The sequence below is a fragment of the Specibacter sp. NPDC078709 genome (assembly GCF_040686795.1).
Lineage (GTDB): Bacteria > Actinomycetota > Actinomycetes > Actinomycetales > Micrococcaceae > Specibacter.
The window spans coordinates 251,978-300,797 of record NZ_JBFBLU010000005.1; the positions used below are offsets into that span (position 1 = coordinate 251,978).

Below are 48,820 nucleotides of genomic sequence, written 5' to 3' on the forward strand. Positions count from 1 at the left end.
GGTGTAATCGGAAGAACCGTAGTACTTGCCAGCGCTGGCCTGACCGGCATCCTGCAAGAACTTCTTGTATTCCGTGTAGCTCCAGACACCTGTCGGTTCGGCCACGCCAATTTCTTTAAGCTTGGCCGGATCGTAGTAAATGGCGAAAGCATTGGTTCCGGTGGGGACCGCGAACTGCTTGTCGCTGACCTTGCCGGAGGGGAGCAAGGTCTGCTCGAAACCGGAGAGGTCTACACCGGCCGCACCCAAGTCCAACAGCTGGTTGCGCTGTGCGTAGTCACGCAAGTAGGAAAGGTCCCACTGCATGACGTCCGGTAAGCCGCCGCCAGCTGCTTCGGTGGAGCGCTTCTGCCAGTAGCCGGCCCAGTCAGTGAAGGTGCCTACAACCTTGATGGTGGGGTTCTGCTCGTTGAACAGGGCAATGGCCTTATTCGTACGCTCAGCGCGGTCCTCGTTGCCCCACCAGGTGTAGTTGATGACGGTGGGCTCCTCGACTGTGCCAGCGCCGGAATCACCGGAGTTGCCACAGGCACTCAGCAATGCCGTTGCTGCCACGCCGGTGGTAATGGCGGTAATAAAATTCCTTCTGCTGATCATGAGAGCTCCTTCGCCCGTAGATTTGCGCGGAGCCGCCGTGGCCGCCGCAACTTTCATTTCCGCCGTGGTATTCACAACCGGATACGTGATTCAAATAACACTTCTGAAACGATACAATATCGTCCAGAAGCTTTCTTGGCAAGCGCATTCCCACTACCTCGAAAGTTATTTTTAATTCTTGGCTTTGCGCGCCCCGCGCAGCTTTGCCGCGCGGTCAGCCGTCTGCTCCGTGAGTGAGCTCGTCGGCGCCCAGTGGCAGACACAGCGGCTCTGCGGATGGTACCACTTGTTCCAGCAGCCCATCGGCGCCGTGATGCAAGCGATCAAAGCACAACTCGCGGTGATATCCATTGCCCCTTGGAATGGCGAAGCGGTGGTAAGCCACCACCCAATGGTCCGTGCCGGGCACCACGGCGATGGAGTGATGGCCGGTGCCCACGATGCCGCGCTCAGCGACCTTGCTCAGGAGCACGCCCCGATGCTCCCACGGGCCCAACGGAGCCGAGCTCGTGGCATAGTGCACCCGGTAGTTCTCGCTCCTCGTATCATCCACCGACCATGAAGCGTAGTAGATGTCCCCGCGCCGGTGCACCCACACGGCTTCACGGAATTCTTCCGGCACCCAGGACACCACCTCCGCTGGGTCAAAGGACACCATGTCCGGAGCCAGCCGCACTCCGTGGGCCACACCATTGCCCCAGAACAGATAACTGGTGCCGTCCTTGTCGGCGAAGATGGCAGGGTCTATCGTCACGCCGTCGAACTCGCCATCAACCACAAGAGGCTGACCACAGTCCACATAGGGGCCGGTGGCGGCACCCGCCACAGCCACCCCGATGGTGCCCCTGTCCGCCGTGAAGTACAGGTAGTGCTTGCCGTTGGCCTGTGCATAGGCTGGCGCCCAGGCATACCCTGAGGCCCACTGCGCGTCACGCACGTCGAAGGCAACCCCATGGTCCTCCCACGAGAGCAGGTCGGTGGACGTGAACGCCCTAAAACCAGTGGAGCTCCATTCCGGAGATCCGTCCGTGGTGGCAAAGAGCAGATAGCGCCCATCAACCACGGCGATCGTGGGATCGGCAAAGTAGCCCGGGATGGGTGAGGGCAACTCCGTTTTCACAGCCGCTAGTGCATCGCTCACTTCTTCGCCACGGAAAGTTCGACGACGGCCCACGACAGAGCTGGAAGCGTCAGCGTGAGTTGGTCCCCGGCTGCCGCCACGCCGTCGAGGGGGCGCATGCCCACCTGGCGGGGCAGCTCTAGCGTGTTTTTGGCGAAGCGGTCCAGCCCCGAGGGGACGTGAAGCACCTCCGCTTTGGTGACTTCTCCGGCGTCGAACCCGCCTAGGCGCACCTGCACCTGAGCCGCCTCCTCCAGCCCACGGTTAGCCAAGAACAGCGCCATTTTCCCAGATTCTTCGTCCCAAGTGATGCTGGCATCGACCAGATCGGCGGCACCAAAGCGGGACGTTTCTACGGTGTCGGAAAGAATTTCGGTGCGCATGACCTGACCCTTGGCGAGCGAGGCCATGAGGGCAAACGGGTGGAAGATGGTTTGCCGCCAGGCCGGGCCATTCGGCTCCGCCAGGATGGGCGCAATGACATTGACCAGCTGGGCTTGGTTGGCGATTTTCACCCGATCGCTATGGCGCAGCAAGGAGTTCAGAAGCGTGCCGACAACCACCGCATCGGTCACGTTGTATTTGTCCTCAATGACCCGTGGATGCTGCTGCCAGGGCTGCGTGGCGAGGTACTCAGGGCTGTCGGGATCACCCGGGCGGCTGTACCAAACGTTCCACTCATCAAAGGATAAGTTGATGTGTTTTTTGTGCCGCCCCTTGGCCCGTACGGCATCGGCAGTGGCAACCACCGCTTCGATAAAGTGATCCATATCGACGGCGCTGGCGAGAAAACTCTCGGCATCCCCTTCCTGCTCCTGATAGTAAGCATGAAGGGAAAGGTAGTCCACTTCCTCATATGTATGGGTCAGGACCGTCCGTTCCCACTCCCCAAAGGTCGGCATGCCGGAGTTGGAGCTGCCACAGGCGACCAATTCAAGGGTGGGGTCCACCAGGCGCATGGCCTTGGCGGCTTCTTGTGCGAGGCGGCCGTATTCGTGGGCGGTCTTGTGCCCAATCTGCCAGGGCCCGTCCATCTCGTTACCCAAGCACCACAGCTTGATGTCGAAGGGCTCCTTGTGACCGTTCTTCGCCCGGAGATCTGACCAGTAGGTGCCACCCGGATGATTGGCGTATTCCACGATCTCGCGGGCAGCCTCGACACCGCGGGTACCCAAATTGATGGCTTCCATAATCTCGGTGCCGGCTTTTTTGGACCAGTCGACGAACTCGTGCAGACCAAATGCGTTGTTTTCCACCGTGTGCCACGCCCCGTCGAGACGACGGGGCCGGTCCGCAACCGGACCAATGCCGTCCTCCCAGTTATATCCGGAGACAAAGTTCCCGCCCGGGTACCGGATGACCGTTGCACCAAGTTCCTGGGTCAGCGCAAGCACGTCCTTGCGGAAACCCTGTTCGTCGGCTTCCGGATGACCGGGTTCATAAATACCCGTATAAACGCACCGGCCCATGTGTTCCACAAAAGAACCAAAGAGACGGCGCGGAACTTCGGAGATGGTGAAATCGCGATCAATACTGATCCGTGCACGGGACATGGCAGTTCGCTCCTTGGCATTCAGCTTGAAGGCGCAGGTGCATACCGCACGTGCTGCGCATCACCTATTGTGAGCGCTAACAAACATCATGTCAAGGAAAAAGACATATTTTTGAATCCTTTCACCTTTATTGCCCCTTGAGTCCCGAAAAGGCAAATGACCCGCAAGAGAACTGCCAGGAAAGATAATTCCTTGGCAGTTCTCTACGGGTCATCGCTGAAGCAAATGGGTCCTAGATCAGGCCCTGCGCGAGCATGGCGTCGGCCACCTTCACGAAGCCGGCAATATTGGCGCCAACCACGTAGTTGCCCGGGGACCCATAAGTATCTGCGGTCTCAGCACAACGGTCATGAATGCCAATCATGATCTTGTGCAGGCGCTCTTCGGTGTGCTCGAAGGTCCAAGCGTCACGGCTAGCATTCTGCTGCATTTCCAGGGCAGAAGTAGCCACGCCACCGGCGTTGGCTGCCTTGCCCGGAGCGAACAGGATGCCCGCTTCCTGGAAGACAGCAATGGCACCGCTCGTGGATGGCATGTTGGCGCCTTCGGCGAGGGCGAGGAGGCCGTTCTTCACCATGCGGGTTGCCGCTTCGGTGTTGATTTCATTCTGCGTTGCGCACGGCAGGGCCACAGCGGCGTTGACGTCCCAGACGGAGCCGCCCTCAACGTAGCTGACGGAAGAGCCGCGGCGAACAGCGTATTCCTTCAGGCGGCCGCGCTCCTTTTCCTTGATCTGACGCAGCAGCGAAACGTCAATGCCGTTCTCGTCCACGATGTAGCCGGAGGAATCAGAACAAGCAACGACCTTGGCGCCATACTGCTGGGCCTTGGCGATGGCGAACGTGGCAACGTTTCCGGAACCGGAAACGATCACGCGCTGGCCGTCGAGGCTGGTGCCGCGGGTCTTGAGCATTTCCTGGGTGAACATGACGGTGCCGAAGCCAGTAGCCTCGGGACGCACCAGCGATCCACCCCAACCGATGCCCTTACCGGTCAGAACGCCTGACTCGTAGCGGTTGGTGATGCGCTTGTACTGGCCGAAGAGGTAGCCGATTTCGCGGCCGCCAACACCAATGTCACCCGCAGGGACGTCGGTGTATTCGCCGATGTGGCGGTACAGCTCGGTCATGAAGCTCTGGCAGAAACGCATTACTTCGGCGTCGGACTTGCCGCGGGGATCAAAGTCGGATCCACCCTTGCCGCCACCGATGGGCATGCCGGTCAGTGCATTCTTGAAGATCTGCTCGAAGCCAAGGAACTTCACGATGCCCAAGTACACGGACGGGTGGAAACGCAGGCCACCCTTGTACGGGCCTAGCGCCGAGTTGAATTCAACACGGAAACCACGGTTGATCTGTACGCGGCCGGCATCGTCCATCCACGGCACACGGAAGATGATCTGACGCTCGGGTTCGCACAAGCGCTGAAGCACGGCGGCATCAACAAATTCTGGATGCTTATCCAAAACGGGGCCAAGGCTTTCAAAAACTTCCAAAACAGCCTGGTGAAATTCTTTTTCCCCGGGGTTACGGGCTAAAACTTGCTCCCGGATGGCTTCGAGCCTGGTATCCATGAGTCTCCTGAAAAGGGTGAGGCACCGTCACGCGGCGCATAAATATGCTCAGTGGCAATTTTCCAGTCACGACGCCAGATAGGCTAATTCTTCTCACGATTCAAGCACTTATGCATGATCTTGCGCATTTAGTGGAAGCAAAATGGAGACGTCGTGCTCTGCTGGCCCGTCGCTGGCTCATCCGGTTCCGCCGGCAGTGCTAGCTCCCGTACTTCTGTCTCCCGTGACGCTTAGTTCTTGCGACGCTTGAAGGTGGGCAGTGCCGGCAGGTTGGAAAGCAAGTCAGCGGCCCTATTGGCCAAACGGCCGGCGTTGCCCACGCTGCGGCTGAACTGTCCGGGAGTGCCGCCGTCGTTCTCATTCGCTTGCACAACGCCGGACTGCACACTGCCAAACGGCACAACGGCTGCCGTTCCGTTTGAAGCTGCCCGAGGAGTCGCTGCCGCCGCGGAGACGGCTGGGGCCCGGTCAGTTTTAGACTGTGCCACCGCGGACGGCGCCTCCGGAGACTGCTCGGGCTGATGAGAAGCAGCCACCGTGGCAGCAACCTTTTCGGGAACTGGCTGGGCGGGTGCTGGCTGGGCGGGCGTAGCTTGCGACGGAGTTTCCTGCTCCGGTGCCGGGGGCGCAACCACAGGGGGTGCAACCACAGGGGGTGCAACCGCAGGACGCGGCTTCGCCGACACTGCTGTCACTGCTGTCACCACTGTCACTACTTCGGAGCTGTCGGCAGTCGCAGCACCGTCGGCGCCATTTCCCTCGGCCGCGGCGGTGGCGACCACACCGGCACCCAAGGTTTCCAACCACGTGGACACCAAAGCAAGCGGCTCAGTGTTGATCCCGTAGTAGCGCTTCTGACCCTGAGCACGCATGGTCACCACACCAGCTTCACGCAGGACCCGCAAATGCTTGGAAACAGTGGGCTGAGAGACACCCAGTTCATCGACCAGTTGCCCCACCGACTTGCTTTCTTGCGCCAGCGCTTCCAAAAGATCTCGGCGGGTGCTTTCGGCGATCACCGCAAAGACTTTTTCAACAACCATTCCACTACCCTAACGACATATGCCCAATCCGGCATCCTGAGCACCCCAACATGGCACGGTAGAACCCAAAACTAGCCCTCAGTCGAACCAGGGATCCAAGCCATACAGCGGGAACACGGACTTCCGGGTGGCCATGACGGTCCGATCCAGCGCATCCGAGGGGTTGTAACCCACTTCCCACGAACGCCACCACGTGTCCGCATCCTCGCTCATGAGCAGCGGCGCCACCATCCCGTACTTTTCCGCGACATAGCTACGCCACGATTCCGGAACTGCGGTACGCAGCGGCACCGGCCGTCCTGCAACGATCGCCATGAGGTGGCTCCACACCCGCGGCACCACGCTGACAATGTTGTATCCGCCGCCGCCGGTGGCAATCCACCGCCCCCCACACACCTTGTCCGCGAGTGCCGCAATGCTCAGCGCCGCCTCCCGCTGCCCATCCACACTGGTATTCAGATGCGTCAGCTCATCGTCCCGGTGTGAGTCACAGCCGTGCTGGCTGACGATCACCTCGGGGGCAAAGGCTTCTACGAGTTGAGGCACGACGGCGTGGAAGGCTCGCAGCCAACCGGCATCTGAGGTGCCAGCTGGCAAGGCGACGTTGACAACGGAGCCTATCGCTTCGGGCCCGCCTAGATCGTTGGCGAATCCCGTGCCCGGAAACAGCGTCATCCCCGATTCGTGCAGGGAAATGGTCAGGACGCGTGGATCGTCCCAAAATATTTTCTCGGTGCCATCGCCGTGGTGGGCATCAATGTCAATGTAGGCCACCTTGGAAACACCTGAATCCAGCAGTTTCTGGATGGACACAGCAGCATCGTTGTAGATGCAGAAGCCGCTCGCCTTCCCGGCAAAGGCGTGGTGCATGCCGCCACCAAAGTTCACTGCCCGCGGAACGGCTCCGCTGATGATGGCGTTCGCGGCTACCAAGGACCCACCGGCCAGCCGCGCGCTGGCCTCGTGAATGCCAGCAAAGACAGGATCGTCTTCGGTGCCAAGTCCGCGTTCGGGGTCGGTGAGTGTGGGGTCATCGCCTACCCGGCGCACCGCTGCAATGTAGTCACGCGTGTGTACCGTGGCCAAATCGTCGTCCGACGCTATGTAGGACTCCACCACATCCACCTGCGGGAGATCGAAGATTCCCAACTCCCGTGCGAGCGTTGCGGTGAGGTCCAGGCGCTTGGGCGACATGGGATGATTGGGGCCAAAATTGTACGCGGACATGGCCGCATCGCAGACTATGCTTGTCGGGACGGCCGTTGGCCCTGAGCTGGCGAATGATGACATCCATCACAGGCTACCGAAGTCCGGGCACAAATGCCGTATCCGCGACTTTTGCGCATTACTGGTTTCTTGGCAGGATTTCACGGCAGGAGGGGAAGCACCGCGTTGACTGCTAGAACTGCGCTCCCCCAGAAACAGCCCCGCTGGCCGCTAAAAGTAGTGGTCAGCGTTCGCGACTTCGTGGACGGGGTGGCCAATAGCTCCCCGGCCAGGTTGGCATTGATTGTCTTTGCCCTCGTCATCTTCGCCTTCACTTTGACGCTCTGCCTGCCGGTGGCTGCCCGCGATGGCCAAGCCACAGCGTTCCACGATGCCCTCTTCACCGCCGTCTCCGCGGTCTGCGTGACGGGTTTGACCACGGTCTCCACAGCCTTGCACTGGTCCTTCTTTGGCCAGCTGGTCATCTTGATCGGCATCTTTGTTGGCGGTTTGGGTATTTTGACGCTGGCGTCCTTGATGTCGCTCATGGTCAGCAAGCGACTGGGCGTCCGTGGAAAGTTGATCGCTCAGGAAGCCATGAACGCCGGCCGTTTGGGTGAGGTGGGTACGCTGCTGCGCATTGTCATCAGCACCTCGGTGGCCATTGAAGTCATCTTGTTCCTGGCACTTGCGCCACGGTTTCTGATTCTGGGCGAATCCCTCCCCCAATCCATTTGGCATGCAGCGTTCTACTCCATCTCCTCCTTCAACAACGCCGGCTTCACACCCCACTCCGACGGCGTAGTCCCCTACGAAGCAGATCTGTGGATACTGACACCGCTCATGATCGGCGGCTTTATCGGCAGCCTGGGCTTCCCCGTCCTGATGGTCCTGTTGGCCACCGGCTTCCGCTTCAAGAAATGGACGCTGCACGCCAAGCTCACCATTCAGGTCTCCCTGATGCTGCTCGTGGCAGGAACCATCTTGTGGGGCGCCATGGAATGGGCCAACCCGAACACCATTGGTGAGATGAATGTTGGCGACAAAATCACGCACGCCCTATTTGCCTCCGTCATGACCCGCTCCTTGGGTTTCAACTTGGTGGACATGAACTCCATGAATTCCTCCACCATGCTGCTCACGGACGCTTTGATGTTCGTGGGTGGCGGCTCCGCATCCACCGCCGGCGGCATCAAAGTCACCACCCTGGCCGTGATGTTCCTAGCCATTGTGGCCGAGGCCCGCGGCGACAACGACGTAAAAATCTACGGCCGCACCATCCCGCAAGGCACCATGCGCGTAGCCATTTCCGTGATCATGATGGGCGCCACGCTGGTGATGATCGCTTGTGGGCTGCTGCTGGCCATCTCGGGCCAAAGCCTGGACCGGGTGCTCTTTGAAACCATCTCGGCCTTTGCCACGGTGGGTCTGAGCACGGGGCTCAGCGCCGAGCTCCCGCCGTCGGGCGTGTATATTTTGTGCGCCATGATGTTCTTTGGTCGCATCGGTTCCATCACGCTGGCCGCCGCCTTGGCCCTGCGCCAACGCCGCCAGCTGTTCCACTACCCGGAAGAAAGGCCCATCATTGGCTGAGAAAATTGACTCCAGCAACCGCCCGCCGCACAATGCGCCCGTGCTGGTCATTGGGCTGGGCCGCTTCGGTGCCGCCACGGCGCATCAGCTGGTTAAGCAGGGCCGGGAGGTGCTCGCCATTGAGCGCGACCCCGCCTTGGTGCAGAAGTGGGCCGGGGTGCTCACCCACGTCGTCGAGGCCGACGCCACTAACATTGACGCGCTGCGCCAGCTCGGGGCACAGGACTTTAGCTCCGCCGTCGTGGGTGTGGGAACGTCCATTGAATCCAGTGTGCTGATCACGGTGAATCTGGTGGATTTGGGCATTGCGCACCTGTGGGTCAAGGCGATCACGCAGTCGCACGGCAAGATCCTCACCCGCATTGGCGCCAATCACGTCATCTATCCTGAGGCCGACGCCGGTGTCCGGGCCGCGCACCTGGTGGGTGGACGCATGCTGGACTTTATCGAGTTTGATGATGATTTTGCGATCGTGAAAATGTACCCGCCGAAGGAGACCCAGGGGTTCACGCTGGAGGAATCCAAGGTCCGCTCCAAGTACGGGGTGACGGTGGTGGGCGTGAAGTCCCCGGGCGAGGATTTCACGTATGCACAGCCGCACACGCGCGTTTCCAGCCGCGACATGCTCATTGTTTCCGGCGATGTTGAGTTGCTGGAGCGCTTCGCCTCGCGGCCCTGAGACTCACATTTTTGGCCTACGGAACGTCTACTGGGCAGGAGGTACTTTTAGATGATCAGGCACATGGTTTTTGATTCCCCGCTGGGGCTCTTGACGGCAGTAGAGCACGACGCCGGACTCGCGGCTGTGTACATGGCGGAGCATAAGCGCCGCCCGGCGTTGGAGACGTTTGGGGAAGCAGTTGCTCCGGCAGCCTCCCGGGTTCTTGATGCCACGGCGGAACAACTCGGTGAATATTTTTCTGGCGTGCGCCACAGTTTTTCCCTGCCGCTGGCACCGGTTGGCAGCGACTTCCAGCACCGGGTCTGGGCTGCTCTGCGGGAGATTCCTTATGGCGAGCTGCGTAGCTACGGAGAGTTGGCGGCGATGCTGGGTGATCCGTCGATGGCGCAGGCCGTGGGTTCTGCCAACGGCCGTAATCCGATCAGTATCGTGGTGCCGTGTCACCGGGTGGTGGGATCGGACGGTTCACTGACCGGTTATGCCGGTGGCCTGGAACGCAAGCAGTTCCTGCTGGAGCTGGAGAATCCATCCCGGACGCACACGGAGGCGCTGTTCTGATGTGCCGCCTCGAGGTGGACTTGCTGTGACGGCCAGATCGACCGGGACCGGCCCTAAGGCTGGCGGCTCGGGAGCTGGCAGCTCGGGGACCGGCGGCTCCGGATCCCGCGGCACGGGATCTCTCGCCACAGGATCTATCGGCGCGGGATCCTTGCCGCCTTTTGAGGAGCTCGTGGGGCGGCACGGGGCGGTGGTCCTGCGTGTTTGCCGTGCCCTGGTGGGCCCAGTGGACGCTGATGATGTGTGGCAAGAGACGTTCTTGGCCGCCCTGCGTGTTTACCCATCCACGGGAGATGTCAGTAACAGGCAAGCGTGGCTGGTGACGATCGCCCGGAACAAGGCCATCGACCATCACCGTAAAGCACAGCGGCTGCCAGTGCCGGACGGAGGCGCGGCCGCATCGGCACTCTCCGGAGTCCCTGACGGCGGCGCACGCGCTGACGCGCGAGACGCTAGGGGGATGGGGCTGGGCGGAGGGGACGACGTCGTACGAGCCGTTGAGGCTGGCGAAACAGCTGCTCTTGTGTGGGCGGCGCTGGCTGCATTGCCGCCCAGACAGCGTGAAGCCGTGGCATACCACCATTTGGGCGGGCTGCGCCATGCCGAGGTGGCTGCTATTTTAGGCAATTCCGAGGCGGCTGCGCGCCGGGCCGCCTCCGACGGGATGAAGGCTTTACGGGCGCTTTTGAGTCAGGGAAGGGCTGATTTTTGATGAATGAAAGCAAAGTTGATGCAGTGTTTGCCTCTGTGGCAGGGATCGAGGGCGCGCAATTGTTGAATCTGGCCACCCGGTTCAGGATGGCTGCCGCCGTTGAAGGACTGGTAGATGTGGCGTACCGGGTGGTTGATTCACCTGTGGGGCCGTTGCTCCTGGCCGGGACCAAGGCCGGACTGGTACGCGTGGCCTTCGCCGTTGAGGGGCACGATGCCGTACTAGCACAGCTTGCCACGGCCATTAGTCCGCGGGTGCTACTGTCCCCAGCGCTGTTGGAGTCCGCCGCCAGGGAACTGGGCGAGTATTTTGAGGGACGCCGGAGACAGTTCGAGCTGCCTCTGGATTTCCGTCTGTCGCACGGATTCAGGCGTGAGGTGTTGGGCCATCTGCCAGAGATCGGCTATGGTCACACGGCTAGCTATGCGGCGGTGGCAGCCCTGACCTCCAGCCCACGGGCGGTGCGGGCTGTGGGCACGGCGTGCGCCCGCAACCCGCTGCCGCTGGTGGTCCCATGCCACCGCGTGGTCCGCTCCGACGGCAGTCAGGGCGCGTATCTGGGTGGCCCGGAGGCAAAGTCGCTGCTCCTAGCGCTAGAAGCAGCGGCCGCCTGAGGCCCCTCCCCACCGCTACGCCGCACGCGACGAACGCCATCGCAGCAATTACCGTTTTTTCACGGACGCTATCGCAGCAAAAGCCATGTTTTTACGGACGCTAGCGCAGCAATGACCGTTTCTATGCGAACGCTGGCGCAACCTACGTGAGTTAGTTGCTGCCTAGCTCTTGGGTGATTTGGGCGGCCCGGGCGGCGGCGGCCCGGGCGCCGGCCTCAATGATCCCGGGCAAACCTAGACGGTCGAACGTGGCAATGGCCTGCTCCGTAGTGCCGTTAGGACTGGTGACTGCTCGGCGCATCTGAGTGGCGGTGGCACCGGGTTCTGCCAACATGATGCCAGCCCCGGCCACCGTTTCACGGGCCAAGATCTGGGCGATCTCTGAATCCATGCCAAAGCTTTCAGCGGCTGCTGCCATCGCTTCAGCCAAGTAAAAAGCGTAGGCCGGGCCGGAACCGCTAATGGCCGACACAGCGTTTTGCTGCTCCTCGGGAATATCAAGGACCACCCCGGAGCCAGCAAAGACCTCATGGGCTGCCGAGAGATGGTGTTCGTCAACGCTACTGCCACCAGAAAGTGCCACTACGCCACGACCCACCTGCAACGGCGTGTTGGGCATGGAGCGAACCACGGGCTGTCCCGGCTTCAAGGCGCCCTCCAGCTGAGAAAGGGACACGGCTGCTGCCACACTGATGACCACGGTTTCAGATTCCAACGCCCCGGCAATCTCCCGGCAGAGATCGAGCGTGCCAACGGGTTTGACTCCCAGAATGACCACGGAGGCACCCACGACGGCCTGAGAATTGGCGTCAGCTTCTTCTTGGGAGGCCAGAGCGGTGACGCCGTGGCGGGTAGCCAACTCATTAGCCCGCTCGGGGCGACGGACCGTAACCACCACGGAAAGTGGTGGGACACCGGTGGCCAACAATCCTGCAAGAATCGCTTCACCCATGGAACCGCAACCCAGAAATACAATCTTTTTCATCATGTCCCCATCTTTCTTGGCCGTGGCAGCGCATGCAACTGCAACCGGTTTACAGCACTTAATGGCAAACGCACAGCTGGCGCCCCGGCTATTCTCAACCGCGGCCCGTAGTCTCTTAATTACCTCATAAGGGTGCGAGTGATGATCGGACTGGTCCTGTCCTGAAGGCCAGTCAAATCGCCGGAGATCTCGCCAGTGATTCCCCCCATCCACTGGTGCAGAACCTCCGGCGATTTCGCATTTAACGCCCGAATCTTGGGACTAAATTAGGCGACAGTACGCGACAGCTCCCGGCACCCTAGCAACCCCAGCGGCACCGGCACTGACAGCTAGCTATGGCGCTGTCTGTCCCAGATGCACCCTGGCAAATTCGAGAGTTTCGGCCAACCATTCCTCACGCTGCCCAGCCCCCTTGGCCTTGCGGGTGGAGATCTCGGCGACCACTGCGCCGTCGAACCCGTTGTTGGCAATGTGCTGGAGCACCTCAACGCATTCCTGTGTGCCGTGGCCGGGGATCAGGTGCTGGTCCTTGGTGGAGGGCGAAATACCGTCGGTCAGGTGGATGTGGCGCAAGCGCGATCCGAGTGCCTTGGCGGCGTCCAAGCTGGAAGCCCCGGCGGACGCTGCGTGCGAGAAGTCCCACGTGACATCTTTGTAGTCCTGAGTTACTGGATCCCAGTGCGGCAAATAGGCCAACGCCTCACGCCCGCGGACTCTCCACGGGTACATATTTTCAACCGCAATACGAATCCCAAAGGCGTCGGCAACGTCTCGCACACCATGAGCAAAAGTTTCGGCATAGTCGTTCTGCCAGCGGAACGGCGGGTGCACCACCACCACGTCAGCACCTACATCCACCGCCATCTGCGCCGAGCGCTGGATCTTGTTCCACGCGCTGCCCCACACTTGTTGCGTCAGCAGCAATGTGGGCGCGTGAATGGCCACGATGGGCTGGTCATAGCGCTCGGCAAGGCGGTTCAGGGCCGTGGAATCCTGACTGTCGCCGTTGTGCGTAACCAGAACCTCGACGCCGTCGTAGCCCAGGTCCGCCGCCACCGCAAAACCGTCATGGACAGAGAGCGGAAAGACCGATGCCGTGGAAAGTGCCACGGGAATATGGCGCGCGGGACCAGGCGTAGATTCGGAATCCTGGCCGTGGTTGTGCCTGCTGTGATCGCTCATGTCCACCTACTTTGTGTCCGAATTTCTCAGCTTAGCAACATGAGCGGGCGGATCCAGCGGTCCGTCAAAAATCAGCTGGTCAAGACGCCGCAGAATCAGCCCTTCACGCAGCGCCCAAGGACTGATCTGCATACTCGTCACCTTGAACATTTCCAGCGCGGACTGCGCCACGAGAGCCCCGGCCAGCACCTGCTGAGCCCTCGCTGCCGAAACACCGGGCAGGTGCAGTCTGTCCGCGGAGGACATGGCCGATAACCGCTGGGACCAGAGCCCGAGATCACTCAGGTGCAACTCGCGGCGCACATAGGGCCCCAAGGACGACGGCGCAGCTCCAGTAATACGTGCCAGCGCCCGGAATGTTTTGGAAGAGCCTGTGACGAGGTGTGGCGCCCCGAGTTCCTTAGTCGCCGCGATAGGGTCCTTTAGGGTCGACTTGATGTGTTTGCGGAGTTCCTTGATGCTCTTGGCTGTGGGCGGGTCCTCCGCCAGCCATTCACGGGTGAGCCGGCCGGCACCCAGCGGCACGGAATGTGCCAAGTCCGGAAGCTCGTTGGAGCCCTGTGAGATTTCAAAGGACCCCCCGCCGATGTCCAGGTTCAGGATGGACCCGGCACCCCAGCCGTGCCAACGACGCACAGCAAAGAACGTCATCGCAGACTCTTCCTCACCGGTAAGTTCGGTCAGCCTGATAGTAGTTTCATGCTGCACCCGGTCTAGTACTTGCGCACCGTTGGTGGATTCTCTGATGGCGGAAGTACAAAACGCTAGGAGGTCCTTGGCCTTATGTTTAGCGGCAAATTCCCAAGCCTCAAGGATGAACTCAATGAGCTCATGTTGACCCTCATCGGTGATGTTTCCCTCTGCATCCAAATATTTCACAAGGCTCAGAGCCCGTTTATGGGAGGCAAAAGGAACAGGATTGGCGCCCGGGCGCGCATCAACAAGCAGCAAGTGGACAGTATTGGACCCGATGTCGAGCACGCCTAATCTCATAGCCCCATTATTGTCCTCCCACCTCCAAAACATGCGAAAGGCCACCCGGTAGCGGAGCAACATTTGCGTTGTTTCGCTATCGGGTGACCTTCGCGGCTGTCACTTTGCTACTTCTTCGGCGGGCTACTTTTTGGCAGCTGCCTTCTTGGCGGCCGGCTTTTTGGCTGCCGGCTTCTTCGCGGCAGTCTTGGTGGTCCGTTTGACCGGACCGCGGGCACGCTTGTCAGCCAAGAGCTCGATGGCGCTCTCGCGGGTGAGATCCTCAATATCGGTCCCTCGCGGCACCGTAATGTTGGTGATTCCATCCGTGATGTACGGACCGAAGCGGCCTTCCTTGACCACAATCTTCTTCTCAGAAACGGGGTCGTCACCGAACTCCGCCAAAGGCGCCACTGCGGCACGGGCACCGCGCTGCTTCGGCTGAGAGTAGATCTCCAGCGCCTGCTCCAACGTGATCGTGAAGATTTCTTCTTCCGTTCCAATGGAACGTGAATCAGAGCCCTTCTTCAAGTACGGACCAAAGCGGCCATTCTGCACCGTGATCTCGTTGCCTTCGGCGTCAGCGCCCAGCACGCGGGGCAAGCTCATGATCCCCAGAGCTTCTTCCAGCGTGACAGAATCCACGCTCATAGACTTGAAGATTGAACCTGTCCGAGGCTTGACCTTGACGGGCTTCTTCGGCGGCTTCGGCTTGCCGTTTTTGTAATACTCAATGGGCTGGTTGGCGATTTCTTCAGCCGTCATCTCCGGAATAACTTCGGTGACATACGGGCCGTATCGGCCATTCTTGGCCACCACCGTGCGTCCCGATTCAGGGTCGACGCCGAGCACGCGTTCCTCCGGTGCTGCCGTCTCCATGAGCTCTTGAGCCTTGGCAGGGGTCAGCTCATCCGGAGCCAGATCCTCGGGAACATTGGCGCGGGCCGCTTCAATGATCTCCCCGGTCTTGGCATCCAGAGTTGGAACGGTGCTTTCCAAGTACGGACCAAACTTGCCCACGCGCAGCACCAAGGTGTCGGTGATGGGCATCGAGTTGATGTCCCTAGCGTCAATGTCGCCAAGGTTGTTCACGATGTCCTGCAGGCCGCGGTTACCGTCGCCACCGAAGTAGAAGTGCTTGAGCCAGTCGGAGCCTTCCTCCTGGCCGTTGGCGATCCTATCCAGGCCCTTCTCCATGCCGGCTGTGAACTCGTAGTCCACGTAGTCGGTGAAGTGCAGTTCCAGCAGGCGCACTACGGAGAACGCAATCCAGCTCGGCACCAGAGCTGAGCCCTGTTTGCTGACGTAACCGCGGTCCATAATGGTGGACAAGGTGGAGGCGTAGGTGGACGGGCGGCCAATGCCGCGCTCTTCCATTTCCTTCGTCAACGAGGCTTCCGTAAAGCGCGGCGGCGGCGAAGTGTCGTGGCCGTTGGCCTGAACTTCGGCAGCGGTCAAAGCATCATTTTCCTTGACGTTGGGCAGGCGGCGATCCGAATCATCGGAATCGTTGCGTGACTCGTCGCGGCCTTCTTCGTAGGCGGCCAAGAAACCCCGGAAGGTGATGACAGTACCGGAGGCTGAGAACTCAGCGTCCTGTCCGTCAGCGACGCCGCCAATAGCCTTGGCACCCAACTTGATGGTCGCCGTCGAGCCCTTGGCATCTGCCATCTGGGAGGCGACTGTACGCTTCCAGATCAGCTCGTACAGTTTGAATTCGTCCTTACCCAAGGCACTGGCGACCTGGGCAGGGGTGCGGAAGGAGTCACCGGCGGGGCGGATGGCCTCGTGGGCTTCCTGCGCGTTGGCGCTCTTGCTTGCGTAAACGCGCTTTGCCGCAGGCACGAACTCGGCGCCGTACAGCTCCGAGGCCTGGCGGCGGGCGGCGTTGACGGCTTCATCACTCAAGGAGGATGAATCGGTACGCATATAGGTGATGTAACCGTTTTCGTACAGGCGCTGGGCGGTCTGCATGGTGGATTTGGAGGAGAAGCGCAGCTTGCGGCCGGCCTCCTGCTGCAGGGTCGACGTCGTAAACGGCGCGGCCGGGCGGCGGGTGTAGGGCTTGTGCTCCACTGAGCGGACGGCAAAGCTGACGTCTTGCAGGGCGGTAGCGAGGGCCTTGGCGGCAACCTTATCCAGGTGGGCCACGTTCTTACCTGTCAGCTGGCCCTGATCGTTGAAGTCGCGACCAGAGGCCACGCGCTTGCCATCAACGGCGGCAAGTTTGGCGCTGAAGGATTCACCTGTGTCGGTGGTGCTGAACGTGCCAGCCAGATCCCAGTAGTTGGCCGAACGGAACGCCATCCGCTCACGCTCACGCTCCACCACCATGCGGGTCACCACGGACTGAACACGGCCGGCAGACAGCTTGGGCGCGACCTTGCGCCACAGCACCGGAGAGAGCTCGTAGCCGAACAGTCGGTCCACCACGCGGCGGGTTTCCTGCGCATCGACCAGATCAGTATCCAGTTCGCGCAAGTTACCCAAAGCGCGCTGCAGGGACTCCTTGGTAATTTCTGCAAAAGTCATACGGTGCACGGGCACCTTGGGCTTGAGCACCTCGAGCAGGTGCCACGCGATGGCTTCGCCTTCGCGATCCCCATCAGTTGCGAGGTAAAGTTCGTCGGCGTCCTTGAGCTGCGCCTTGAGCTCCGCCACCTTCTTCTTCTTGTCGGAAGAGACCACGTAGTACGGCTTGAAGTTGTTCTCAAGATCGACGGCGAACTTGCCAATCGAGGACTTCTTCAGCTCCGCAGGCAGCTCGGAAGGCTGCGGCAGGTCACGGATGTGCCCAATGGAGGCTTCGACCACGAAACCTTCGCCGAGGTACTTGGCAATGGTCTTGCTTTTGGCAGGGGACTCGACAATGACGAGCTTTTTGCCGGTCTTGGGCTTGCTAGCTGCTGCCTTGGTGGGCACGGTACTCCTACAGGGAATGAAAGGTGGACGAACGGCGTCCCCAAGAGCCTAGTTCACCATATTTTTACCGCGAAAGCGTATTGCTTGGGAAACCGAGTGCGGAAAACCGCCCCTTTTTTGGGCTGTTCGTGGCCAAGCTCATTCGTTTTCGCACGGTATGTGAAGTTCGACGGCGGTCAGCTGGCACTACCGCTGGGGCCCCGTCACTGAGCGGGAATCAGGAAGCCGTCACGCACCAAATTACGGACTTCGCCGGCGAGAGATTCGGCGAAGTCTGAATCGTCTCTTTCTAACAACACAGCCAAGGCGCCGATGATCTGCCCGGCGGTCAGCTCGCCGTCGCACGCGGAAACAAAGCCAGCCAACTCGGTGCTCAAAAGGTTGGTGCGGCGCAGCCCAGCACCCTGGCGCAACAAGATCACTCCGGGATGTTCAGCCCCAGGCGTCTGGTGGCGTTCCTCGGTGACGTCGGAGGCCACCAGCAAGTACTCAAAAGTAAGATCAGGGTGTTTTTTGAGCCAGAGCACCCGGTCAACGGTGCTGGCCAGATGCGGGCCCACGGGCTGTTCAATGGGGTAGAGGATCTCCTCGAAGCGCGGCGCTTCAACCGTTTCGCCGTCTGCGGGGCGGCGCAGGAAGATGTAGCCAAAGCCAATTCCGGCCACGTTCCGTGAAGCAAAGTCCAGCAAATACTCCTCATAAGCACTGGCATAGGCGGCGGAATCCCGGCCCTGCGAGGCGTCCTGCAGCCAGGTTTCGGCATAACCGCCAGGAGATACCTGCTCGCGCTGGATGAACCACGCCTCGATGTCCGGGGCCAGCCACTGAGCCGGACGAGCATGCCACGGCTCTGCTGTGTCGGCCTGATTTGAGTCGGTGTGGTCTGCGCCTGCACCTGTTACTACGCGGGTGACCTCCCAGTTCCCGAGCATCTGCGCCGTGCCACCCGAGTTCAACACGTCCGGCAAGCCGCGGACCAGCGATTCCACAATGGCGTCGCCAGCCATGCCGCCGTCACGGTAAGTGAACTGCTCGCTGCTCTCCTCGCCTCGATGCCGGGGCGTGATGACGAAGGGCGGGTTGGAGACCACAAGATCGAAGCGCTCCCCCGCAACAGGCTCGAGCAAGCTGCCAAGACGGAGCGAAACTCGGGCATCCGGGTTAGCCGGGTCAAAATCAGCGGCTCCAAGGTTCAGCGCCGGAGCGTTCAGCACCAAGTTGAATCGAGTGAAGGCCAGCGCGCGTTCGGAAATGTCCGTGGCCACCACACGTTCGGCGTGGTGCAAGAGATGGAAAAGCTGGATGCCGCAGCCGGTGCCAAGGTCCAGCGCTTTGCGGACCGGCCGGCGGATGGTGCCCTGGGCCAGCGTCAGCGAAGCTTGGCCGATGCCCAACACGTGATCCTTGCGCAGCACGCCGGGGCGCTGGTGAGCGCCGAGATCACTGGCCACCCACAAATTGGTGTCCTGACCACCCTCTTGGGCTGCGGGCCAGCCGTAGGGTCGGAGGTCGACGGCGGCGCGCACCACGCCGGGCTGTTCCGCCGCTTCGATGATGCCCAGCTCTACGAGTGCCTCGATGTTAACGGTGGGCAGCGCCGCGGCCAGCATCTCCTCGGGGATCGGCTGCGAGAGTAACCATAGCTTCACCACGGTGGCCAGCGGATCAGTGTTGGCCCGCAGCAGCAGTGCGGCAGGAACCATCTGGTCCCGGTCCAGCGCACGGTTGGCGTCATCGCCCAGGAGCTCCGCAACGCCGTCGACCGTGTAGTTCATGGCGCTAAGATCGGCGGCCAAAGTGGCTAGAAGCCCGGGGTTGTCGCTACGTGGGGCGTCCGGGACGGTGGCGAAATCAGTCATGCCTCAAGCCTAACGAGTCCTGACACGCCAAGCGTGCGTTCGTCCCACGCTGGTCAGGCCACCGATGGGGCCCACACGCCCGAGGGCCCCAAGTCAGGTGCGAGCTTTGGGAGGCCGTGCGGATTAGTCCGTGCAGCCCTGCGGGCACTGTAGGGTAGCCGGGTCGCTGGCGCAGTCGGCGCAGTACAGGTTCAGATTCCGGCAGCTGGGGTTGGAGCAGTTTTCAAATTTGTTGCTGGGATTATCGCAGCGGATGCAGTGGCCAATTTCCTTGGCTTCGTCGCTAAATTCCATGTGCATGCGCTTGTCGAAAACGTACAGGGAGCCTTCCCACAGGCCCTTGTCCTTGAAGGTTTCGCCGTAGCGGACAATCCCACCGTCCATTTGGTAGACCTCCTTGAATCCCCTGTTGACCATGAGGGAGCTCAGGACCTCGCAGCGAATGCCGCCGGTGCAGTAAGTGACGACGGGTTTGTCTTTGAGGTCGTCGTATTTGCCGGAGTCCAGTTCCTTGATGAAATCGTGAGTGGTGTCGACGTCGGGGACAATGGCGTTCTTGAATTTACCGATCTGCGCTTCGAACGCGTTGCGGCCGTCAAAGAAGACGACTTCTTCGCCGTTGGATTCCTTCTGGGCAACAAGTTCGTGGAGTTCTTCGGGCTTGAGGTGTGTGCCGCCACCCACTACACCGTTTTCATCGACTTGGAGTTCACCGGGGGCGCCAAAGCTGACGATTTCATCCCGGGCTTTGACGCTCAAGCGGGGGAAATCATTTCCTGTCCCATCGGACCATTTGATGTCCATGTTTTTGAATCCGGGGTATTCACGGGTGGTCTTTAGGTACTGCTTCAGATCCTTGATATCACCGCCAACAGTGGCATTGATGCCATCTTTGGAGATGAGGATGCGACCCTTCAGGCTGAGCTTTTCGCACAGGGCACGCTGCCAGAGCTTGATCGCTTCGGGGTCACTGAGGGGGGTAAATCCGTAAAAGAGCACAATTTTGTTCATCGACACGGATTAAAGCCTACTTTGTGCCACCAAACGGCGGCATATGAGCTTCCTTACTAGTCCTCGGGCATAGGCTGGGGGCATGATGGTTGCTTCCACAGGGCTAGCTGGCCAGACAGCTGCATGGTTCGCCGGTTGGACTGCGCTACGAAGCTATCCAAGTCGCTCCGGACAGGGGTATCTGGCAGCGTTGCGCCTCGATCGCAGCGGTGGGTGGGAGTACTTCACGACCAACCCAAGCCCCGCCGCTTTTGCTGATCTGGCACAGGAGGTGAACTCCTCACCACGGCGTGCCTTGTGCGTTCTAGGAGCAGATGTTCACCGGTATGTGAAGATGGCCCACCAATCAGGGATGGGAATGCTTTCCACCTCAGAAAAACTCATGCTCTGTCACATGGAAACTCAGGACAATCAGGACCCTTTCCTTGGTGACCCCGAGCTGTCTTTGCTCGTCCAACCGATGGGCGGCCGGCACAGCGCATCGGTCTGCGACGCCCGATTCTCTGTCTCGATTGTCCGAGACCAAACTGTGCTGGCCACAGGAAAAGTGGGCATTTACGGCGAATATGCCATCTTTGACCAAATCGAAACTCACGCCGAACACCGTCGTCGCGGCTATGGACTGCTACTGATGAAAGCTCTCACGGCTAGAGCCCAGGCTTTTCCGGTCACCACCGGATTGTTGCTGGCCAGCACCGATGGGCAGCGGTTGTACTTCAAACTAGGTTGGCGCAGTATCAGTCCCGTCACCGTCTTGGTGCCCAGGGCACGTATTGAAGAGTTGGCCCGGGGACTCTGATTACCGCATCCCGAAGATTGCTCCCCGAGAGATCGCGCCGAGGAGAGGCTGCGCCAGGATATTTCAGTGCAAGCAGGAATAGGCCAGCAACAGGAAAAGGCTGGCCTGCTGCAGTGGCACAATGATGAGGTGCCCACCAATAATTCCCTGATCCAGCTGCTCGGCGGGGGAAACGCCCCTGCCCAGCTGCAGCATGTCCGGAGGATTCCGGCGCGCCAGGCCATTCACCGGCCGTGGCCGGAGTGGGTACACCCAGATATTGTCACGGCCTATTCTTTTTTGGGTGTTGACCAACCCTGGCGACACCAAGTGGAGGGTGCCACGGCCGCGCACGACGGCCAGCACACCATCATTGCCACAGGGACCGCCTCGGGAAAATCACTTGCGTACCAGTTGCCCGCCCTCGACGCGATTCATCGGGCAGGCCTACGTCTGGCGGAGAATCCCGGTCTGTTGGAGGTCGACGGTGCCGTAACCCTCTACCTCTCCCCTACCAAGGCACTGGCTGCTGACCAGCTGGCCGCCTTGAACTCGCTGAATCTGCCCACTTTGCGGGCCGCAACGTACGACGGCGACACGGCCCCCGCGGATCGGCGTTGGATCCGTGATCACAGTAATTTCATCTTGTGCAATCCGGACATGCTGCATTTTGGGGTGCTACCTAACCACACCTGGTGGGCCCGCTTTTTCAAACGGCTCAAGTACGTCATCATTGACGAAGCGCACAGCTACCGCGGCGTCTTCGGTTCTCACGTGGCCGTTTTGCTGCGTCGATTGAGGCGGATCTGCGCCCACTATGGGTCCAATCCGGTTTTTGTCGGAGCATCAGCCACCTCAGCAGATCCGGGTAGCTCTTTCTCCCGGCTGATCGGGGCACCTGTCACCACGGTCACTGAAGACAGTTCACCTCACGGCGCCACCACTGTGGCTTTGTGGGAACCGGAACTGACGGAGTTCGCCGGTGAAAATGGTGCCAAGACACGTCGCACGGCCATTGCCGAAACGTCAGACTTGCTGGCCAATCTTGTATCCGCACGTGTGCGCACCATCGCCTTCATCAAGTCCCGCCGCGGCGCCGAGACCATTTCCGCTGTGACAAAGCGCCTCCTACAAGACGTCGATGCCAGCCTTCCGCCGCGTGTGGCAGCCTACCGCTCCGGTTACCTTCCGGAAGAACGCCGGGAATTGGAAAAGGCTCTCCGCGCAGGTGATCTGCTGGGTGTCTCTAGCACTTCAGCCTTGGAACTCGGGATCGATATTTCCGGTCTCGATGCAGTCCTGGTCGCTGGCTGGCCCGGAACTAAAGCCTCTTTCTTCCAACAAATTGGCCGTGCCGGACGTGCCGGGCAGGACGCCCTGGCCGCTTTTGTGGCAAGCGATGATCCGCTGGATACTTTTCTGGTCCACCATCCAGAAGCCATTTTTGATAGCGCCCTTGAAGCCACGGTGTTCGACCCGTCCAACCCCTACGTCTTGGGGCCACACCTATGCGCGGCGGCTGCCGAGCTGCCCATCACCCTTGCCGATCTAAGCATTTTTGATGCCAGCACCCCAGTGTTACTTGATCAGCTGGTGGCCCAAGGCTATCTACGACGGCGTCCTGCCGGCTGGTTTTGGACGCACCCGCAAAGTGCAGCCGCGATGGTCAACCTCCGAGATGACGGCGGTGGACCCATCAACATCATCGAAGCTGACACGGGGGCCTTGCTGGGAACGATGGGCTCACCCCAATCCCATTATCAAGCCCATACCGGAGCAGTTTACGTCCATCAGGGCACCAGCTACGTGGTGTTGGAACTCAATGAAGCCGATCACTGCGCCTTGGTTCGTCGCGGTACTCCGGACTTTTACACAACAGCCCGCGACGTCACCCAAATTGAGGTCGTCGAATCACTCAAGCACGAAGTGTGGGGCCCGGTGGAAATGCACTTCGGTGCAGTTCAGGTTCGCACTCAGGTTGTTTCATTCCAGCGCAAGGCGCTCATGTCCAATGAGGTCTTGGGTGAGGAACCCTTGGAGCTGGAAGCACGTGACCTATTTACTAAGGCCGTGTGGTTCACACTAGACAATGAGACGCTGTTGGCAGGAGGTCTGGTGGAACCGCAATTTCCAGGAGCCCTCCATGCCGCCGAACACGCAGCCATCGGTTTACTGCCCCTGGTCGCCTCCAGTGACCGGTGGGATGTTGGCGGTGTTTCCACAGCCATCCACGCCGACACAGGCCAGCCCACCATCTTTGTTTATGACGGCCATCCCGGCGGAGCAGGTTTTGCTGAGCGAGGTTTCGACATGGCCCGGGTCTGGTTGCGTGCCACCAAGGAAGCTATCGAGGCGTGCAAATGCCCCTCAGGCTGTCCATCCTGTATTCAATCGCCCAAGTGCGGCAATAAGAATAATCCTTTGGACAAGCGCGGTGCCGTGCTGCTGCTACAGACCCTGCTGACGCACGCCCCCAGCTGATCCCCCTGTTCAAGTTTCAAGGAGCATGTGCACGGCAGCGCAGCTTGCTTCTCTTTCACGGCACTGGCTGACTCCCCGCGGGGAGCACCGTATCTGGCGGCGGTCCGGCCCTAGCTTGACCGTAGGCCGGCCACGGCAGCGTAGTTCTGACAGCCACTTTTAGCTGCACCGAATTGCTGCCCGCCAGCTCAATACAGGCCACGAGCGTGGCAGAGTTGGCAGCGGCCACCTCTGCCGCAACGTGGCAGGCGGAGCCCTCGCTTAGCCCTCTCAATGCATCTGCCGCAGCCACCGCAGCTAGATCGGCTGCGGTCGCTGCCTTGCCTGCCGCCACTGCAGCCGTTGCCAAACCCAGCACCAACGTCAGCAGCATGAGCATGGCCAAGGCGAGCCCTGCAGCCAACACGGTCCCGGCCCCGCGCTCATCGCCACCCATGTTCCTGCTCTTCCCAGCCCGTTGCCACGGCTTCGCACCGCCCTTTTGCCACAGGGCATTGGGGTGTCCGAGCCCACCGCCACAGGGAGGCCTTGCGGATGGGTTGGCTGTCCTCGGCTGTGGCTGTGTGGCCCACAGCGGGGTTCTTCATCACCTTCGGATTTGATGGGGGCAGCGTTGACGATTCGAGTTTTGCCGTTGCCTGCGCCTGTTGGGTCCACGGCACCAGCCCAGACAAGGCTCCTCCGGTCCGGCCTCGAACGGTGACCGTGCCGTACCCTCCCGAGCTGCCGACAGTGGTTGAAACATTGTCCCCTGCCACTCGGGAAACAACTGCCGTAACTTGCCCGGGGGAATCTCCGCGAGCCAAAGCTCGGGCGCCTGCTCTAGCGCCCTCTTCGAGCCGCAGCTGCAACATACCGGTAGAAACTCCGAGAAGCAGCAGCGCCAACAGCACCGTGACAGCAGGCAGGACCACCGCGAGTTCAGCGGTAACGGACCCTCGGATTCGCGGTGGCGAGTGTCCGCCAGTCCACGGCGGCACCTTGCCTTCCTCTTTCAGGCCCATAGCGTGGCCCCTCTCGTACTGTTTCTGGTGTGCCTGTCAGGGCTTTTCCATTGCGCACTTCCGGTGGTCGGCTGCTTCGGCCGGTACGGCTCTTGCTCTACATGCTCAAGGCAGCCCGGATGATGTTCATGAGGAATCCACGGACTTCATCGCTCTTGAGGATCACCACCAACAGGCCAGCAAATCCGACGGCCGCAAGTGTAGCTATGGCGTATTCTGCAGTAGCCATGCCAGCTTCCATTCCTGCCCGCGGACGCCACCGCCAGGTCCGTCCGGGGCGGAACTGCCGGTTCACCACAGGAGCGGTCTTGGTTGCGCCGGGAAAGATCTCAGTAACGTTGCCCAATGCGAGGTTGCCCTCCGCACCGGTTGTCATAGTAGGTACAGCACCATTGCTTCTCATCGTGACTCCTCATTGGTAGGGATTATCGTGGCAGTAGCCGGTTGGCTCTGCCCCAGCCCGTTACTTCCGCTGCCGAAACTGCCGGGGCCAAAGGGATGAGCTGTTGCATCAACTTTTCACCCGCATCGATTCCTGCGAAACCCCGAAAAGGCGTTTCGTGGGCGGATGAAGCACTAGCCATAGCTGTGGATTAATGAAAGAGGTTCAGGCCAGCAGATTCGTCGGCACGCCCGGACGCGGAGGCGGGAGCTGACACGGTTTCAGGATCAGGTGCAGGCAGACTCGCGCCTCACTAGAAAGCCGGGACCATGGCGATCACGACAGGAACAATCCCTAACGCGACAAACGCTGGCAAGGAGCAAAGTCCCAGTGGTAGGACCAGCTTGACGCCGAGCGCCGCAGCCCGCTTTTCGGCCTGCCGGCCACCAGCTTTACGAAGATGAGCTGCCTCGGCATAGAGCAGCGGTGCCGCACCGGCTCCCGTCAAGGCGCCAAAGCTCAAGGCCGCATGAAGCTGGGCCAACTCACTGCTGCCCGTATTTCCCTCCCACGCATCGTGCCAGGAAGCCCCGATTTCTAACCCAGCCGCCACCCTCAGCAGAGCCTCGCGGATGCCACTGCCGGAGACTTCGGCCACCACCTGCAACCCGTTTTGGATGGTCAGCCCCGATTCCAGTGCAGTTCCGAGCAGGTCCAGCAGCAGTGGCACCTTCCCCACTCCGGAGTTGCTGTTTCCAGTTGGGCCCCCCGGCACTGGCCGGGAGTCGGCCCCGCCAACGTTGTTTCCACCGCCACTCCGTGCCGCCACAGCAGATTTGAGAGGCTTCGCGGCTAGGCCCACACCCCATGTCAGCGAAAGAACCAGCATGGCTGCCCCTGCAAGGATGAAGACCGTGGCTGCGCCCATAGTTATCTCCTAGATTTCTGCCCGGTCACGTTTACCCGACCCCTGATACTGTTCCCTCGCTGAGCAAGACCGCCCGCGGGCCGGGCAGCCTGAGCAATCAAGGCCGCCGACCACATCCTGCCGGCCACGGTAAAGGCAATCCCGGCTGCCAGCACGGTCCAACCCACAGGCGATCCAAACAGAACAGCTAGCGGATCCACTCCCATGGCCATGCCCAGACCCAGCCCAATAAACGGCAGCCAGCCCAGCAGACGCACTGTGGCCCGAGGACCCGCCAAGGCCGTTTCGCGCAAGGCCGCCGCATCAAAGTCCGCTTCCATAGTGGCGGCCAACCTGTTCAGCACTGCCCCCACGGGTGCACCGCTGGCTTCGCAGACTTCAAGGCACGCGGCAATTTCCAACCACATCTGGCGTTGCCCGGCACTCAGCCCGGGGAATCGCCGTCGTTCTTTGGAAATGTCAGGAGCGCAGGCGTTACGGATAGCCGCCGCGCTCGATAGTCCCAGAACGCTGGCGCGCTGCACCCCCAGCAACAAGGTCACCGTCGCGGTATTCCCCGCGTCCTCGGCCTCCGCTTTCCCGGCCACGAACCATCGGCGGGCCGTCCTGGTGGTGTGCAGTTCACCCGCTATTACATGGGCCAACACACCCCACAGCTCCGGTCCTGTCCGGCCGGCAGCCAGCAGCGCCGCCAATTGACGGACCACACGCGGAAGGGACTCTGCTTCCGTTTCCCTGCGACTGTGCGAGGTTGCACCACGAGGCGGCAAGGGCCCGCGCCTAGGCGCGTGCTGCACAGCCGTCATGCCAGTTAAAAGCAGCCAGGCAGCCACCGCGGAGACCGCGAAGAGGAGCACCGCGCCGCTCATCTTTCCCCCACTTCGGGAGCTAGACGTAGCCTTGGATTAGCAAGAGAGTCAGCCAATGCTTCAGACGAGATCCGTCCTCCAGATCCCTCTGGCTGGCCACCGGTTTCCAGTCCCAAGCTGTCAGCAAGAGCAGGCCAGGCTGGTCCGTGGAGCAGCCTAACCGCGGCTGATTCACGAACAACTCCAGGGATGGCCGCCACCAGCGAAACAGCAGGGACCACCTCCAGCCTGCCATGGCGCAATTCCACCATGGCAATCTCAGACACCACGCGGCGGGCGTGTTGGCGTTCAATATGGATCACAGCATCGAGAGCGCTGGCCCCCTGCAGGAACACAGCTTCCTGGCTCATGCCTGCGAGCGCACCCAAAGCTGCGAGCCGTGCCGGGACATCCTGGGCACCATTGGCGTGGATGGTTCCGCCACCGCCGCTGTGGCCCGTGTTCAATGCCATGAGTAGTTCCCGAACTTCCCGCCCACGGCACTCCCCCACAATGAGCCGCCCAGGGTTCATTCGCAGTGCTTGACGCACCAGTTCTGCCAAGTCCACAGCACCGGCACCTTCAGAGTTTTCATGGCGGGCTTCCAGCGTGACCACATGCGGGTGCGGCGGCTCCAACTCTGCTGCATCTTCGATGAGAACGAGTCGCTCAGATGGATCGCACATCCCCAAAAGAGCCGACAACAACGTGGTTTTACCAGCCCCCGTGGCGCCGCTGATGAGAAAATTTAGGCGCCGCTCCATCACCTTCACCAACAGCTCAGCCATCGCTTGAGACAGCGCACCCGAAGCCACCATATGAGTCAGGGTCAACGGGTCCTTCTGCTGAGTTCGAATAGACAACAACGTTCCCGCAGACGAGATGGGTGGCAGCACAGCATGCACGCGGTAACCTCCGGAAATTTTGACATCGACGCAGGGGCTACTGTCATCAAGCCGGCGACCACCGCTTGCTATGAGCCGCACGGCCAGTGCGCGCAGCTGCCCTTCGTTACTGAACGTCACAGCCACCCGTTCCGGACCAGCACCACGGTCCACCCACACGGAATCGGGGGCATTGACAAAGATGTCTGTCACGGCGAGATCAGCGGCGAGACCTTGCAGCGGACCCAGACCATTGAGCTCCGCCGTGATCCGGTCCATGGCTACCAACGACCCAGCCGCACCCAGCAACCGCCCGCTGTCACGCACCGCGCTAGCCACCTGAAGATCGGTGACCGGCCCAGTCTGCGCCAGCACCGCCCGGCGGACTGTGTCCAACAGCTCGGTGTCCAAATGCTCGGCGTCCACCAAGCTTTCATTGTGCAGTGCATTCTCTACCGGCTCCGATCCGGTGTACCTCGGTCCACCGGCGTCCGCCCCCTTGATCCCGTCAGCGGAACCAAGCCCAGCCCACGTGGGTGGGGCATGTTTTCCCCGGGCGCCCCGCGGCGTCATGGTCTGACTCCGGATCGGATTCGCTGCGGCACCACGGTGTCCCCTGCCATCCATTCAAGGACCCCGGCCAGTAGCGAACGCACGCGTCTTCTCCGCAGTAGCTCCGGAAGGCGCTGAGCCGCAAAAGCCTGTTCCAAACCGCGCAGCTTGGGCAATTCCCCCACCAGGGGCAGCCCCGCAGCCGTTGCCACCATTTCCGCATCGCTACCCTCCGCCACAGGGCCACGAACGACGGCGGCTACCGGCAAGGTTGGCAGCGCCGCTCCCAGCTGCAGGGCTGCCGCCACGGCACGAAACCGGCTCGGGACAACCATCACCACACCATGGCAATGAGAGCCGAAAGTTTCTAGGGCTTCCGGCGTCCTGCCCAGATCCACCACCACCAGACCGTAAGCGCCTTGGGCCGCACGCATGACTTCCTTGACGGCGTCGTGCGTGTGGGATTGCTCGTACACCGGCTGCTCAAACTGCCCCGCCTGTTTGGGACGAAACCCGCCAGGAGACTCTCCTGGACTAGCAGCCGTCACACCCCGTCCGCCGACGCCGTCTTCTCCCTCCGCTGCCCGTCCCGGTTCCCACGACAGCAGTGCTAAAGGGCCCACTTGGGGCAAGGCCGCCGCCAGTTGACCTGGGTTGATGGATCCTGACACCTGAAGCAATTCCGGCCAGTGCAAGCCGGGCACACCCTGCGCTGTCAGCATGGTCCCTAGTCCGCCGCCCCACCGGTCCCCATCCACCAGCAAGGTCCGCGTCCCCCTCGCAGCAGCCTCCGCCGCCACCAACAAGGACAACGTTGAGGCGCCGGATCCACCACACCCGCCCACAACACCCAAAACCCCCGCACGTGAGGCCGGGTTTTGCAGGCAGGCCAGATAGTCGGCTAGCCAATGGGCCGAGTCCGGTAAAACAGCCACCCGGTCGGCCTCCAAACGTGCCGCCTGCAACCACATTCGGGCAGCATCGGCAGCAAATCCCACCACAATCACGGGCCCGCTCCACCCCGCCGTTGCGGCACCTGGCGCCGCATCAACCAGCACCGCCGCAATGTCCCCCTGTGCGCCGGCGTCATGTTCTAGGTCCTCTCCAATGACCAGTTCGACGGCGGCCGCGGCAGCAACGCGTCCCACCTCGCCTTGCAAGTGCGAGGAACTAGATAGCAGCAACACGGTGGTGTCCCGGCGCGGTAGCCACGGCTTCTGCACCGGGTCAAAAACATGGCTGGCTGCCGGCCCTTGACGTCGTCTCATAGGCACACTCTCCGCTCACTGGGTTACCGGATAAAGACCCGCCCCGGTAAAAGTGGACGACGCTCCGAGCAAGGCAGCCTGTGGAGGAATTAACACCCCAGCCAGTGGAGAATAGAAGCTATGTACGCATTGCTGGCTGTGAGTCCCCACGATTCTGCCGTTGTGCTCCAGCTCAGGCACGACGACGGCACAGCCGCCGGACCCGTCCAAACGCTCACACGCACCGACTTGGCCGCCGCTGTGCACGCAATGGAGCAGGCCCACCATCCGCGCTGGGTGTGGGACCGGGCTACCCATTGGTACCCAGAGCTCCTTGCTGCCAATGTGCGTCTGGAACGGTGCCACGATCTGGCCCTGTGCCAAAACATCCTGCTGCACTCGGAATTTACTGCGACCACCAGCTATTCCCAGCAGGCCACTGCCGTCCCTCCTGAAAATGAAGCTCCGAGGCAAAGCGCTTTCGTGGCAGGTAATGCCGCTGGCCAGGACAGCTTGTTTGATGCCCCTGCAGCCGGGACGGGGAGCAGGAACTGGGACTTGGCAGCCGTTGCGAAGGAACTTGGCGCCCAAAAATCTGCCATTCATTCCTCCACACACCCCGCCAGACTCACACTCTTGCTCAGTGCAGAATCAGCAGGTGCGCTGGTGGCGGCGGAGATGCATCATGAAGGTATCCCTTGGCGAGAAGATCTACACAGGAGGCTGCTTCATGAGGTACTCGGCCCGGAACCCGTTGGCTACGCTCGCCCCGACAAGCTGGAAGCTTTGGCCGGAGTCCTGCGGACCACCCTGAACGCCCCGTCTTTGAATCCCGACTCACCGCAAGATCTGATGCGTGCCCTGCATCGGGCCGGGATCGAAGCCAAATCGACCCGAAGCTGGGAACTGCAAGAATTTAAGCACCCCGCTATTGAACCCCTGCTCGCCTACCGGAAGCTCAGCCGGCTTTTCACCACCAACGGCTGGAACTGGCTGCAACAGTGGGTTCACGACGGCCGCTTCCATTCCGAATATGTGGTGGGCGGTGTGGTCTCCGGACGTTGGGCCTCACGAGGGGGTGGCGCCATGCAGATCCCAGCACAGATCAGGGGCGCCGCCGTGGCCGATCCTGGCTACACCTTCCTCGTTGCGGACGCGGCCCAATTAGAACCCCGCGTGTTGGCGGCCCTGTCCCAAGACAGTGCCATGGCTGCTGCCGGGCAGGACTCGGCAGGACACAATAAGGACCTCTACGCGGGCATCGCTGCCCAAGGTTTTGGCGGCGATCGCAGCATGGCCAAGATTGCTTTGCTGGGCGCCATCTACGGTGCCACTACGGGCGAATCCGGGCGACTGGTCCCCCAGCTGGCGCGGATGTATCCGCGTGCACTTGATTATGTGGAGCAGGCTGCCCGGGCCGGTGAGCGCGGCGAGACGGTCACCACTCATCTGGGTCGCAGCACCCCGCCCACCTCCGTCGATTGGCAGGCAGGCCAACAAAGCACCTCGGCCCAGGAACAGCGCCGTGCCGAGTCCGCAGCCCGTTCTCGCGGTCGGTTCACGCGCAACTTTGTGGTGCAAGGGACCGCCGCAGAGTGGGCTTGTTGCTGGTTGGCTGATTTACGACGCCGGCTCCACACTCTCGCAGCTAGCTCAGCTGCCGCTGGGGGCACCCTAGTTTCAGGCGGCCCGCAGTTGGTGGCGTTCCTGCACGACGAAGTGGTTGTGCACTGCCCCGTGGATTTGGTGGAGGACGTCAGAACAATTCTCCATGACTCCTCACAGGCCGCGACAGACCTGCTCTTTGGCCCGATACCACTGTCATTTCCGGTGAATGTCAGTGTGGTCCAGTGCTACGCTGACGCGAAATAGCGAGCTTTTTTGGGTCAACTGTGGCGGTCAGATCGGCGCCGGTAGCTCTCGTTTTTCGTCCCATGGAACGGACCAGCCAAGCTCGTGGAATACATAGTTCAGGATGCCGGCTGTGAAGCCCCACACCACCACACCGTTGACCATGAAGGCCGGTCCACGGTACGTGAATCCCTGACGTTCCAGTACTGCGGTGAAGCGATTGACCGGATCCAGCAGGTCGCGAACCGGTACCCGGAATACCTGAGCTGATTCGCCGTAGTCAACAACATCAACTGGCGTTTGCCGCGCCCACCAGCCCACCACGGGCGTCACCATGAAGTTACTGACAGATAAGTGGACCTCGGGAAGCACTCCCAAAACTTCAACACCCGAGGGATCAAGACCGGTTTCTTCCTCGGCCTCGCGCAAGGCGGCCGCCGTGACAGATGCATCCTCCGGGTCCACTCCCCCGCCGGGGAACGCCACCTGGCCCGGGTGATCATTCAAGGTAGCTGCGCGTTCCACCAGCAGTACGTCAAGATCTGCCGAGACCAAGGGATTTTCTGAGGCGGCCAGAACATCGTCCAAGGCACCAAAGAGTAGCAGCACTGCGGCAGGACGGGTTCCGGCGGCGTCTATGGGCGTGTTCCACAGGGAGGCTCTACCCAGCTTCTCGACTTCCGGCAGGGCTGCCGTGGCAGCAGCTTTTCCTGCCAGCGTAGCCAAGTCTGCGTGGGCACTCACTGCTGGTTCTGCTCGTTCTGGGCCGCGCCCACGGCGACACTTTTGCTCCGCGCCGCCAGTTGCGACTCTTGCCGGTACTGAGCGGCCTTTTCCACATTAGCCATCATGCGGGCCAGCAATTCTTCTTGTCCCGGAGCCAGTTCGTATTTGAGCAGTTTTGCAGCCTTCACAGGGTCCACTTCCCCGTCCCCGTAGGCCGGGCACAGGTGGGCGATGGGGCAGGCCCCACATGCGGGTTTACGCGCGTGACAGATGCGCCGTCCGTGAAAAACCACCCGATGGGACAGCATCGTCCAGTCCTTGCGCTCAAACAATGCAGCCACATCGGATTCAATCCGGACGGGGTCAGTGGACTCGGTCCAGCCGAATCTGCGCGCCAAACGAATGAAGTGCGTGTCCACCGTGATTCCGGGAACACCAAACGCATTGCCCAGCACAACATTCGCAGTTTTTCGCCCGACTCCCGGGAGCGTAACGAGTGCTTCAAGGGAGCCGGGGATCACGCCGTCGTACTCATCGACGATGCGCGTGGCCAAGGCCAAAAGATTTGCTGCCTTGGCCCGGAAGAAACCGGTGGGCCTGATCAGCTCCTCAAGCTCCACGCTGAGCGCCTGAGCCATCGCCAAAGGGGTCGGGAAGCGGGCGAAGAGCTCAGGGGTTACGGCATTGACACGAATGTCAGTGGTCTGCGCCGAAAGCACAGTGGCCACCAGTAACTCAAACGGATTGCGAAAATCAAGCTCCGCATGAGCGTACGGGTACAGCTCCGCCAGCTCCCGGTTGATTTTGCGGGCCCGCCGTTTGAGTCCGAGCGCCGTTTCCTGAGCCGCCATGGTTGCGAGCTACTGGCTGTCGGAAGCCCGCTCGATACCGACAAGGTCGAGCAACAAGCCGGTCTTGCCGTGGCTGTCCTGCACCAAAAAGCTGTTACCACGGTCTTCCAAGGCCAGAATCCATGCGCCGGGAGCCAGCTTGAACGCGAATTGGCGCGTCTTTTCATCAATCACGTTCTGCGGGCGGTCGACGGCAAACCAGAAAGGTTCGGCAACAACCGGCTTCGTAACCGGGTTGACGGTAGCTGTGATGCTTTCGCGCGCAGCTGCCGGTGCAACGGGGCTCTCAACAGCTGTTTCGGGCTTAGCCGCTTCAGGCTTGGCAGCTTCGGGCACCTGCGGGTTCAAGGTGGTTGCGGCGGCGTCCTTAGACGGCCCGTTCTCACCGTGGGCAAGTGCTGGCGCGTCCACCGAGGTCTGCGCGGCGGTGTTAGCTGCCGGAGCGCTACGATCTGTTGCGGGGTTCTGTGTGGAGCTGTGTCCGGAGGTTGCTGCAGCCGAGGTCGCGGCACCCGATGTTGCGGCAGCGGAAGCGGCCGGGTTTGCTGCGGCTACGGCGCCTGCAACGGCAGCACCAGCACCAGCTGAGTTTTCCTTGGCCGGTGTGAAGATCTGGCCGGCTGAGGTGTGAGTAGCCGCCGGAGCCGCGTTCCAGCCACCCTGCTGAGCACTCTGCTGAGCACCAGCGCCCTGCTGACCGGGAACGTACTGGGTGGGCCCACCGTGAGAAGGAGCACCCTGGCCAAACTGCTGCTGACCAAACTGCTGACCGGCACCTGGCTGGCCCGGGCCTTGCTGGCCGGCACCTGACTGGGTGACCACAGGCTTAGGTGCAGCCGGACGCTTGACGGCAGGAACGGCGTCGCGCGCGGCAACGTGGGCGGGAACGTCAGTGCGGCCGCTGAAGTCTGCAGCAAAAACGGGGATCCACTGAGCACAGACTGTGGACACCAACAGGAGCAGGGATCCGATCAGGCCAATCAGGTAAGCGATGCTGAAGTTGCTCACCGTTGCCGAGAAGAAGAAAAATGTTGCGAAGGAGGCCACGACTGAGGAGAACTGGTCAACGGAGAGTGAGCCGATCCGGACCTTAGCGGCCGGGTTCATGCGGCGGGCCAAGAACAGGCCACCCACAATGAGGGGCAAGATCACACCGATGCCAATGAAAAACAGCCCGGCGGTCGTCCACAGGTTCGCATTCCCCACAATGGTTTTGACGATCGGCACCACGGATGCCACAAAGATGATCGCTACCGAACCCAGAACTATCAGATCCCGAAGAGTCAAAGGTCCCACAGCAGCTTTAGCGGCCGTTGCACCCTTGCTAGCAGTTTTGGTGGATCCTGCCGCCGCGGTTCCTGCCGCCGGAGCTGCTCCAGTTCCCGCTGCTGTTCCCGCTGAAGGACTACTTTGTTCATTCATGGTCTTGCTCCTCAAATGTCACGTTTGCTCCCAGCCTAGTTAACGGGCCGGGGCAACACTAGCGAGCCACAGCTCAAATACGGTGCAAATACGCCAAATTCGGGTTAAATGGGGCAGAAATGGGGAGAACTACCCATCGTCTCAGAGCGACAATATGCTGTTGAGCGCAGAAACCACCCCGTTGACCCCATTCGACTGTGACGGCGAACACCCCCAGCTGTGAGACGCGATACAGTTAAAGAAGGAACGAAACGTTGTCCTTAGCAACCAGCCACCGGAAATTTACTTCCTCAACGGGGAGGCGGCCTCATGCCGCCTGAACATCGCCGCTGAATGGATTTTTGCAGGTTATTAGCTAAGCAGGAATGAAGGGATATTTGATGTCTGAGGTCACAACCGCAGCAAGCGACCAGTCCGGAGACGCACTGGAAAACCTGCTCACGGAAAGCCGCCACTTCGCGCCGAGTGTGGAATTTGCCGCTAACGCGATTGTTCACGGCGACGAGTATGCCAAAGCCGAAAGTGACCGCCCGGCCTTCTGGGGCGAGCAGGCCCGCGAGCTCCTGACCTGGTCCAAGCCCTTCACCAAGACCCTGGACTGGACCAACCCTCCCTTCGCTACCTGGTTCGAAGACGGCGAAATCAATGCCGCCTACAACGCGCTGGATCGCCACCTCGAAGCTGGCAACGGCGACCGGGTTGCCATTTACTTTGAGGGCGAGCCCGGCGACACCCGCACCTACACGTACGCGCAGCTGACCGAAGAGGTCAAAAAGGCCGCCAACGCCTTTGAAAACCTGGGTCTGGTCAAGGGCGATCGCGTCGCGGTCTACCTGCCCATGATCCCCGAGGCCGTCATCACGCTGCTGGCCTGTGCCCGCATCGGTGCCATCCACTCCGTGGTTTTCGGCGGGTTCTCCGCAGACGCCCTGCGCAGCCGCATTGACGACGCCGAGGCCAAGCTGGTCATCACCGCTGACGGCACCTACCGCCGCGGCAAGCCCAGCTCCCTCAAGCCGGCCGTTGACGAAGCTCTCACAGCGCCCGGGCACACAGTCCAGCACGTGGTGGTCATCAAGCGTAATAGCCAGGATGTCAACTGGGTCGAAGGCCGCGATGTCTGGTGGGACGACACCGTGGGCACCGCCTCCACCGAGCACACCGCCGTGGGCCACGCCGCCGAGCACCCGCTGTTTATCCTCTACACCTCCGGCACCACCGGCAAGCCCAAGGGCATCCTGCACACCACCGGCGGCTACCTCACCCAAACCGCCTACACGCACCGTGCCGTGTTTGACCTGCACCCGGAAACGGATGTTTTCTGGTGCACGGCCGACGTCGGATGGGTCACCGGCCACTCCTACGTCACCTATGCGCCGCTCATCAATGGTGCAACGCAGGTCATGTATGAGGGCACCCCGGATTCCCCGCACCAGGGCCGCTTCTGGGAGATCGTTGAGAAGTACAAGGTCTCGATCCTGTACACGGCACCCACGGCGATCCGCACGTTTATGAAGTGGGGCGAGGACATCCCCAACAAGTACGATCTCTCCTCGATTCGTTTGCTCGGCTCGGTGGGCGAACCCATCAACCCCGAGGCCTGGATGTGGTACCGCCGCGTCATTGGCGGAAACAACGCCCCCATCGTCGACACCTGGTGGCAGACCGAAACCGGTGCGATCATGGTGGCCCCGCTGCCCGGTGTCACCAACACCAAACCCGGCTCGGCGCAGGTCCCCATCCCCGGCATCGCCGTTGATGTGGTGGACGAACTCGGCGCCTCGGTGCCGCACGGCCATGGCGGCTACCTGGTCATCCGGGAGCCGTGGCCTGCCATGCTCCGTGGCATCTGGGGCGATAACGAACGCTACAAGGATACCTACTGGTCCCGCTTTGATGACATGTACTTCGCCGGCGACGGCGCCAAGTGGGATGACGACGGCGATGTCTGGTTGCTGGGACGCGTTGATGACGTCATGAACGTTTCCGGCCACCGCCTCTCCACCACGGAAATTGAATCCGCGCTGGTCAGCCACCCCTCGGTTGCCGAGGCCGCCGTGGTTGGTGCTGCGGACGAGACCACCGGTCAGGCCGTGGTGGCGTTCGTGATCCTACGCGGTTCCGCCGTGGAAGATGCCGATATCGTCACCACGCTGCGCAACCACGTTGGCAAGGAAATTGGTCCCATCGCCAAGCCCAAGACCATCTTGGTGGTGCCGGAGCTGCCCAAGACCCGTTCCGGCAAGATCATGCGCCGCCTGCTCAAGGATGTGGCCGAGGGCCGCGCCGTGGGCGATGCCTCGACACTGGCTGACAACACTGTCATGAACCAGATTGCCGAGTCCCTCAAGGCGTAACCCTCAGAAGCTACGCCCGGGTCTCGATGGGCTCGACCAACGGTGGTCGAGCCCATCGAGACCCGGACAGCATCATTTAAGGGCATTATTAACCTATGACTTCCTCCCACGCTGCGGACCGCGGCACCTTGCTGATCCTCAACGGCCCCAATCTGAACCTGTTGGGGACCCGCGAGCCAGAGATTTACGGCGCAAGTACCCTGGCCGACGTCGAACAGCTCACCACTGCGGCTGCCAAGGCCGCGGGGTTCAGCACTACCTGCCTGCAGTCCAACCACGAGGGCGCTTTGTTGGATGCGATCCATGCGGCGCGCGGCACGGCGGTGGGCATCATCATCAACGCAGGCGCGTACACGCACACCTCGGTGGCGCTGCGGGACGCGATTGCCGGCGTCGAACTTCCCACGGTGGAGGTGCACATTTCCAATGTTCACAAGCGTGAGGAATTCCGGCACCATTCCTACTTGTCGGCAGTGAGCAACGCAGTCATTGTGGGCGCCGGCGTCCACGGCTACGAGTTGGCCGTCAGCTACTTCGCGAAGACACTCGCCTAGAAACCAGCACCCCTAGGACCTAGAACTCAGTGACAGGCCGTTAGCCAACCTTGCAGGAACCTGCCCCCACGGCGCGGCTGAGGGTGGGGGCTGCGGCGATCACGGGCCCGGCCTCTTCCATGGTCAACGCGAAGCCAATGTTGTCGGTGGAGGTGGCCTTGGCGAAAACCACTCCCACTATCCGGCCGTCCTGGTCCAGGAGCGGACCACCGGAGTTGCCTGACTGAACATTTCCAGCCAGCTGGTACACATCAAGAGCGGATTTCTCACCACCGGTAATGTCCGGAACCAGCATGGGCCCCGAGGACAGGACAGTTGCCGGACGGACCTGCAAGGGACCACCCAGCGGATAACCGGCAAATGCCGCATCCGTGTTTCCAGGCAGTGCGCCAGCCGAGGGCAGGGGCGCTGCGTCGAGGGAGTCGACGGCGAGCACGGCCAGGTCTGCGATGGGGTCGAAGTACACCACTCGGGCAGGCAAGGCGCCCTGGGTCTGGGTCTGCACCATGGGCATCGTCACGCCGGCCACGACGTGGGCATTGGTGACCACGCGTCCGGGCGAGACCACAAAGCCTGTGCCGGTCTGGTTTTGGCCGCATTGGAAGGCGGTACCGGAAATCTTCATGACTGATTGAGCCGCTGCGTTCCACGCTGAGGTGTTCGTGTCGGCGTTCGGTGCGGCCACCTCCACATTGGGCCCTGTGGGGTTGAGCAGTGCGGGGATGCCCTCTTCCAGCACTAGGGAGCGCACCTGGGCCACGGCTGACTTGACCGGATTCGGTGTCCACAGCTCAATGCGGGAAATGACCTGGGACTTACCTAACTGCGCAGAAACCAGCGGGATACCCAAGTTCCCCACGCCAAAAGCGAGGATGGAAATGACCAGCGCACCGACCACCACGTTCAACGCTCCGCCCAGAAGACGGTTCACGGCACGGATGGATTCAGATCTCACGCCGCGACCAATGGCCTTGCCGATCTTCATGCCCAGGGCGTGGCCCAACGCAATCAACACAATGGTGGCCCCGATAACCATGGCCGTGCGCCAGCCGGGACTCGGTGCATATTGGCTAATAAAAGGGGCCGCAAAGAATGCGCCAAACGCTCCGGCAATAAAACCGGCAAGGCCGCCCAGACTCGCGACTAGTCCAGCTTTGAGCCCATAGATCAGCTGCCACAGCAGCCATAAGATCAATAACGCATCAAGCCAGGAAAAACCAAACACTGTGTTGTGCGCTCCTCATCATTGCCGGTCCGTCCAGCACCAGCACTGCAAGAGGGCGGCGCGGATGCGGAAGGTCGGTTCCGGACATCTGACATGCCCAAAGGCACATATTACCGTCGAAAACAGTGATTCTGCTGGGCTTTTTGCCTCTAGAGCCTGCCAATATGCTGACAATGAACGCCACCAATGCCAAATTGGTCACAAAATGGGAAAACATCTGAAAGAATCAATAACAGGTCATAACTTTTTTGCGCTACTTAACATTAGGAGATTTCATGGACATCGAGGTATTGCGCCGGGCACCACTTTTTGCCACGCTCGACGACGAGGCGTTCCGCCTTTTAACCGACGAACTGGCAGAGGTTGATCTTTCTCGCGGAGCTTCGGTATTCCGCGAAGGCGATCAGGGCGACCAGCTCTACTTCATCGTTTCCGGCAAGGTGAAGTTGGGACGCACCTCTGCCGACGGCCGCGAGTCACTCGTTGCCATCCTCGGTCCGGGCGAACTCTTCGGAGAAATGGCCCTCTTTGATCCGGCTCCCCGTAGCACCACGGCCACCGCAGTCTCTGAGACTCGCCTGGCCGGCCTGAAGAACGAATCGCTCAACGCCTTGCTGCGCAACCGTCCCGAGGTGTCCATGCAGCTGCTGCAGGCCTTGGCTCGTCGCCTGCGCCGCACCAACGACAACCTCTCCGATCTGGTCTTCTCGGATGTCCCCGGCCGCGTGGCCAAGGCCATCCTTGACCTGGCGGACCGCTTTGGCCGCCCCGCCACCGACGGTATTCTCGTAGCTCACGAGCTCACGCAGGAAGAACTGGCCCAGCTGGTGGGCGCTTCACGCGAAACCGTCAACAAGGCTTTGGCCGAGTTCGTCCAGCGTGGCTGGCTCCGCCTAGAAGCCCGTGCAGTGGTCATCTTGGACGTCAACCGCCTGCGCCAGCGTTCACGCTAACCTTCACCCTCGCGGGGTAAGAGAGCTGCCGAGGGACCCGCTGCGAGCTTGCGAGCAGTGGGAGGCAGCGAACGGGGAGGTCACCTTTTTGATAAAGGTGACCTCCCGCCGTCGTACTTTAAGCGAAACCCGCTGGAATTAGGCGAAGCTGCCAGAGGCTCTAGAGCCGCAGGACCAAGGCGTTGGCTGTCAGCCCGGCAGCTGTGCCGAACAGCAGCACCGTATCGCCTTGACGCAGCCGCTCCTGTTCCAACATCTTGACCAGCACATAACCCACTGACGCTGAAACCATATTCCCAACGTCCGCAACCCAGTCGATGTACTGTTCCCGCGGAATGCCAATGCGGCGCAGAGCTACCGTGATGGCGGGGCTGGCTTGGTGCGGGATGACCAGCGACATATCTTCCAAGCTCAGTTGCGTGTCTGTGAGGAAGTCACCGAGGAATTCCGGCAGGACGGTCATCATATTGCGCAGCGCAGATCTGCCGTTCATATCAAACAAGTAGTCGGCAGGGTCTGCCGCGGCGTACTTTTGTGCGGGGGAACGGCTCAGCCCGCCACGAATCTCGGTGTCGTGAGCGTAGGCTGCCCAGGTACGCTGCTTGCTGGCCACCACGCCCTGCACTGGATCGGAGGTGGTTGTCAGGACAAATGCCACGGCAGCATCGGAAAAGAGGGAGAAACTTTCCTGCTGCTCCGGGTTGAGGAAACGTGACCCAACATCCCCGGCAGTGATGAGCACGGATTCGTAGGTGCCGTCGGCAATGTAGCGAGAAGCAATGTCCAGTGCCGTGATCATGGAGGTGCAGGTGGAATTCACATCGAACGCCGCAGCCACACCAAACGGGGCAATCTGTTCCAGCACCAATGCCGCAGTACACGGGATCGGCTGGACGCCGGCGGCACTGGCACCGATGATGCACTGCAACTCTTCAGCTTTGATCCCGGCCCGGTCCAGCGCCTGTTTGGCGGCGGTCGTGAGCATGTCCAGTTGACTCTCGTCGTCTGAGACTCGGTATCTGGTTTGCGTGCCAAACTTCACCACATTGTCGGGCAGGTAGCTGCCGTAACCGGCTATTCGACAATTGCGGATTGGAGGCATCAGGCATCCCTTTCGATAAGTTTTTCAAGTATCCACTGAGCCTCTCGCTTTGACCAAGGCACCCCGCCGAGGGTCTCGGAATGGGGAGCGGGTGTGGCCTAGCTCAGCAATTCTTTGCGGTCTTGGTGGTCGTGGCTGAAATAGAGCTTGACGCCTTGTCTCTGCCATTGCTGCAGTTGCGTAATGGTTTGTGAGTAGTCGCTCCAGAGGTGATTGATGGAGCGGGGCAATGCTTTGATTTTCTCAACCTCACCCATCAGGTCCTCGCCCCACGAGGCGTCGCCGGCCAGCAACGCCTGCTCTTCCACCAACGCACCCATGTGTCCTTTGGCGTGACCTGGCAGGTCCACCAGCCGGTAGCTACCGTCACCAAGCAGGTCCACTTCTCCTTGGCCCGGATCCACCACCAGTTTCTTGGCCGTCGGAAACCAGCCAGGCAGCAACCGCGGCAGGAAACCTTCCTTCAAGTGCGCTTTGGCCAGCGTTTCCAGCATGGCAATGCTGAGCACAAAGGTGGATTCGGGAAAGTAGCGCACACCGCCAAGATGGTCGGGGTGCAGATGGGATAGCACCACAAAGTCGATGGATTCCGCAGGGATCCCATCGGCTAGGAGCTGCGCGGCAATGCCCTGTTCCGGTCGGATCTTAGGCGGTAGTAACAAGCTATACAGGAACCCGGCACCGCCGGCACGCCATGTGGCTGGTCCGTAGCCGGTGTCAAAAAGAACCTTTTGCCCGTCTGGGTGGCAGTACAGAAAAACTCCGGCGGGAAAGACCCGACGTTGACGCGACTGACCATGCATCAGCGCTTTCATTTGATGCGTGGTGTATCCGCAGGCGTAGTAACGCAGTTCCCCTTTAGGCATGGTCAATTTAGGCATGGTCAACAGAATACGTGGCCGCAAAGGCTGCGAGCGCTTGTTCAATGTCTACTGTGGGTTCATAACCCAGCTCGGTCCGAGCTCGTGAAATGTCCAGGGTCTGTGAATAGGCGATGGTGGTAATCATGTACCTGCTCAGTGGCGGCTCTGGATTTCCCGGCAGCACATGGCAGAGACGTTCCAGCAATGCTCCCAGCCCGTAAAGGACCGTGGCGTTGGCCTTGAGGTACCGCGGCGGCAGGCCGAGGTCCTTGAAGAGGATTTCCAATAGCTCCGCAAAGGGGCGCGGCTGCCCGTTGGTGATGTTGTAGACCTGACCGTTGGCGTGGGGTGCTGCGGCTGCCAGCCTCAGGGCCAGCGCCACGTTTTCCACGGCCGTCAGGTCCACCAAATTTTCGCCACCACGAAAGAGCGGAACCCCGATCTTGCGATAGGCCTGCAGCAGCCGCGGTGCCACGCTGGTGTCACCGGCACCGATGAGCCCCCGCGGTCTGATGGTCAGCAGTTCCGGAACTCGCCCTGCCTTGTGGGCCTCGAGCAAGAGAGCTTCGGCAGCGATCTTAGAGCGGATGTAGGAGCTCAAAGGTTTGTGCCGTGGCGGGTGGATCTCTTTGATGTTCAGTCTGTCCCCTTTGTCGGCATAGATGCTCGGTGAGGAAACAAACACGATCCGGGGCACACCATTTCGTTCGACGAAGTCGATCACGTGGCCGGTTCCGGCAACATTGCTTTCTTCGAAGTCTTCCCATTTTCCCCACGGGTTGGACAAAGCGGCTGCGTGCACTACCAAGTCCACGGGGTGCTCTAAGCGCCCAAGTTGAGCCAAGTCTCCAGAGACGGGGGTGGCACCCAATTCCTGCAGCCGCTGCAAGGCCTCTGGGTTACGCCCATGCGCCACCACGGTGTATCCGTGAGCCAAAAATTCACTGACCGCGTACCCGCCGAGGAACCCGGTAGCCCCTGTAATCAGAACCGATGGTGGGGGCGCTGGGAAGTCAGTCGTCATGAACCCATGGTAGGACTTCGGCCACCAAGCGGCCCCGACGCACCGCCGCCACCGCGCAATTCCCTATAGTGGAAATATGCACATCGCCATGGTCACCGACTACTACCTCCCCACGCTTGGCGGAGTGCAAACTGCCATCAAGGCGGCCAAGGAATCGCTGGAAAAGTTGGGGCATCAAGTCACCATCTTTTGCCCACTCCTCAAGGACAACAACAACGCCGGAATAGTTCCGCTTCCGATTTCAAAGGTTTTCCGGCCCGACGGATTCCCGTTCACTTGGCCACCCAAGGATGCGATTGCGCTGCTCAAGGCGGAGTTTGCTGCACGAAACGTGGATGTGGTGCATGTGCACTCAGAGATTTTCGCGGCCCTCGCCGGGATCAGGGCTGCGCAGGATCTTGGCTTGCCTCTGGTCCAAAGTATGCACGGCCGGATTGATGTGTACACGGCCAAAGTGCTTCCACTGCCTCAGCTGACCACAGCTCTGCTCGCCGGACTGCACAGACGTCACCTGCCGCACACCAGCACCCCCGCCGATCCGAGGTCCCCTTACATGAGCACGGCCATGGCCCGGCGAATGTGGCGCCTGATGGTCAATCAAGCCAATGCTGCCGACGCCGTGACTGTGCCCTCACAGCATTTCGCCAACAAGCTCATCCACCAAGGGGTCCTGCCGCCGGTGACTGTTGTCTCCAACGGGCTAGAAGACTCTGTTCTGGACCTTGTAGGCGCCCCACAGTTCCGCGGCAAGACTGAGCAGGAGCCGCTCCGGGTCATGTGGTGCGGACGGGTGTCGCCAGAGAAGCGCCCCGACGTTTTTATCCGCGCAGTCGCTGCGGCCGGTGAGTCTGTGGTTGCCAACATTTACGGCGACGGCGTTGCCGGCAAGCGGGCACGTCGCTTGATCCACAGACTCGGAGTGGGCCACCGGATCACTATGCACGGCGGCGTCCCACAACAGGACGTCCTTGAGGCCATGAAACAGCACCACGTTTTTGTTTCCACGTCCCATGACTTTGACAACCAACCCATGGTGATCCTTGAAGCGGTCTCTTCGGGGCTGCCGGTGGTGGTTTGTGATCCTGATCTGGCTGAAGGTTTGCCAGCCGGAGGGTTCCTCGTGACCGATTCCCCACAGCCGCATCAGCTCACTGCTACGTTGGTTTCTCTCGCCGCGGATTCCAGGCAAATAGCAGCCATGAGTAAGGCAGTTGGGTCCAGCAGCAGCCGGGTGGCCTTCGGCACGCACAGCGCCGGGCTACTCGATGTCTATCAACAGGCAACAGCGGCAAAATCCGCTCTTTGAGCGCTACGAGCGCTACGCCCAAAAACCCCAGAAAGGTGCAGTTCCTACCGCTCCCGGCAGGCTGCACCTTCAGATGCAGGCGCCGTGGCCACCTCTAAGTTGAATTCACCGTCAGCTCCCACCACAAGGGCTGGCTGGTATTCGTTGATGGGCCTCTTGTGGTTCAGGTAGGCGATACAACCGCGGGCGGCAGCAATCTTTTCCAGAATGATCTCCACGCCAGGAACCATCAGCTCATCAAGGCTCTGCCCCGTGGTGACCGAAAGCCCAATTTCATCACCCAACGCGGTGCTGTGCCGGTCCGCCAAGATTTCACTGGCACTGGCCCAACGGCCCCAAACACCCTTGCTTGTGAGCAGTGCCGGGTCCTGGCCGATCGGCAGCGCCGCGGCAAAGTACCGCGTGTCAAAGCGCCTATGGGCGAAGTCAGGACTCATCCAATGACTCAACGGCTTGAGTAGATCCGTCCGCAGGGCTAAACCATAGCGACCCAACATCTCCGAAAAGGTGGTCTCCTGCGCGGCGATGGCTTCGCGTGTCCGCATCCAGTCCGGCCCATTGAGGCCCTCCGCAAGGGAGGATGCGTCAGCTCCGGCCAGCAGGACCCCGGTTTCTTCAAAGGTTTCCCGGATGGCAGCCACCACGTGGCGCTTGGCCAGCCCAATATCTTCGGTGCCGAGGCTCTTGGCCCACGCAGCAGGTGAGGGACCCACCCAGTCGGTGACGTCGTCGTCCGCGGGTTCAATGGCACCCCCGGGGAACGCAACGGTTCCCAGCGGCGAACCGCCCGGACGGTACGTCAAAAAAGTCTTGAGGCCGGCGGGGCTGTCTTTCAACAGCACCACCGACGACGCCGGACGGGGTTTGCTAGGCGTGCGCCCACCAAAATCCAGCCAAGCCTGTGCGGCCTCCCGTTGACCGGTGTTCAGCGGGAAGAGCCGCTTGCCGGCGGGCCGAAAGCCCGCCGAATTATTACTGGAATTCGGCAATCAGCTCAACCTCAACGGGTGAATCCAAAGGCAAAACTGCAACTCCGACGGCGGAGCGCGCGTGGGCGCCTGCCTCACCAAATACTTCGCTCAGGAGCTCGGAGGCGCCGTTGATGACGCCGGGCTGGCCGGTGAAGGAAGGATCCGAGGACACGAAGCCTACGACCTTCACAATGCGGGTGACGCGATCAAGGTCACCAATAACGCTTTTCAGGGCGGCAATGGCGTTGATTGCGCACGTTGCGGCCATGGATTTTGCGTCCTCAGCGGAAACTTCGGCACCAACTTTTCCGGTGGCTGGGAGTTTGCCGTCAATAAAAGGCAGCTGCCCGGAGGTGTAAACATGGTTGCCGGAGATGACGGCCGGTACGTAGGCAGCCACGGGTGCAGTCACCGGCGGCAGGCTGATTCCCAGCTCGGCCAGACGTGCCTCAATGCGTCCGGATCCTTGAGTTGTCGCGGTATTCACCGTTACGCCTTCTCTCTCTTGAGGTAAGCAACCAAGCCGCGTCCGTCGGGTCCTGGAACAACCTGAACCAGCTCCCAGCCTTCGTCGCCCCAGCTATCCAGGATGGCTTTGGTGTTGTGGATAATCAGCGGAATCGTAGAGTACTCCCATTTGGTCATACGTCAAAGCGTAGCCCCTGCCGGTAAACTGGAAAAATGGCAGCAAAAAAACACCCCATTTTCGATACCGCCACAACGCTGGGCAAATTGGTTCTCTTCCTAGGAGTCAGCGCTATTTGTGGCGTCTTGGTGGCCGGGCTCATGGTCCCGGCCGCGGCTCTGGCGAGCACCACCACCACCTCCTCCATCACGCTCTTTGATGAGCTCCCGGACGAGATGAATGTTGGCACGCCGGCTCAGTCGTCCAAGATTCTGGCATCGGATGGTTCCCTGTTGGCAACCTTCTATGACCAGAACCGCACCGAGGTGCCGCTGGATCAGATCTCGCCATTCATGAAGGACGCCATCATTGCGGTGGAAGATGCACGCTACTACGAACATGGCGGCATTGACACCCGCGGTCTGATGCGTGCTGTCACGGCGATGGCCCAGGGCGGTGGCCGCCAGGGTGCTTCCACTATCACGCAGCAGTTCGTGAACAACGTCATCATCCAGACGTACGCTGCCGACGGGGAGTACGACAAGATTAAGCTCGGCGCCGACAAGGGCGTTGGCGAGAAGGTTCGCGAAATCAAGCTGGCCATCGCCATCGAAAAGAAGTACACCAAGGATGAGATCCTGCAGGGTTACTTGAACTGGGTGCTCTACGCCAACGGCAACTTCGGCATTGAATCCGCTGCCTACAACTACTTCGGTATCCACGCCAAGGATCTGAACCTCCAGCAGTCTGCCCTGCTGGCAGGTGTGGTCAACAGCCCGCAGATCTACGATCCCATTGCCAATCCCGAGAATTCCCTCAAGCGTCGCAATCTGGTCCTAGACCACATGCTGGATCAGGGCATGATCGATGCGAAGCAGCACGCGGACGCTGTAGCCAGCCCAATTGATTTGAAGCTGCAGCCCAGCCGCAACGGTTGCACCACTGCTGTACGTGCCGAATACTTCTGCGAGTACGTAGCCAATTTGTTTGTCAATGATCCGGCCTACGGAAAAACTGCCGAAGACCGCCTCAAGGTCTTGCTGCAGGGCGGCCTGACCATCACCACCACACTGGATCCGGTGCTGCAGGATGCCGCCCAGGCCCAGTTTGCGAACTTCGCTCCCATTGACAACAACCCGGACAAGGTCGGCCAGGCCATTGTGTCCGTCCAGCCCGGCACGGGCAAGATCCTCGCCATGGCGCAGAACACCAAGCTGGCAGCACCGGAAGGCCAGTGGAAGACGGACTACAACTTCGCCGTCGACCGCTTGGATGCCAAGGGTGCCACACTGGGCGGCTCCGGCGGCTTCGACGTGGGTTCAACCATCAAGCCGTTCACCTTTGCCGAATGGTTGAACTCCGGCCACAGGATCAATGACACCGTGGATGCCTCGGTGCGCCGCTATCCACAGTCGCGTCCGTGGAACAACAGCTGTGGCTCCACTACCGGCTTCTACGACAGCTCCGACCCCCAAGTTGCCCCGGACCTGCAAAATGCCGACGGTCCCAACGGCATTTACTACCGCACGTTCACGGCCAGGCAGGGGCTCTCCTTGTCCCTGAACACCGCGACCATGGCAACTGCAGCCCAGTTGGATATCTGCAACATCCAGAAGATGATGACGGCCACCGGCATCCACATGGGCAGTGACGTCACCAAGCCCTACAACGTCTCCAGCATCAGCGCCCTGCTCGGCAGTGGCGAGGTTGCCCCGCTGACCATGGCCAATGCCTTCGCCACCTTTGCCTCCGGCGGCGTCCGCTGCGACCCCATTGCGCTGGTGTCCATCACCAACGCCAAGGGCGACAAGTTCCCGGTTCCGGGCGCGAATTGCCAACAGACAGTGAAGCCTGAGGTTGCTGCCGGCGTGAACATGGTTCTCCAGCAGGTACTGCAGCCCGGTGGCTCCGGCTATGCGATTCCCTTGCAGTACCCGGCTGGCGCCAAAACAGGTACCACCAACACTTCCGAGCACACCTGGACCGTTGGTTACACCAAGGGTTTGGCTACTGCTTCCTGGGTGGGCATGCCGGAGAACAAAGCAGACTCCACGAACGGCAGGCTCATCGCCGGCCAGCGTATCCCCTACGTTGACGGGTCAACCTATGCCGGCAAGGCCTGGCAGGGCTACATGAACCAGGTTGCCGGCAACTTCGATGTTGGCGGCTTCGACCTTCCGCCTGCCAGCATGATCAATCCGCCGGTTGTGATCAAGCCCAAGCCAGCTGAAACCAAGTCTGCAGAGAGTGACAAGAAGGCGGAGCCTGACTCTAAACCGGCTGACTCCAAGCCCGATACCGGCAACGGCAACTCAGACAAGAAAGACTAGAGTAGCGCTCATATGTCCAGTACGCGAGTAGCCCCGTCCCGTTTCTCTCCTGTGAAAGCGGCGGCGGGGCTTGCCGTTGCCGCCGGTGTAGGTGCGGTGGCGTACGGCTCTTTGATTGAACGGAATTGGTTTGAGCTCCGGGAGGAGCAGCTGGCCATCCTGCCCCCCGGCTCCGCACCGTTCACGGTCCTACACATCTCGGACATCCATTTGTCCCCCGGGCAGCACAAGAAGACCCGTTGGCTGCGCGAGCTGGCTTCGCTGGCGCCGGACCTGGTGGTCAACACCGGCGACAACCTCAGCCACCCCAAGGCGATTGCGCCGCTGTTGGATGCCCTGGGCCCACTCATGGAGTTCCCTGGGGTGTTTGTTCCGGGCTCCAACGACTACTTCGCGCCCAGCTTCAAAAACCCTTTCTCCTACTTTGCCGGACCGTCCAAGCTGTCCACGGGCAGAAAGCACCATCCCATTCCCCTGGACACGGACGCATTGCATACCGGATTCGGTCTAGGTGGCTGGGTCAACCTAACCAACCGGGCGCAGTCCATCCCACTCAAGGGCATCCGCTTCGACTTCAGCGGTGTGGATGATCCGCACCTGAACCGGGAACGCTATGCGGGCTGGCCCCGTGGCGCAGCGGGCCAGGACAGCGCCCCGCATGTGAAGGTCGCCGTGGTGCACGCCCCCTACCAACGGGTACTGGACCACTTCACCGCCGACGCCGCCGATCTGATCCTGGCCGGCCACACACACGGCGGCCAGGTCTGCATACCCGGCTACGGAGCACTGGTCAGCAATTGCGATCTGCCCACCTGGCGTGCCAGAGGACTCAACGATTGGGAGTCCGGCGGACGTACTGCTCCGGTTAATGTCTCCGCGGGCATCGGCACCTCCCGCACGGCCCCCTTCCGTTTCGCCTGCCGCCCCGAGGCAGTTGTGTTGACCCTGACTGCGAAGGCGTAGCTGGCCCTGCAGCAGGCAGTGCGTTCTGCAGTTTCCATTAGCTTGTCCCTAAGGTTTTGCCTAGCTTTTCCCTAGCCAAGACGCCGCCCTGCCGCTCGATTTCGTATTCGTGGCCTCTGTCCGCTATTCTTGAGAGGTTGCTTTTCCAGACCTTCACTGGTTAGGGAAGAGCGCGGATCGGGGTGTGGCGCAGCTTGGTAGCGCGCGTCGTTCGGGACGACGAGGCCGCAGGTTCAAATCCTGTCACCCCGACCAAAACAGAAAAACAGTGGCATCCATTGGATGTCACTGTTTTTGTTTAACTAGTGGGGTTAGCGGGTTAGCGGCCAGAATGTGTGTATGGCCCGGGCGTGTCATCGGCTTCTTCCGCCCCATCCTTGTTGGATTCCGTTTCCGTCTTCGGGGCTGAAG

The 48,820-nt window shown here is 61.0% G+C and carries 43 protein-coding genes and 1 tRNA gene (1 of these 44 only partly in view); 15 read left to right on the forward strand and 29 right to left on the reverse strand.

Annotation, left to right across the window (positions count from 1 at the left end):
* From AB0P14_RS11630 to AB0P14_RS11655, 6 genes are all read right to left on the reverse strand, one after another.
* Positions 1–597, reverse strand: partial view of an ABC transporter substrate-binding protein gene (locus AB0P14_RS11630; RefSeq protein WP_363842051.1) — the beginning only. Its footprint begins 687 nt before the window's first position; the window shows 597 of its 1,284 coding nt (coding positions 1–597); its start codon is at positions 595–597; the stop codon falls past the left edge of the window.
* 214 nt (positions 598–811) lie between these two features.
* Positions 812–1,738, reverse strand: a complete 927-nt coding sequence (locus AB0P14_RS11635) for a family 43 glycosylhydrolase (RefSeq protein WP_363842054.1) — start codon at positions 1,736–1,738, stop codon at positions 812–814.
* Complete coding sequence (locus AB0P14_RS11640) at positions 1,735–3,270, reverse strand: alpha-N-arabinofuranosidase (protein ID WP_363842057.1); 1,536 nt, start codon at positions 3,268–3,270, stop codon at positions 1,735–1,737. The genes AB0P14_RS11635 and AB0P14_RS11640 overlap by 4 nt, the downstream gene beginning before the upstream one ends.
* A gap of 232 nt (positions 3,271–3,502) precedes the next feature.
* Entirely contained in the window at positions 3,503–4,843 is a 1,341-nt protein-coding gene (gene gdhA, locus AB0P14_RS11645; RefSeq protein WP_363842059.1) for an NADP-specific glutamate dehydrogenase, read from the reverse strand.
* Between the two features lie 230 nt (positions 4,844–5,073).
* Positions 5,074–5,886, reverse strand: coding sequence for a metalloregulator ArsR/SmtB family transcription factor (locus AB0P14_RS11650; RefSeq protein ID WP_363842062.1), 813 nt, complete (start codon positions 5,884–5,886; stop codon positions 5,074–5,076).
* A 78-nt stretch (positions 5,887–5,964) separates the two neighbouring features.
* Complete coding sequence (locus tag AB0P14_RS11655) at positions 5,965–7,176, reverse strand: acetoin utilization protein AcuC (protein ID WP_363842065.1); 1,212 nt, start codon at positions 7,174–7,176, stop codon at positions 5,965–5,967.
* Between the two features lie 156 nt (positions 7,177–7,332).
* Here AB0P14_RS11655 and AB0P14_RS11660 point away from each other — a divergent pair, with 156 nt between their 5' ends.
* The 5 genes from AB0P14_RS11660 to AB0P14_RS11680 all read left to right on the forward strand — a co-directional run bounded on the left by AB0P14_RS11660 (position 7,333) and on the right by AB0P14_RS11680 (position 11,251).
* Positions 7,333–8,685 (forward strand): potassium transporter TrkG, encoded by a 1,353-nt coding sequence (locus tag AB0P14_RS11660; protein WP_363842186.1) that lies wholly within the window; start codon positions 7,333–7,335, stop codon positions 8,683–8,685.
* Positions 8,686–8,725: 40 nt separating this feature from the next.
* Positions 8,726–9,364, forward strand: coding sequence for a TrkA family potassium uptake protein (locus AB0P14_RS11665; protein WP_363842189.1), 639 nt, complete (start codon positions 8,726–8,728; stop codon positions 9,362–9,364).
* Between the two features lie 63 nt (positions 9,365–9,427).
* On the forward strand, positions 9,428–9,925 hold the full coding sequence (locus AB0P14_RS11670; protein WP_363842068.1) for a methylated-DNA--[protein]-cysteine S-methyltransferase: 498 nt from the start codon (positions 9,428–9,430) through the stop codon (positions 9,923–9,925).
* Positions 9,926–9,950: 25 nt separating this feature from the next.
* Positions 9,951–10,637, forward strand: coding sequence for an RNA polymerase sigma factor (locus tag AB0P14_RS11675; protein ID WP_363842071.1), 687 nt, complete (start codon positions 9,951–9,953; stop codon positions 10,635–10,637).
* An 86-nt stretch (positions 10,638–10,723) separates the two neighbouring features.
* Complete coding sequence (locus AB0P14_RS11680; RefSeq protein WP_363842192.1) at positions 10,724–11,251, forward strand: methylated-DNA--[protein]-cysteine S-methyltransferase; 528 nt, start codon at positions 10,724–10,726, stop codon at positions 11,249–11,251.
* A 151-nt stretch (positions 11,252–11,402) separates the two neighbouring features.
* Here the strand turns inward: AB0P14_RS11680 and proC are convergent, their stop codons facing one another.
* From proC to AB0P14_RS11710, 6 genes are all read right to left on the reverse strand, one after another.
* Positions 11,403–12,239 carry a pyrroline-5-carboxylate reductase gene (proC, locus tag AB0P14_RS11685; RefSeq protein ID WP_363842074.1) on the reverse strand — a complete coding sequence of 279 codons (837 nt, stop codon included), beginning with the start codon at positions 12,237–12,239 and terminating at the stop codon, positions 11,403–11,405.
* Between the two features lie 330 nt (positions 12,240–12,569).
* Positions 12,570–13,418 (reverse strand): TIM barrel protein, encoded by an 849-nt coding sequence (locus tag AB0P14_RS11690; protein WP_363842077.1) that lies wholly within the window; start codon positions 13,416–13,418, stop codon positions 12,570–12,572.
* A gap of 6 nt (positions 13,419–13,424) precedes the next feature.
* Positions 13,425–14,411, reverse strand: coding sequence for a Ppx/GppA family phosphatase (locus AB0P14_RS11695; RefSeq protein WP_363842080.1), 987 nt, complete (start codon positions 14,409–14,411; stop codon positions 13,425–13,427).
* 123 nt (positions 14,412–14,534) lie between these two features.
* A complete protein-coding gene (gene topA, locus AB0P14_RS11700; protein WP_363842082.1) occupies positions 14,535–17,312 on the reverse strand; it encodes a type I DNA topoisomerase in 2,778 nt (925 codons plus the stop codon).
* 203 nt (positions 17,313–17,515) lie between these two features.
* Positions 17,516–19,171 carry a methyltransferase gene (locus AB0P14_RS11705; RefSeq protein ID WP_363842085.1) on the reverse strand — a complete coding sequence of 552 codons (1,656 nt, stop codon included), beginning with the start codon at positions 19,169–19,171 and terminating at the stop codon, positions 17,516–17,518.
* A 123-nt stretch (positions 19,172–19,294) separates the two neighbouring features.
* Complete coding sequence (locus tag AB0P14_RS11710) at positions 19,295–20,188, reverse strand: rhodanese-related sulfurtransferase (RefSeq protein WP_363842088.1); 894 nt, start codon at positions 20,186–20,188, stop codon at positions 19,295–19,297.
* 76 nt (positions 20,189–20,264) lie between these two features.
* Between AB0P14_RS11710 and AB0P14_RS11715 the strand changes: the two genes are divergently transcribed.
* Positions 20,265–20,981: a GNAT family N-acetyltransferase gene (locus AB0P14_RS11715; protein ID WP_363842091.1), complete on the forward strand. Its 717-nt coding sequence runs from the start codon at positions 20,265–20,267 to the stop codon at positions 20,979–20,981.
* A 129-nt stretch (positions 20,982–21,110) separates the two neighbouring features.
* Positions 21,111–23,441, forward strand: a complete 2,331-nt coding sequence (locus tag AB0P14_RS11720; protein WP_363842195.1) for a DEAD/DEAH box helicase — start codon at positions 21,111–21,113, stop codon at positions 23,439–23,441.
* Positions 23,442–23,496: 55 nt separating this feature from the next.
* Here the strand turns inward: AB0P14_RS11720 and AB0P14_RS11725 are convergent, their stop codons facing one another.
* From AB0P14_RS11725 to AB0P14_RS11755, 7 genes are all read right to left on the reverse strand, one after another.
* The gene (locus AB0P14_RS11725) at positions 23,497–23,877 is read right to left on the reverse strand and encodes an Rv3654c family TadE-like protein (RefSeq protein WP_363842094.1); all 381 of its coding nucleotides are present in this window, start codon (positions 23,875–23,877) and stop codon (positions 23,497–23,499) included.
* Positions 23,864–24,445 (reverse strand): TadE family type IV pilus minor pilin, encoded by a 582-nt coding sequence (locus AB0P14_RS11730; RefSeq protein WP_363842097.1) that lies wholly within the window; start codon positions 24,443–24,445, stop codon positions 23,864–23,866. Before AB0P14_RS11730 ends, AB0P14_RS11725 begins: the two co-directional genes overlap by 14 nt.
* A 97-nt stretch (positions 24,446–24,542) precedes the next feature.
* The gene (locus AB0P14_RS11735; protein WP_363842100.1) at positions 24,543–24,821 is read right to left on the reverse strand and encodes a DUF4244 domain-containing protein; all 279 of its coding nucleotides are present in this window, start codon (positions 24,819–24,821) and stop codon (positions 24,543–24,545) included.
* A 319-nt stretch (positions 24,822–25,140) separates the two neighbouring features.
* Positions 25,141–25,755 carry a type II secretion system F family protein gene (locus AB0P14_RS11740; protein ID WP_363842102.1) on the reverse strand — a complete coding sequence of 205 codons (615 nt, stop codon included), beginning with the start codon at positions 25,753–25,755 and terminating at the stop codon, positions 25,141–25,143.
* Between the two features lie 2 nt (positions 25,756–25,757).
* A complete protein-coding gene (locus AB0P14_RS11745; RefSeq protein ID WP_363842105.1) occupies positions 25,758–26,462 on the reverse strand; it encodes a hypothetical protein in 705 nt (234 codons plus the stop codon).
* Positions 26,463–26,620: 158 nt separating this feature from the next.
* Positions 26,621–28,060: a TadA family conjugal transfer-associated ATPase gene (locus tag AB0P14_RS11750; RefSeq protein ID WP_363842108.1), complete on the reverse strand. Its 1,440-nt coding sequence runs from the start codon at positions 28,058–28,060 to the stop codon at positions 26,621–26,623.
* Positions 28,057–29,307 (reverse strand): hypothetical protein, encoded by a 1,251-nt coding sequence (locus AB0P14_RS11755; RefSeq protein ID WP_363842111.1) that lies wholly within the window; start codon positions 29,305–29,307, stop codon positions 28,057–28,059. Before AB0P14_RS11755 ends, AB0P14_RS11750 begins: the two co-directional genes overlap by 4 nt.
* Positions 29,308–29,427: 120 nt before the next feature.
* Between AB0P14_RS11755 and AB0P14_RS11760 the strand changes: the two genes are divergently transcribed.
* The gene (locus AB0P14_RS11760; RefSeq protein WP_363842114.1) at positions 29,428–31,158 is read left to right on the forward strand and encodes a bifunctional 3'-5' exonuclease/DNA polymerase; all 1,731 of its coding nucleotides are present in this window, start codon (positions 29,428–29,430) and stop codon (positions 31,156–31,158) included.
* A gap of 27 nt (positions 31,159–31,185) precedes the next feature.
* Here the strand turns inward: AB0P14_RS11760 and AB0P14_RS11765 are convergent, their stop codons facing one another.
* From AB0P14_RS11765 to AB0P14_RS11775, 3 genes are read right to left on the reverse strand one after another with little or no spacing between them, the layout of a single operon-like run.
* Positions 31,186–31,881, reverse strand: a complete 696-nt coding sequence (locus AB0P14_RS11765; RefSeq protein WP_363842117.1) for a CoA pyrophosphatase — start codon at positions 31,879–31,881, stop codon at positions 31,186–31,188.
* Entirely contained in the window at positions 31,878–32,714 is an 837-nt protein-coding gene (nth, locus tag AB0P14_RS11770; RefSeq protein ID WP_363842120.1) for an endonuclease III, read from the reverse strand. Before nth ends, AB0P14_RS11765 begins: the two co-directional genes overlap by 4 nt.
* A gap of 9 nt (positions 32,715–32,723) precedes the next feature.
* Complete coding sequence (locus tag AB0P14_RS11775) at positions 32,724–34,136, reverse strand: hypothetical protein (RefSeq protein ID WP_363842123.1); 1,413 nt, start codon at positions 34,134–34,136, stop codon at positions 32,724–32,726.
* 380 nt (positions 34,137–34,516) lie between these two features.
* Here AB0P14_RS11775 and acs point away from each other — a divergent pair, with 380 nt between their 5' ends.
* Complete coding sequence (gene acs, locus AB0P14_RS11780) at positions 34,517–36,493, forward strand: acetate--CoA ligase (RefSeq protein ID WP_363842126.1); 1,977 nt, start codon at positions 34,517–34,519, stop codon at positions 36,491–36,493.
* Positions 36,494–36,588: 95 nt separating this feature from the next.
* Positions 36,589–37,047: a type II 3-dehydroquinate dehydratase gene (gene aroQ / locus AB0P14_RS11785; protein WP_363842129.1), complete on the forward strand. Its 459-nt coding sequence runs from the start codon at positions 36,589–36,591 to the stop codon at positions 37,045–37,047.
* Positions 37,048–37,087: 40 nt separating this feature from the next.
* On the opposite strand, the gene AB0P14_RS11790 is transcribed toward aroQ, so the two are convergent.
* Positions 37,088–38,272 (reverse strand): MarP family serine protease, encoded by a 1,185-nt coding sequence (locus tag AB0P14_RS11790; protein WP_363842132.1) that lies wholly within the window; start codon positions 38,270–38,272, stop codon positions 37,088–37,090.
* Between the two features lie 275 nt (positions 38,273–38,547).
* On the opposite strand from AB0P14_RS11790, the gene AB0P14_RS11795 reads away from it, so the two are divergent.
* Positions 38,548–39,225: a Crp/Fnr family transcriptional regulator gene (locus tag AB0P14_RS11795; protein ID WP_363842135.1), complete on the forward strand. Its 678-nt coding sequence runs from the start codon at positions 38,548–38,550 to the stop codon at positions 39,223–39,225.
* 160 nt (positions 39,226–39,385) lie between these two features.
* Here the strand turns inward: AB0P14_RS11795 and AB0P14_RS11800 are convergent, their stop codons facing one another.
* The 3 genes from AB0P14_RS11800 to AB0P14_RS11810 all read right to left on the reverse strand — a co-directional run bounded on the left by AB0P14_RS11800 (position 39,386) and on the right by AB0P14_RS11810 (position 42,214).
* Positions 39,386–40,327, reverse strand: a complete 942-nt coding sequence (locus AB0P14_RS11800; RefSeq protein WP_363842137.1) for a 3-oxoacyl-[acyl-carrier-protein] synthase III C-terminal domain-containing protein — start codon at positions 40,325–40,327, stop codon at positions 39,386–39,388.
* A 98-nt stretch (positions 40,328–40,425) separates the two neighbouring features.
* Positions 40,426–41,208 (reverse strand): MBL fold metallo-hydrolase, encoded by a 783-nt coding sequence (locus tag AB0P14_RS11805; protein WP_363842140.1) that lies wholly within the window; start codon positions 41,206–41,208, stop codon positions 40,426–40,428.
* Positions 41,201–42,214: an NAD-dependent epimerase/dehydratase family protein gene (locus AB0P14_RS11810; RefSeq protein ID WP_363842143.1), complete on the reverse strand. Its 1,014-nt coding sequence runs from the start codon at positions 42,212–42,214 to the stop codon at positions 41,201–41,203. Before AB0P14_RS11810 ends, AB0P14_RS11805 begins: the two co-directional genes overlap by 8 nt.
* Before the next feature lie 76 nt (positions 42,215–42,290).
* Between AB0P14_RS11810 and AB0P14_RS11815 the strand changes: the two genes are divergently transcribed.
* Complete coding sequence (locus AB0P14_RS11815; protein WP_363842146.1) at positions 42,291–43,520, forward strand: glycosyltransferase; 1,230 nt, start codon at positions 42,291–42,293, stop codon at positions 43,518–43,520.
* Between the two features lie 44 nt (positions 43,521–43,564).
* On the opposite strand, the gene AB0P14_RS11820 is transcribed toward AB0P14_RS11815, so the two are convergent.
* From AB0P14_RS11820 to AB0P14_RS11830, 3 genes are read right to left on the reverse strand one after another with little or no spacing between them, the layout of a single operon-like run.
* Positions 43,565–44,449, reverse strand: a complete 885-nt coding sequence (locus AB0P14_RS11820) for an NUDIX hydrolase (RefSeq protein ID WP_363842198.1) — start codon at positions 44,447–44,449, stop codon at positions 43,565–43,567.
* Between the two features lie 43 nt (positions 44,450–44,492).
* Complete coding sequence (locus AB0P14_RS11825) at positions 44,493–44,978, reverse strand: RidA family protein (protein ID WP_363842149.1); 486 nt, start codon at positions 44,976–44,978, stop codon at positions 44,493–44,495.
* Between the two features lie 2 nt (positions 44,979–44,980).
* A complete protein-coding gene (locus tag AB0P14_RS11830) occupies positions 44,981–45,136 on the reverse strand; it encodes a hypothetical protein (protein WP_170120892.1) in 156 nt (51 codons plus the stop codon).
* Positions 45,137–45,172: 36 nt separating this feature from the next.
* Between AB0P14_RS11830 and AB0P14_RS11835 the strand changes: the two genes are divergently transcribed.
* The 3 genes from AB0P14_RS11835 to AB0P14_RS11845 all read left to right on the forward strand — a co-directional run bounded on the left by AB0P14_RS11835 (position 45,173) and on the right by AB0P14_RS11845 (position 48,664).
* The gene (locus AB0P14_RS11835) at positions 45,173–47,446 is read left to right on the forward strand and encodes a transglycosylase domain-containing protein (RefSeq protein ID WP_363842152.1); all 2,274 of its coding nucleotides are present in this window, start codon (positions 45,173–45,175) and stop codon (positions 47,444–47,446) included.
* A 12-nt stretch (positions 47,447–47,458) separates the two neighbouring features.
* The gene (locus AB0P14_RS11840; RefSeq protein ID WP_363842155.1) at positions 47,459–48,409 is read left to right on the forward strand and encodes a metallophosphoesterase; all 951 of its coding nucleotides are present in this window, start codon (positions 47,459–47,461) and stop codon (positions 48,407–48,409) included.
* A 178-nt stretch (positions 48,410–48,587) separates the two neighbouring features.
* Positions 48,588–48,664, forward strand: a tRNA-Pro gene (locus AB0P14_RS11845).
* Positions 48,665–48,820: the final 156 nt, after the last annotated feature.

Excerpts from the sequence above, each read along its gene's own strand:
- AB0P14_RS11650 (WP_363842062.1), bottom strand. The coding sequence starts at position 5,886 with ATGGTTGTTGAAAAAGTCTTTGCGGTGATCGCCGAAAGCACCCGCCGA.
- AB0P14_RS11755 (WP_363842111.1), bottom strand. The coding sequence starts at position 29,307 with ATGAGACGACGTCAAGGGCCGGCAGCCAGCCATGTTTTTGACCCGGTG.
- AB0P14_RS11655 (WP_363842065.1), bottom strand. The coding sequence starts at position 7,176 with ATGTCATCATTCGCCAGCTCAGGGCCAACGGCCGTCCCGACAAGCATA.
- acs (WP_363842126.1), top strand. The coding sequence starts at position 34,517 with ATGTCTGAGGTCACAACCGCAGCAAGCGACCAGTCCGGAGACGCACTG.
- AB0P14_RS11840 (WP_363842155.1), top strand. The coding sequence starts at position 47,459 with ATGTCCAGTACGCGAGTAGCCCCGTCCCGTTTCTCTCCTGTGAAAGCG.
- AB0P14_RS11690 (WP_363842077.1), bottom strand. The coding sequence starts at position 13,418 with ATGAGCGATCACAGCAGGCACAACCACGGCCAGGATTCCGAATCTACG.
- AB0P14_RS11705 (WP_363842085.1), bottom strand. The coding sequence starts at position 19,171 with ATGACTGATTTCGCCACCGTCCCGGACGCCCCACGTAGCGACAACCCC.
- AB0P14_RS11715 (WP_363842091.1), top strand. The coding sequence starts at position 20,265 with ATGATGGTTGCTTCCACAGGGCTAGCTGGCCAGACAGCTGCATGGTTC.
- AB0P14_RS11805 (WP_363842140.1), bottom strand. The coding sequence starts at position 41,208 with ATGCCTAAATTGACCATGCCTAAAGGGGAACTGCGTTACTACGCCTGC.
- AB0P14_RS11835 (WP_363842152.1), top strand. The coding sequence starts at position 45,173 with ATGGCAGCAAAAAAACACCCCATTTTCGATACCGCCACAACGCTGGGC.
- proC (WP_363842074.1), bottom strand. The coding sequence starts at position 12,239 with ATGATGAAAAAGATTGTATTTCTGGGTTGCGGTTCCATGGGTGAAGCG.
- AB0P14_RS11695 (WP_363842080.1), bottom strand. The coding sequence starts at position 14,411 with ATGAGATTAGGCGTGCTCGACATCGGGTCCAATACTGTCCACTTGCTG.
- AB0P14_RS11775 (WP_363842123.1), bottom strand. The coding sequence starts at position 34,136 with ATGAATGAACAAAGTAGTCCTTCAGCGGGAACAGCAGCGGGAACTGGA.
- AB0P14_RS11640 (WP_363842057.1), bottom strand. The coding sequence starts at position 3,270 with ATGTCCCGTGCACGGATCAGTATTGATCGCGATTTCACCATCTCCGAA.
- gdhA (WP_363842059.1), bottom strand. The coding sequence starts at position 4,843 with ATGGATACCAGGCTCGAAGCCATCCGGGAGCAAGTTTTAGCCCGTAAC.
- AB0P14_RS11680 (WP_363842192.1), top strand. The coding sequence starts at position 10,724 with ATGGCTGCCGCCGTTGAAGGACTGGTAGATGTGGCGTACCGGGTGGTT.
- AB0P14_RS11735 (WP_363842100.1), bottom strand. The coding sequence starts at position 24,821 with ATGACAACCGGTGCGGAGGGCAACCTCGCATTGGGCAACGTTACTGAG.
- aroQ (WP_363842129.1), top strand. The coding sequence starts at position 36,589 with ATGACTTCCTCCCACGCTGCGGACCGCGGCACCTTGCTGATCCTCAAC.
- AB0P14_RS11725 (WP_363842094.1), bottom strand. The coding sequence starts at position 23,877 with ATGGGTGGCGATGAGCGCGGGGCCGGGACCGTGTTGGCTGCAGGGCTC.
- AB0P14_RS11740 (WP_363842102.1), bottom strand. The coding sequence starts at position 25,755 with ATGGGCGCAGCCACGGTCTTCATCCTTGCAGGGGCAGCCATGCTGGTT.
- AB0P14_RS11670 (WP_363842068.1), top strand. The coding sequence starts at position 9,428 with ATGGTTTTTGATTCCCCGCTGGGGCTCTTGACGGCAGTAGAGCACGAC.
- AB0P14_RS11810 (WP_363842143.1), bottom strand. The coding sequence starts at position 42,214 with ATGACGACTGACTTCCCAGCGCCCCCACCATCGGTTCTGATTACAGGG.
- AB0P14_RS11830 (WP_170120892.1), bottom strand. The coding sequence starts at position 45,136 with ATGACCAAATGGGAGTACTCTACGATTCCGCTGATTATCCACAACACC.
- AB0P14_RS11815 (WP_363842146.1), top strand. The coding sequence starts at position 42,291 with ATGCACATCGCCATGGTCACCGACTACTACCTCCCCACGCTTGGCGGA.
- AB0P14_RS11760 (WP_363842114.1), top strand. The coding sequence starts at position 29,428 with ATGTACGCATTGCTGGCTGTGAGTCCCCACGATTCTGCCGTTGTGCTC.
- AB0P14_RS11750 (WP_363842108.1), bottom strand. The coding sequence starts at position 28,060 with ATGACGCCGCGGGGCGCCCGGGGAAAACATGCCCCACCCACGTGGGCT.
- AB0P14_RS11800 (WP_363842137.1), bottom strand. The coding sequence starts at position 40,327 with ATGCCTCCAATCCGCAATTGTCGAATAGCCGGTTACGGCAGCTACCTG.
- AB0P14_RS11730 (WP_363842097.1), bottom strand. The coding sequence starts at position 24,445 with ATGGGCCTGAAAGAGGAAGGCAAGGTGCCGCCGTGGACTGGCGGACAC.
- AB0P14_RS11795 (WP_363842135.1), top strand. The coding sequence starts at position 38,548 with ATGGACATCGAGGTATTGCGCCGGGCACCACTTTTTGCCACGCTCGAC.
- nth (WP_363842120.1), bottom strand. The coding sequence starts at position 32,714 with ATGGCGGCTCAGGAAACGGCGCTCGGACTCAAACGGCGGGCCCGCAAA.